This window comes from Microbacterium enclense (assembly GCF_004022425.1).
In the GTDB taxonomy this organism is placed as follows: domain Bacteria; phylum Actinomycetota; class Actinomycetes; order Actinomycetales; family Microbacteriaceae; genus Microbacterium; species Microbacterium enclense_A.
On record NZ_RBZY01000005.1, the window covers coordinates 57033 to 97491 of the forward strand.

Genomic DNA, 40459 nt, shown 5'->3' on the forward strand with positions numbered 1-40459 from the left:
CGGCGATCAGCGGCGCGGGCACGCCGAGGTCGGTGAAGTTCTGGGACGTCATGAAGTCTCCTGCCGCGGCGCACGCGCGCACGGCGGTTCGGGATGCCGCGATACTGCGGCTGAGATGGGCGAAGGCGCCGGGTGGCGCATCCGTTCGCCGTGAAGGTCAAAGGCCCACGCGAGGGGGCCGGTGCGTTCGACGACGCTGGGAGCGAGAGCTCCGGCATCCAGTCTAGCGGGTGGCGTCAGTCCGCCGCTCGCCAGCAGCCCGCGACGTGGTCGTCGACCATGCCCGAGGACTGCATCAGCGCGTACATCGTGGTGGGACCGACGAAGCGGAAACCCCGGCGCCGGAGCTCCTTGCTCATCGCCTCGGACTCGGGCGTCACGGCCGGCACCTCGGCGAACGATGACGGGGGCGTGTGCGCGGCGGGGGCGAACGACCACAGCAGGGCGTCGAGCTCTCCGTCTGCCATGTCGGCCACGATCGCGGCATTGCCGATCACGGCCTCGATCTTGCCGCGGTGGCGGATGATCCCGGCATCCTGGAGCAGGCGATGGACGTCGTCGGGCCCGAACGCCGCCACGATCGAGGGTTCGAACCGGTGGAAGACCTCGCGGAAGCGCGGACGCTTACGCAGGATCGTGATCCACGACAGCCCCGCCTGGAAGCCCTCGAGGCTCATCTTCTCGAACAGGGGCCGGTCGCCCCGCAGCTCGGTGCCCCACTCCTCGTCGTGGTACCTCCGGTACTCGGCGTCGTCGCCGGCCCACGCGCAGCGGGCGATGCCGTCGGCGTCGATCAGGAGGTCGCTCATGGTCTCAGGGTAGGCCGGGGGTCGGACACGACCTCGTCGGGCGTCGCGAGAACAGGCGGAGCGCTGCACACAGGCCGATCTCGCCTGAATCGACCTGTTCCGGACACCCGCCCTGTTCTCGCGACGGCCCGCGGACATGACGAAGGGCGGCGGCCGTCCGACCACCGCCCTTCTCGCGGCGCTCTATTTGCCCGGCTTCTTCTCCGGCACCGGGGCGTTGCCCGAGGCCCGCAGCGCGGCGTAGTACGAGGCCGCCTCGTTCTGCCGGTCGTCCTCGACACCCGTGGCGATCGAGGCGCGGATGTGCGCGGGGCGGTAGCCGAAGGCATCCACCAGGTCCTGGGCGTGCGGGCGCAGGCGCACGCAGAGACGGTCGATGTAGCTGGACACGGCTGCCGCGCGCTGCGTCGAGAGCCGCCCGTGGATCAGGTACCACGCCAGGTGCTTCTCGATGAGATGCAGGCCGAACAGGTCGCGCAGCCACGTGAGCACCTGACGCGTGTTGTCGTCGCCGACGCGGTTGATGGCGTCGGTGAACGCCTCCCATTGCAGCAGCTCGCCGTGCGCTCGCGCGGCTTCGATGAGCTCGGCCTGGTTCTCGTTGAACAGCGCCGCCGCGTCTTCGCGGGAGAGCTTGGATGCCGGACGCAGCCGTCCCGCGATGTCGGCGACCATCTGCTGCACACGATCGGCGAGCAGCTCGTGCTGCTGCTGGGCGCGCAGGCCCTTCTCGACCGACCGGGCCGTGGACCCGAGATCGCTGACGGCCTGCCCCAGCTGGCGCAGACCCGCACCGTGGAAGAGCTTCCCGGCCGTCTGCCCGACGGCGAACGCGGCGAGAGCCTTGGCATCCTTGCCCTTGAACTGCCGAGCGTAGTCGGCGAGCAGGCGCTTGCCGACGAGCTGCAGCAGGACGTTGTTGTCGCCCTCGAACGTGACGTAGATGTCGAGGTCGGCGCGCAGGCCCACGAGGCGGTTCTCGAACAGGAACCCCTGACCGCCGCACGCCTCGCGCGACTCCTGAAGGGTGTCGAGCGCGTGCCACGTGGACAGCGGCTTGAGCGCGGCCGCGAGGGTTTCGAGGTCTTCTCGATCGGCATCCGTGTCGAGGCGACCGCTGAAGACGCCGTCGAACTTCTGCAGGAACTCGTCGTGCGCGAAGATCTGCGCGTACGTCGTGGCCAGGCGCGGCAGCAGGCGACGCTGGTGCTTGCCGTAGTCGAGCAGCGTGACCTCGGGGGTTCCGCTGCCGGAGTCGAACTGCCGGCGCTGGTTGCCGTAGGTGACCGCGATCGTGAGGCCGATCGCCGATGCCCAGGCCGCGGCCCCGTCGAGCGAGACCCGGCCCTGCACGAGGGTGCCGAGCATCGTGAAGAACCGGCGACCCGGGCTGGCGATGTCGCTCGAGTAGGTGCCGTCGGCGGCGACGTCGCCGTAGCGGTTCAGCAGGTTCTCGCGCGGGATGCGGACCTTGTCGAAGTGCAGGCGCCCGTTGTCGATGCCGTTGAGGCCGCCCTTGAGGCCGTCGTCCTCGCCGCCGATGCCGGGGAGGAAGCTGCCTTCGTCGTCGCGCAGGGGCACGTAGAAGCAGTGCACACCGTGGTTCACGCCGTTGGTGATGAGCTGCGCGAACACCGTCGCGGCCTTGCCGTGCAGCGCGGCGTTGCCGAGGTAGTCCTTCCATGCGCCGCGGAACGGCGTGTGAATGATGAACTCCTCGGTGTCGGCGTCGTAGGTCGCCGTCGTGCCGATCGCGGCGACGTCCGAGCCGTGCCCGGTCTCGGTCATCGCGAACGCCCCCGGGATGTCGAGGCTCATGATGCCGGGCAGCCACTTCTCGTGGTGCTTCTCTGTGCCCAGCTGCAGAACAGCCGAACCGAACAGGCCCCACTGGACGCCCGACTTGATCTGCAGGCTGGGGTCGGCGGCGACGAGTTCTTCGAACCCGGCGATGTTGGCGCCGTTGTTCTCTTCGCCGCCGAACCGCTTCGGGAACGCGCGGTGCACGGCCTTGCGCGCGACGAGCTCGTGCAGCTGGCCGAGCGTGCGCTCGCGGTGGGCGTCCATGCCCAGGCTGTCATCGCGCCAGAAGAGGGGGTCCTCGAGCATGGCGCGCGCCTCGCGGCGCGTGTCGGCCCACGTTCCGAGCAGCAGGTCGGTGACCCGCTCGATGTCGATGCGGCTCTCGGCGGCCTCGGCGGCGGAGTGCGCGGCGGTGGGCGCACCCCCGACGGGGGTACGCGTGCTCGTGGCGGGCGTGGTGGGACGGACGGCGGCGTCGGTCATTTCGGCACCTTTCGACGTTGCAAAGGGATGCCACCACGGTAGGAGTCCCACAACAGCCGAGCAAACATTGTGTGAGGTGCACACAACCGTGTGCGGCGAGGTCGCGGCCGGCGGTTGTGGGCCGTCAACATCCATGGGAGACCGCCGAGCGTGTCAGTGCTGGGCCACGACCATCAGGATGCCATCGCCGTACGCCTCGCGCTTCTTGGCCCCGATGCCGGTGATGCCGTCGAGGTCGCCGATCGACGCCGGGCGCTCGGCCGCGATCGCCCGCAGCGTGGCATCGCCGAAGACGATGTACGCGGGGACGCCCTGCTCGCGGGCCTGCTCGGCGCGCCACGCCCGCAGCGCCTCGAAGAGGTCGCGGTCGCCGGCGGCGACGTCGTCCGCACTCGACTTGCGGGGCCTGCTCGACCCGCCGCCGGCGCGGCCGAGGGCGTCACGGCGGAGCGGAACGGGCGTCTCGCCGCGCAGCACCCCGGCCGAGGCATCGCTGAGGGCGAGCGTGCCGTAGTCGCCCTGCGCGACGAGGATGCCGCGGGCGAGGAGCTGCCGGATGACACTGCGCCAGTCCTGGTCGGACAGGTCGGCCCCGAGCCCGTAGGTGGTGAGTCGGTCGTGCCCCTGCTGCGCGATTCGGTCGGTCTTCGCTCCGCGCAGGATGTCGATGAGATGCCCGGCACCGAACGCCTGCCCGCGCTCGCGCTGCAGCCGGACGATGGTCGACAGGAGCTTCTGCGCGGCGACGAGACCATCCCACGTCTCGGGTGGGGTGAGGCACGTGTCGCAGTTGCCGCACGGCTCCGAGGGCTCACCGAAGTACGACAGCAGGTTCTGGCGGCGGCAGCCGACCGTCTCGCACAGCGCCAGCATCGCGTCGAGATGCTGACCGAGGCGCATCTTGTACGACCGGTCGCCGGGCGACTGGTCGATCATGCGCCGCTGCTGGACGACGTCGCCGAGACCGTACGCCATCCACACGACCGACGGATCGCCGTCGCGCCCCGCACGACCGGTCTCCTGGTAGTAGCCCTCGACCGACTTCGGCAGATCGATGTGGGCGACGAAGCGCACGTCGGGTTTGTCGATGCCCATCCCGAACGCGATCGTCGCGACCATGATGACCCCGTCGTCACGGAGGAAGCGCGACTGGTTCGCCGCACGGATGGAGGCATCGAGGCCCGCGTGGTAGGGCAGGGCGTCGAGTCCCTGCGCGGCCAGATACGCCGCGGTCTGCTCCACGCTTTTCCGACTCAGCGCGTAGACGATGCCCGCCGATCCCTCGGGCTGCGAGCGGATGAACGACACCAGCTGCCGACGGGGGTCGACCTTGGCCTCGATCCGGTACTGGATGTTGGGTCGGTCGAAGCTCGCGATGAACGTCGTGGCGTCGCGCAAGCGAAGACGTTCGACGATCTCGCGCGCCGTCTCGGGCGTGGCGGTGGCGGTGAGCGCCATGCGCGGGACGCCCGGGAAGCGGTCGGCGAGATCGCCGAGCGCGAGGTAATCGGGACGGAAGTCATGGCCCCACTGCGACACGCAGTGGGCCTCGTCGATCGCGATGACGCTCAGGCGCCCGCGCGACAGCAACCCGAGGGTCTGCGCACCATTGAGGCGTTCGGGTGCGACGTAGAGGAGGTCGAGGTCGCCGGCGAGGTACGCCTGCTCGACGGCCTGGCGCTCGGCGGGGGCCTGGGTCGAGTTGAGGTACGCCGCGCGCACGCCGTTGGCCACGAGCGCGTCGACCTGGTCGTGCATGAGGGCGATCAGAGGGCTCACCACGAGTCCGGTGCCGGGCCGCACGAGCGCGGGCACCTGATAGGTGACGCTCTTGCCACCACCGGTCGGCATCAGCACGACCGCGTCGCCGCCGTCGATCACCCGCTGGACGATGTCGGCCTGATCGCCGCGAAAGGCGTCGTAGCCGTAGACCTCGTGGAGGACCTCGCGCGGATCCCGCCCGCTGAAGTCGCGCACCCCGGGCAACTCCCGTGCCGCGCCGGTCGCGACCGCGGCACGGGCGAACGGCGATGCCGCGGCATCCCTCGGCGGCGGCGGGGCATCCGGATCCTCGGGCGGAGCGAAGAGGTCTGGATCCCAGTCGGCACCCGCGTAGGGGTCGTCGTAGCCGTCGAACGCCTCGGGTGGCGCGTCGGCGTACGGCTCGGGTGCGGCGCCGGGAAATGTCACCCGTCCACGGTAACCCGGGGCACCGACACCCGCGGCGGCCGAACCGGGCCGCCGTGGTCAACGGTCGCGGAATCCGTGCGGTGGAGGAGCGGCCGCGCCCGCGCAGCGCCGGTATGCACGACGAGGCGCCGTCGCGTCCAGGGATGGCGGAACAGCGCGCACCCTGCCAGCGTTGACGGAAGTACCGACGACCCGGAGGCGACATGACCGACGACCTGACCGTGACCCGCAACGACGAGGCCCACCGCTACGAGGTGCATGTGGACGGCGAGCTGGGGGGCTTTCTCGAGTTCCGCCCGGCGGGCGAGGGCCGTGTCGCGCTGCCCCACACGGAGGTGGACTCGGCCTTCAAGGGCAAGGGCCTGGGCTCGGCCCTCGCCAGCGAAGCGCTCGCCGACCTGGCCCGCCGCGGTGACGCGATCATCCCCACGTGCCCCTTCGTGGCCCACTACCTGCGTGAGCACGACGTGCCGGGTCTCGTCATCGACTGGCCGCGCGAGGAGGACGCCGCTGACTCCGCCGACCCCGGCGAACCGGCATGACCAGACTGGACGTCGCTCCGCCCGCATCCGAAGGGCCCGTCGACTGCGACGGACCCCGCTCCCTCGTGGTCGAGGCGCGGGAGGTTCCGCTCGGGGGCGTCCGCGGCATGGAGGTGCACCGCACCCTGCCCCACCGCGCGCTGCCGATGGTGGGCGCATGGTGCTTCCTCGACCGCTTCGGCCCGCAGGACACCCTGATGCGCGTCGAGCCGCACCCGCACATCGGGTTGCAGACGGTGACCTGGCCGATCGTGGGCGAAGTACGACACCGGGATGCCGTCGGCAGCGACGTCGTCGTTCGCCCCGGCGCCCTGAACCTGATGACGAGCGGCGAGGGCATCGCGCACTCGGAGTACTCGGTCGGTGACGCCCCGATCCCGCTCGACGCCCTGCAATTGTGGGTCGCGCTGCCCGAGGCGCGTCGCCACGGCGCTCCCGCCTTCGAGCGCCACGAGAACCTCCCGGTGCTGGACCTCGGCGAAGGCGCGGATGCGGTCGTCGTGATGGGCGCGCTCGGCGACGTCGAGTCCCCCGCCACCGTCCACACGCCCATCGTCGGCGCCGAGCTCCGGCTTCCCGCGGGCGTCCCCGTGCGCGTGCCTCTCGTCCCGGGGTGGGAATATGCGCTGTACGGAATGATCGGATCCACCGACGTGCAGACGGGAATGGATGCCGTCGACGCCGACGCCGCGCGGCGCGAGACGCCCCTCGCGACGGCGGGGACTACGGCATCCGTCGACGGATCCCGACTGGTCTATCTCGGCACCGGCCGCGACCACGTGGACGTCGTCTCGCCGGCAGGCGCCCGGGTGTTCCTGCTCGGCGGCGAGCCGTTCGAGGCGGACATCGTGATGTGGTGGAACTTCGTGGGCCGTTCGCACGACGAGATCGTCGCCGCTCGCGAGGCGTGGGAGGCGCAGTCCTCGCGCTTCGGAGCGGTGGTCGATCACGGCCCGGAGCGCATCCCCGCCCCGCCGCTGCCCGCCGTGCGGCTCACTCCGCGCCGACGTCGGGTGTAGCGCGCCGCGCGAGGCTTCACTGTCCACTACACGCGGACGGCGCACCGCGGCATCCGCGTGTCGTGGACACTCGACGAGGCGTCGATCGGCCCGCGGCCCGCGCAGACGACTCCCCACACGCGAACGCGGCGCCCGAGCCGGAGCCCGGACGCCGCGTCGGCGTGAGGATCAGCGCAGCACGATGAACGCGCTGTGCGCCGTGGAGTCCTCGACCGTCTCGCTGCCCGCGTACTCCGCGGTCACGATGCGCAGGCCCCGCGTCTGCGGGTCGAGCGTGATCGTGGCGCGGCCGCCCTCGAGCGTCGCCGTGTAGGGCTTGCCCGCGACGGTCACCGTCACCTCGCCCGTGGGCGTGGGGCCGATCAGGGACCGGACCTTCACGGTGAGCGTGTAGGTGTCCGAGCTGCGCCCGACCCACGGGTTCACGGCGACCGTGGTGAACGAGGCCGCGACCACCGGGACGCCGGCGCTGTCCGCACGACCGGTGAGCCCCGTCGCCGGAGAGGTCGCGGTGACCCGGACCGACAGCACGGCACCGACGTCTTCGCGCTTCACGCGGTACGTCGACGCGGTCGCGCCCTCGATCGGCTCGCCGCCCCGCAGCCACTGGAACGTCGTCGTGACCTCGGCGGGGTCCCATGTTCCCGGCGTCGCCGTGAGCGTGCGACCGAGCTTGGCCGTGCCCGTGACCGTCGGCGCCTCGACCGCGACGGGGGCCGCCTGGCCCGCGTCGACCGTCAGCACCGTCTGCACCGCGGACTCGCCGTACTGCACGACCCCGAGGTACCGCGTCTCGGGCTGCAGGCCCTGCCACGACAGCTCGTACGTCGTGACGACGCCCTGCTCGGCCGCGATCGGGTTCGGCGTCGCCGTGAGCTCCCCCGCACCACCCGGCTGGACGTTCGCGTAGGTCATGTCCCACGTGAACGGCGCGGTGAACGAGTAGACGTTCGCCTCGACGAGGTACGTGCCCGGAGTGGGGTCGGACAGCGACACGCGCTCGTCCGCCGCCCCCGTCGCCGACGTGAACCGCTCGTAGTACCGCAGGTCGTCGGCGCTCACCACGCGGGAGACGAACAGGTCGAGGTCGCTGCCGGTGTCGTCCGAGGAGTCGAGGTCGAAGCGCGAGAGGGTCGTCCCCTCGGGCACGTCGACGATCCACCGGACGTAGCCGTCGGCGTCACCGGAGTCCTGGTTGCCCGAGTGGCCGTCGACCGGGTTGTCGGGGTCGGTCAACAGCGTCGCCGCCGCCAGACCCGAGACCGTCAACGGGAGGTCGCCGCTCACGCCGGGGAGGATCTCGACATCGGTCGAGCCCGACAGACCCGTGCCGCTGACCTCGGCCGGAGCCTCCGCGGTGGTGGGACGCACGGCGATCGGCGACCGCACCTGGGTGTCGCCGCTCGTCCAGGTGAGGAACCCGGTCGTCCACTCCTCGGCCGCAGCTGTCGTGCGCGAGAACGTGACCGTGAAGGTCTGCGTCTCGCCCGCTGCGCCGAACGTCAGCGTGGACGGTTCGACCGTGGCATCCAGGCCGGGAACGTCGACGGATGCCGAGAACGTGCCCGCCTGCGTCGACGTCACCGTGCGCGTGACGGTCTGGGGTTTGGCGAGCGAGCCGATCGAGATCGATGCGAGGTTCAGGTCGCTGCCGTCGATCGGCTCGACGCCGAAGTCCTCGAGGCCCTTGCCCTGGAGGAACGCCGCCCAATCGGCGGGGCCGTTGAGGTACATCAGACCGGGATCGAAGTACCTCGTCGGGTCGACGTGTCCGGCACCCTGCGCGAACGGATCCTGCGCGGGCGCACCCTCGCTATCGACGGTGTCGTATGCCGTGGTCATCATGGCGGACTTCACCTCGGCGGGCGTGGCCAGCGGCCGCTCCCCGAGGTACAGCGCCGCGAGACCGGCGACGTGCGGCGACGACATCGACGTTCCGGACAGGAACTCGAACGTCGGCGCGGCGCCCTCGGCGTTCGCGGCGGCAGCGAGGATCGCCACGCCCGGAGCCGAGACGTCGGGCTTCAGCACGTCGCTGCCGTCAGCCAGCATCGGGCCGCGGCTGGAGAAGCCCGCGACCTGCGGCGTCGGCGTCTCTACGCCGGTGATGTTCTCGCCCACGAGGGTCGCCGTGGCATCCGGGGTTCCCTGCACGTACGCGAGCAGCTCGTCGCGGTAGCGCGCGTCGATGTGCACCGTCGGCACGGCGTGGAAGTCGTTGTCGACCGACGCCGGTGTGACGTTGACGAGGATCATGCCGACCCCGCCCGCCTCTTCGACGGCCTGCGACTTCTCGATGCGGGCGTTCTGCCCGCGATCGCACACGACGATCTTCCCGTCGGCCTGCGCGGCGTCGAGCGACCCGATCAGGCACAGCGCCGCGTTGGCCGGATCGGCTCCGGATGCCGCGATGTCACCGGCGTAGACGACCGGTCCGGTGACCTCCTCCCCCGCGGGGACGGACACCGACGCACCCGCGGCCTGGAAGCCGTTCGGGAGCGTCACCGTGCCCTCGTAGGTCGGGATCGTGGATGCCGCGACGGTGGTGTACCAGGGCGAGGCGTGGTCGGCGGTCGACGCGTCGGGGCCGGAGTTGCCGGCCGAGACCGCGACGAAGATGCCCGCCGCGGCGGCATTGAAGAACGCCGCGTCCTCGAGGGCGAGGGTGGTCGTCGCCGCGCCGCCGCCGATGGAGTAGTTGATGACATCGACGCCGTCGTCCACCGCGGCGTTGATGGCGCCGAGCAGGTCGCTCAGCGCGCAGACGTCGTCGGTGGTCACGAGGGGATCGGGTCCGGAATAGCACGCCTTGTACGCGGCGACCTTGGCGGCCGGTGCGACGCCCGAGATGGCACCGAAGTCGATCCCTTCGACGTCGGCCTCGACGCCCTTGTTGCCCGCGGCGGTGCTCGCGGTGTGCGAACCGTGCGCGTCGCCGTCGCGCGGCGAGCGGTAGTCGGCCTCGAACGTGAAGCCGGTGGCCGCGGCGCCCTGGTCGAAGTAGCGCGCGCCCACGAGCTTCGTCGAGTAGTCGTCGACCGACCAACCGTCGCCCGTGGCGACCCGCGGCGAGCGGAAGTCGGTGCCGTCGGCCTTGCGATAGACGACGTCGTTGCCGTCGACGTAGGGCTCATCGCCGGGGGTGGTACCGAGCGGATCACCGGCGAAGGAGGGGTTCTCGGGCGCGATCCCGGTGTCGATGACGCCGACGACGACGCCCTCGCCGGCCGCGTCGATCCCGCCGACCTGTTGCCAGACGCCACCGTCGCCCTCCAGTCCGAGGAACTCGGTGGACGGCACGGCCACCGGCTGGCGGATCTCGTCGGGGACGACCTTCTGCACGCCCTCAGTGGCGGCGAGCTTCGCGGCCTGGTTCGGGTCCATCGTGGCGCTGAAGCCGTTGACGGCGAGCGTGTACGAGTAGTCGGTATCGACCCCGACCTCGGCCGCGACGTCCTGCTGGCGCTGCTCGAGGAAGGCCGAGTACTCGCGGACGGCGTCGGAGTCGGTGTCGAGCCGGGCGCCGTCGGACTTGGTGGCGCCGAGGCCTGCTTCGCCGCCGTCATAGGTGGCGACGGGCGCTTCGTCGAGGACGACGATGTAGCGGCCCGATGAGGACTCGATGGGTGTGGGAGGCGTCACCCCCTCGTCCACGACGGCGGCCTGCACGGAAGTTGCTCCGGCAGCGGTGAAGAGCCCGGCCAACGCGATGACCGCGACCGAACGCAGGGGACGACCCATAGTGCGCTCCAAACGGGGGGATGAATTGAGCGATCTGCGCGGCATCTGTGGCGCGCGTTGCCCAAACATAACTCACGGCCAATTCATCACCAACGGTTTCTTTTGGACGGCGTCCGAGAACGGGATGCCACGCTGCCGATACGCTGGCCTCGTGTCGTCGGCATCCCGTCTGTCCACCCGCGTGCTGCTCGTCTGCGCCGCGATCGGGGTGGGCACGGGGATCCTGGGTGGCGCGGCCGGGTGGCTGACGCTCGTCGTGCTGGCGACCGCCCCGTGGGCGTACGGCCTGGTCCTCGGCTCGCACGTGCTGCCCGGGATCATCGCGCAGCAGGTCGTCCGGCGGCCCTGGGTGGCCCTGCTCACGCACGTGCTCGCCGCGCTGGTCGCCAGCGCCATGGCCCCGCAGTGGACCTTCCGCTTCCTCGGGACCGCGGTCCTCTTCGGCGGCATCCAGGAGGGGGTCGCCGCCCTCACCCGCTACCGCGTGTGGGGTGCGGTCCGCTTCTTCGTCTCCGCCGTGATCATCGGTCTGCTCGTCGCGGCGGCCGTCTGGTTCGCCGCCGATATCGGGGCGCTCGCCCCCTGGGCGCAGATCACCTACCTCGTGATCGGGGTGCTGGGGCCCGTCGTGTGGACGGCCGTCGGCATCGCGATCGGTTCGGGTCTGCGCGGCGCGGGCGTCGCACGGGGTCTGTCGCGGCGTTAGTCGGTTCGCCGCGGCCGCCGCGCGAGCCCAGCCCACGCCCGAGCGAGCAGCGCCGCGACCCCACCCACGATCACCCACGTCGCGAACGAGCCCAGCCACCCGGTCACGAAGAACCCGAGCAGCAGCGCGGCCACGAACAGCACCCCGATCGCCAGCATGGTCAGCACGACGAGCAGCACGGCCCGGACCGGATGCCACGCGAACGCGCGCGGACCGCTCCACGCCGTGGCATCCACGTTTCCCGCCGGTGAGACGATCACGACAGCGATGAGAAGCGCGGGGATCAGGGTCCCCCTCGAGACGATCGCGAGAGCGCCGACCACGACGAGCGCGAGGACCACGGCGGCGAGCGCGCGCCGCACGCGGGGACGCAGCGGACCCGGCGCACCGACGAGCACGACGACGGCGGTCGCGGCCGCGACGAGCGCCAGCACCGACCCGGCCAGCAGGGACACGAACCCCAGGGATGCCGCGGGCGTCAGCTCCGGGATCACGCACAGCGCCTGAACGAGGGCGTTCCCCACCACGGCGGCGGCGATCAGCAGGACGCGCCTCACGGGGCGACCCCCGCGGCCCGGTCGATCACGGCGCTGACGCTGCCGGTGAACACCGCCTGGGAGCCGATGCTCACGGTGAAGCTGTCGGGGTCGGTCGACGGCGAGGTGGCCGTGACTGCCTCGCCCGCGGCGGTCGTGCCGGCGCAGGCGATCGCGCCGTCGTCGGCGCGGGTGCAGGTCGGCACAGCTTCGAGCGCGATGCCCTTCTGCTGCAGCACGTCGATTGTCGCGAAACGCACCTCGGTCAGGTGGTTTCCGCCGACGGGCGCGATCGCGGCGACCTGCGAGCAGCCGGCCAGCGCCAGAGCCGCCAGCAGGAGCACCGGGAAAGCAACGCGCCTCACAGCCCCCGCTCCTTCTCGTACGCGAGGATGCGCGCGCGCTCGGTGACGTGCTGCGCCTCGAGCTGCGCGTCGGTGATCACCGACAGGTCGAACGGCGCCGGTAGGAGGAGCTCGGTGTTGCGGTCGAGCGGCGACCCGCGCCGCATGAGCGGCGTTTCGGCCCAGTCGTTCGCGGCGAGCTCGCGGCTTCGGGATGCGAGATCGGCGACCGAGCCCGAATTTCCCGGCACCGCGGGCGAAGCGTGGTCGAGAACCGTGGTGAACAGCGACAGCGTGCCGTCGCGGTTGTCGACGATCTCGACCACCTGCTGCTGCTGCGGGAAGTCGATGCACGACGCCGTCGTGATCTCCCAGAACCCGCCCTGGGCGTTCGTGTGCGCGAGGATCTGGTTGAGGTGCGTGTGGCCGTTCAGCCACCCCACGACGACGGGGAACTCCAGCAGCATCGCGACGAACTCGTCGGCGCCGTACAGCTTCTCGTCGACCCCGGGCCGGGTCGCGCGGTTCTCGAGCGTGAGGCTGTTGTGGTGGCTGAAGATCAGCGCAAGCACCTGGTCGCGCTGTGCGATCTCGAGCTGCGAGCGCAGCCACTGCATCTGCGACTCGGGCACCGCACCGTCGGGGCCCGCGACGGCGTTGCATGTGTCGAGCCCGAACGCCCGGACGCGCGGGCTGAGGTCGGCCTGCCACCACGTCTCGCCCGAGGCGAGGTTGTGCGCGGTGAAGCCGTGGCCGACGGGTCCGGGAGTGGGTTCCGTCCGGAAGTGCTCGGCCATGAAGTCCCGCTGTTCGAACAGGAAGCGGTCGGGGTTGGCTGCGACCTCCTTGAAACCCGGACCCCCGGATGCCAGCCCCAGCGCCGCGAGCACCTGGGCGAGGACGCTCGTGCCCGCAGCCCACCCCTCGAGGGCCGTGGAGGCCGTGGCATCCAGGGTGTACGACTTCCGGGCGCCGACGGCGAGCGCGCGTAGCTGCGGGCTGATGTCGAAGGTGCCGAGCAGCAGTGTGTCGTGATTGCCGTAGACGGCGTACCAAGGGGCGGGGAGGCCCACGGATTTCACGGGCTGCGCGATCGCCTGCACGAGAAGGTCGGGCAGACGCGGGAAGCCGTAATCGCCGAAGTCGCCGCCGGTCGGGTCGCCGGGACGGTACGCCCACGTGGCCTCGCTCCAGGCTTGAACGCCCTGCCATTCCGGGCCGCCGGTGGCGGGGTCGACCGCGAGGCCGTCCATGAGGTCGATGTACCAGCGCAGCTCGAGGTGCGAGTGCATGTCGGCACTGTCGCCGGTGACGATCGCGGCGCTCATCGGCGCGCCCGTGAGCGGACTGTACCGGGCGTCCGAGAACGCCTGCACCATGGCCGCCGTCGCGTGGGGACTCAGCGGATCCTGCGGGTGGAAGGCCGAGCCCCAAGCCGAGTGGTCCTGCACGATCATCGGCTCGATGCGCCCGGGCGACTGCGCCTCGATGACGTGCAGGTCGGACAGGTGCCCCACGTACAGCAGTGAGCGGCGGGCGGTGATGCGCGTGGGTGAGGGCGACCGCCGCAGCACGTCGATGCGCGGCAGGTACGGCTCGCCGGGTCCCGTCGTGAGCGTGCGGTACTTCCCCGACAGGATCGAGCCCTGCCGGATCGTCTGCAGCAGCGTCGACGGGATGTCGGCCGACGGCGTGGCCGCGCGCGCAAGCCGCGGTGCGAGCACGTCGAACCCCAGCCCCGACGCGGCGGCAGCGGCGGCGGTGGCGTGCAGGAACTGACGGCGGGAGAGACCGGTCACGAGATCGTCCGTTCGGGCGGAGGAAGACCTCGAATGTACCGTTTGCGCAATCGCGCCGTCGAGAACTCCCGGCATCGGTTCGATATCGAGACGCCGACCGAAACAGGTAAGGGCGGCCTAAGTAGACTGGATGCCTCGCCGAAGGACACCCGTGACCGCCCACCCGCACCCGACCGCCGCGGCGCCCCGCACGGGCGTCGACGCGCTGCTGCGCCTGCGTAACGCTGCTGTCACGCACCTCGAGGCCGACCGCCCGACACCCGCCGACGTGAGCTTCGAGGTGCGCCCGGGCCAAGTGGTGCTGCTCCTCGGGCCGAGCGGGTCCGGCAAGTCCACGCTCGGCCTTGCGATGAACGGGCTCATCCCCCACGCGGTTCCCGCCGAGGTGTCGGGAACGGTGACCGTCGGCGGACGGGATGCCGCGACCACCCCGGTCGCCGAACTCGCGCAGACCGTTGCGATGGTGTTCCAAGACCCCGACGCCCAGCTCATCACCGGCACCGTGCTCGACGAGGTGTGCTTCGGCCCGGAGAATCTGCGCCTGCCCGTCCCCGAGGTGCTCGCCCGTGCCGAAGCAGCGCTGCGCCGCGTGGGGCTGTGGGAGCGGCGCGACGACTCCCCCGATGTCCTCTCCGGCGGGAGTCGGCAGCGCCTGGCGATCGCGTGCGCGCTGGCGATGGCATCCCCTCTCCTGGTGCTCGATGAGCCGACCGCGAGCCTGGACCCGGCGGGGGTCGTGGAGGTCTACGCGGCCCTGCGCGATGTCGTCGCGGCCGGAGACCGGGCGATCATGCTGATCGAGCACGACCTGGATGCCGCTGTGGAGCTGGTCGACCGGGTCGTCGCACTCGACGGCGAGGGGCGTGTCGTCGCGGACGGCGACGTGGACGAGGTGCTGCGCGGGCGGGCCCGGGAACTGCACGACCTCGGGGTGTGGCTGCCGAGCGCGACGCTCGCGGCGCTGCGGCTGCGCCGCGCGGGCTATGCCATCGACCGGCTGCCGCTGACGGCGGAGGAGCTGCGGGCGTCTCTCGAGGATGCGGCACCGGTAGCCGTGGCATCCGTTCCCCGTCTCGTCCCGGCGCGGCCGGGCGGAGAACCGCTTCTCCGCGTGCGGGGTCTCGGGGTGACGCGCGGCCGCACCACCGTCCTGCGGGACGTCGATCTCGACGTGTCGACGGGCGAGTTCGTCGCCGTCGTCGGGCCCAACGGCGCCGGAAAGACGACCCTGGTGCAGGCGATCGCCGGCGTCCGACGGCCGCCGCGCGGCACGGTGCGCGTCGACGGCCTCGACGTGCGGCGCCTGCCGCCGCGGGAGCTCTCGCGTCACGTCGGGTTCGTGTTCCAGAACCCCGAACACCAGTTCGTCACGACGACGGTGTTCGACGAGCTCGCCCACGGCCTGCGCCGCCTGCCGCTCCCCGAGACGGAGGTGCGCTCCCGCGTCGACGCGATTCTTGAGCGGTTCGGGCTCGCCGACCGCGCCGGCTCCCATCCGTTCCTGCTCTCCGGCGGCCAGAAGCGGCGGCTGTCGGTGGGGACGGCACTCGTCGGGGGCGCTCGGTTGCTCGTCCTCGACGAACCGACCTACGGACAGGACCGCGCCCGCGCCGACGAGATGCTCGCGATGCTCGACGACCTGCGCGCCGAGGGGACGGGCCTCATCGTCGTCACGCACGACCTGCAGCTCGTCGCCGAGCGCGCGGATCGGGTGGTGGTGATGGATGCCGGTCGACTCGCCGCCGACGCCCCCGCCGATGCCGTGTTCGCCGACGTGGCGCTGCTCGAACGCACGGGTCTGGGCAGTCCGCCCCTCCGCCGTGCGTTCGACGGACTGCAACGGCATCCGCAGCTGGCGGGGATCACCCGCCTGCGCGACCTTCCGAGCGGCGACTCATGACCGCCGTCACGCTCGCGCCCGGCCGGACGCCGTTCCTTCTGCCGCTGAACCCGCTCGCGAAGATCGCGGCGGCGCTCCCCGCGATGGTCGCGCTCGTGTTCGTGCGCGACCTCGCGATCCCGGCGGCGTTCATCGGTCTGGCGTACCTGTTGCTGGTGACGGGGGCCCGGTGGTCGGCGCGGCTCGTCGTTGTGCTGGCCGCGGTGGTGCCGCTCGCGGTGGTCGTCGTCGGTGTCGGGTTCGCGCTGTGGGTCGACCCGTCCATGGGAGGCACCGCCGTTCTGAGCGTCGGGTCGTGGGCCCTGACCGACACCGCTCTGACGGTGGGACTCGCGACCGGGCTGCGGCTCGCCGCGATCGGGAGTCTCGCCCTCATCGGTGGGCTGACCATGACCGGCACCGACCTCGTCCGTGCACTCGTGCGGCAGCTCCACGTGCCGTATCGGATCGGGTACGCCGCGCTCGCGGCCATCCGCTTCGTCCCGCGCTTCGGCCGCGAGCTCGAGACGATCCGTCAGGCGCACCGGGTCCGCGGCGTCGGAGGCTTCGCACCCCTGCAGTGGATCCGCACCGTGGTGCCGCTCCTCGCCGGCGGCATCCGTCACGCGGAGCGAGTGGCGCTGGCCATGGACGCCCGCGCCTTCGGCGCCCACCCCGACCGCACCGAACGGCACCTCGTGCCGTGGCGGCAGCGCGACACCGTGTTCGTGCTGGCGTTCTGGGCGGTGTCGTCGGCGATTCTTATGGCGGTGTGACGCCAGTTCAGTACGTCGGCGCTCCGGGGAGGCCGAAGAACTCCTCCAGCGTCGTGTACCCGCCATCGTGGTACACCTTGGCGAGGTCGGTGCCGATGTAGCGCAGGTGCCACGCCTCGGGCTCGTACCCGCTCACGTCGGTGCGCCCCTCGACGTAGCGCGTGATGTAGCCGTACTCCCAGGCGTGATCGCGCACCCAGGCCCCCTGGCTCGACGCGGCGACGTCGTCGAGGGTTCCGCACGACCGGTCGCACGGCACGATGTCGACCGCGAGTCCCGACTGGTGCTCGCTGAAGCCCGCACGGGCGCTCTCGCGGTCCGCGGCCTCCACGCCCACGACGGCCACCCGCTCCGCGTAGGTCGACTGCTGGTTCGTGTAGGAGCGGAAGGCGCTGAGGTACCCGATCTCGCCGGCGCCGGCGTCGGCGGCTCCGCGCACGAGCGCCGTGAGGGCATCGGCGGCCTGTCGGCGCAACCCCGACTCCTTGAGCGCGCGTACCCCATCCGGCATCACGATGTCGCCGGGCCGGTAGTCGCTGGGATCGAACGGACGCTTCTTGTTCACCACGACCCACTGCCGGTTCGGATCCGACAGCGAGATGCACGGAGCGATCCCGGATGCCACGGCGGAGCGGAACGCCTCCGCACCGCCGATCGCGGCGATCGTGGCCGCGTCGTCGCCGGACGACAGCACCGAGGTGAAGGCGGGGTCGTCGCACCGACTCGCGGGAGCGGGAGCTTCGGCGAGCACCGGGACCGGGAGTCCCTCGGCGGGCACCGCCGGGGGCCCCTCGATCACGGCGACGACCTCGGGCGCCGCGAGAGCAGCCGGGTCGCTGCCCGCCCGGGCGGCACCGATGGCCACGCCGCTCGCCGCGATCACCGTCAGCCCGAGCGCGAGCACCGCCACGCGTCGACGGGTTTCCCGCGGTTGCGATGCCCAGCGCGTCCCACGACCCGCCGCGGTGACCGCCGATTCGCGCTGGAGGCGTCGTGACATCGCCGGCTTCTCCGCGACCGCTACCACCTCGATCGCTTCCGTCGCCCGCCGTTCGGCCTCGGCGCGCGCGGCGCGTCGGGGCGACAGCTCGGGGTCGAAGGAGGTCACTCGCCCCATTCTCACCCGCGACCTCGCCGGAGTCGAGGTGACGCTCGGGGCACGGAGCGAATGCTCGGTTGTGCATCGGTGCCCGCGGGGGCAGGCTGAGTGGGTTGTGTTCGAACCGGGGGGCCATGATGAACGACGACGACCGCGACATCCTGCTCACCGTCCACCGGTACCTGGAACACGTCCACCGGGTGGCGGCAGACGACAGCGCGCACCGGCGCACCGAGCTGGCCGACGTCATCTCCGCGCACCTGGGGGTGGATGCCACCACGGTCCCGATCACGACGGAATCCCTGCCGCTGCACCGATACGTCGACGCGGACATCGCGCTCGATGAGCTGTCGGCGCTCGGCGACGGCCGGGTGGTCGGCGTCACCGGAGGCGATCAGCGGTGGCACCTCTCGGCATCCGATCTGCTGTCCTCGTCGTACTCCCGGTTCGCACCCGGTCCCATCTCGTACGAGACGCGCGCGGTCGGGCCGGGCGCGGAGCGGCGCGTCGTCGCCTTCGGCGTGCGGCTGTTGACATTCGAGAGCCATCCCCTCGCGGTCGTGCAGCGCTCCACCTCGCCGAACGTCATGCCGCCCGCGGCGCGCCTGGAATTGCTGGGAGCGGATCCGGATGCCACGGGCGCTGCGCTCACCGAGATCCGACGGCTCATGGTCGAACGCAGCGTGCTGCGCGGCCAGGTGCTGTCGTTCGTGCCGACCGAGTACGGCTCGGAGGCGGGGGCGACGTTCCTCCCCCGCCCGTCCGTCGACGCGGACGAGGTCGTGCTCGGTGACGGGGTTCTGCAGACGGTCGTGGATCACGTCGTGGGTATCGGCGACCAGCGCGACGTGCTGCGAGCCGCGGGACAGCACCTCACGCGCGGCGTTCTCCTCTACGGTCCGCCCGGCACCGGCAAGACGCTGACGGTGCGCCACCTGCTCTCGCGCACCCCGGGGACCACCGCCGTGGTGCTGACGGGATCGAGCGTACGATTCGTCACGGCGGCCGCCGAGATCGCGCGCACCTTCGCTCCGGCGCTCGTCGTGCTCGAAGACATCGACCTCGTCGCCGCCGATCGCGCCTACTCTCCGCAGCCCGTGCTGTTCGACGTGCTCGACGCCCTCGACGGCCTGGAGTCGGATGCCGATATCGCCTTCGTCATGACGACCAACCACGTGCAGATCCTCGAGGAAGCTCTCGCCGCCCGCCCCGGCCGCGTCGACCTCGGTGTCGAGATCGCCCTGCCGGACGCCGGCGCCCGCCGGCGCCTGTTCCGGCACTACGCAGGCACGCTGCCGTTCTCGTCCGAGGCACTGGATGCCGCGGCGGACCGGGCCGAGGGCACGACCGGCTCGTTCGCGAAGGAGCTCATCCGCCGCGCCGTTCTGAGCGCGGCGCTGCGCGGCGACGACGTCCCTGCCGACGACGACCTCGCGGCCGCGCTCGACGACCTCCTGTCGTCCGGGGCGGCGTTGACCCGGCTGCTCCTGGGCGGCAAGGAGTCTTTTTCTTCTATCTGAGTAGGATCCCGCTTGCCATATCTTCGAACGCATGTTCGTATATGAGGATGAGATGGCAGGGACAGAAGCTCGGCGTCGATGACACGGCGGCGCTCCCCGGCATGGAGCGCCGGGACGGCCTCGTCCGCACGGTCACCACCCCGGAGTTCGCCGGGATGACCTTCCACGAGGTGCTCGCCAAGACCGCACTGAACCGCGTGCCCGGCGCGTCCGCGATGCCCTTCGACTGGACGGTGAACCCGTACCGGGGCTGCAGTCATGCGTGTAGCTATTGCCTCTCACCCGACACGCTGATCATGGCCGCAGACGGGCGGCATGTGCCGCTCGCGGAGGTGAAGGTCGGTGATGAGATCCTCGGCACGGCGCCGCAGGGCGCTTATCGACGGTTCGTGCGCACCCGGGTCGTCGCGAAATGGCCGACGCGGAAGCGGGCGTACCGTGTGGCCCTGGCCGATGGCACCGAGATCATCGCGAGCGCCGACCATCGCTTCCTCACCGAGAGAGGATGGAAGTTCGTCCGCGGCGCGATGCACGGCGCCGGCCAGCGCGCCTATCTGACGACGTCGAACCGCCTGCAGGGATTCGGGCTCGGCGCCCCCGTGGCGCACCCCGCGGAGAGCGAGGATCGCAAGCGCGGCTACCTCACCGGCATGATCCGCGGCGACGGCATGATCTTCCATCGCACGTACGACGACGGGCACCGGGTTCGGCGCATCCACCGATTCCGTCTCGCACTCGCCGACGCCGAGCCACTCGCGCTGACACGCACGTATCTCCAAGAGCAAGGTATCCCGACCAGTAACCGCCCCTTCGCGGTGCCCGCCGGCTATCGACCGATGACGGCTCTGCACACGGCGCGATCAGCCGACATCGCCCGGCTCGAGAAGCACATCACGGTCCCGGAGCAGATATCTTCGGAGTGGCTCGCGGGGTTCCTGGGCGGGGTCTTCGACGCGGAAGGATCGTGCTCCCGGGGGATCCTCCGAATCTCGAATGCGAACGTCGAACTCCTCGATCTGATCGAAGAAGGCTTCACTCACTTCGGCTTCGACGCGGTGCGTGAGAGCAAGCCGAGCTCCGATGTGTGCTCCGTGCGCCTGCGCGGTGGGCTGGCTGCGCGTCAGCGTTTCTTCCGTATCGCGCAGCCTGCCCTTACCCGCAAGCTCGACATCGTCGGCACCGCGGTCAAGACGAGCGCGGATCTTCGCGTCGTCGCGGTCGAGGATCTCGGATACGAGATCGACATGCTCGATATCACCACCGGCACCGGCGATTTCATCGCCAACGGCGTCATCAGCCACAACTGCTTCGCTCGCAAGACGCACGAGTACCTCGATCTCGACTCGGGGGCCGACTTCGATTCGCAGATCGTGGTGAAGATCAACGTCGCCGACGTACTGCGCGGCGAGCTGCGCCGCGGGTCGTGGGCGCGGGAGCCCGTGATGCTGGGGACGAACACCGACCCGTACCAGCGCGCGGAGGGACGCTACCGGCTGATGCCCGACATCATCGGAGCCCTCACCGAGAACCGCACGCCGTTCTCGATCCTGACCAAGGGCACGCTGCTGCGGCGTGACCTGCCGCTCCTCACCGACGCGGCGAAAGAGGTCCGCGTGACGCTCGCGATGTCGATCGCGGTGTTCGACGACGCGCTCCAGCGCTCGCTCGAACCGGGCACCCCGACCGCCGAGGCGCGACTCGACACGGTGCGCGCCGCCACCGACGCGGGGTTCCGCGTGACGGTCTTCCTCATGCCGATCCTCCCGCACCTGACCGACTCGGTCGCCGCCCTGGATCACGCTCTCGGGCGCATCCGGGCCGCGGGTGCGGCGCGAGTCGTCTACGGGGCCCTGCACCTGCGCCCCGGCGCCAAGGAGTGGTTTCTGCAGTGGCTCGAGCGCGAGCATCCGGAACTCTTGTCGTCGTACCGTGGCCTCTACCCCGGCGTTTCCGTGACGGCCCCGCAGGCGTACCGACGCTGGCTCGGAAAGCGCGTCCAGCCGCTGCTGCGGATGCACCGTCTCGACGGCTGGGACGAGGACGACCACCCGCGCGGCCGACCACAGCCCGGACTCGCCGCCCGAACCGCGACCGCGCCGCGGCTCGGGCCCGTGCGGACGACCGGGTCTCCGGCATCCCCTCGTCCCTCCGTCGCACCGGCGAGCGAACCCACCCTGTTCTGAGAACGCGAACGCCCCGCCCGCACGTGGCGGACGGGGCGCTCGACGGGGCTCAGGACGTGACGTCGGAGAGCTGACGACCCGCCAGCTCCTCGAGCACGTCGTCGCCGAGCTGCGTCTCCTCGAACGGCGCCTCGATCTCCGCACGGTCCAGCAGCTCGGTCATGCGACGACGGCGCTGGCGCGTGATGAGCGTCACCACGGTGCCGCTCCGACCGGCGCGACCGGTGCGACCCGAGCGGTGCAGGTAGGTCTTGTACTCGTCGGGAGCGTCAGCCTGGATGACCAGGTCGATGTCATCGACGTGGATGCCACGCGCTGCGACGTCGGTCGCGACGAGGACGTTGACCCGGCCCGAGGTGAGCTTCTCGAGGTTGCGGGTGCGCTTCTGCTGGTTGAGATCACCGTGCAGCGCGACCGCGGCGATACCCGCCTCGTCGAACTGCTCGGCGAGCATCTCGGCGTAGGCACGGGTCCGGGCGAAGACGAGCGTCTTGCCCTCGCGATCGACGAGCGAGCCGAGGATCTCGGCCTTGTCGCGGTGGTCGATGACGAGCACGCGGTGATCGATCGTGCTCGAATCCTGGTCTTCGCCGGCGACCTCGTACACCGCCGGGTCGACGAGGAACTCGTCGACGAGCGCGGCGACCTCGCGGTCGAGCGTGGCGGAGAACAGCAGCTTCTGGCTACCGTCCGCCGTCGCACGGAGGATGCGCTGCACCGGCTCGAGGAATCCGAGCTCGCACATGTGGTCGGCCTCGTCGAGGACCGCGACGCTTACGTCGGACAAGTCGAGCTTGCCCTGGTTGAGCAGGTCCTCGATGCGGCCGGGCGTACCGATGACGATGTCGACGCCCTTCTTGAGCGCACCGACCTGCCGCGCCTGCGGCACACCGCCGTACACCTGCGTGGTGAACAGCCCGACGCTGCGCGCGATCACCTGAACGGTGCGGTCGATCTGCAGCGCGAGCTCGCGCGTCGGCGCGAGGATGAGCGCCTTCGGCGCACGGCCGAACTCGCGGCGCTGGCCCGCCTGGGCCCGCAGGATGCTCTCCACGAGCGGGGCACCGAACGCGATGGTCTTGCCCGAGCCGGTGCGGCCGCGGGCGAGGACGTCGCGGCCCTCGAGGATCGGGGCGACCGTCGCGGCCTGGATCGGGAAGGGGCTCGCCGCACCCAGACCGGCGAGGGCGCGCACGATGTTGTCACCGAGACCCAGGTCGGCGAAGCCGGCGCCGGTCACGGTCGCCGCATCCACGGCTTCGGCCTGCAGGCGCTCGTGCACGACGTCGACGCGCTGCTCGTGCTCGGCCGAACGCTTCGGGGTGGCGTTCCAGTCGGCGCGGTTCGGGCCGTCGGTGCGACGGGGACGGTCGTCGCGGCGCGGACGGTCGTCGAAGGAGCGGGCGGGGCGGTCGCTGCGGTCGAACGAACGCGCGGGACGGTCGTCGAACGAGCGAGCGGGGCGGTCGCTGCGGTCGAACGAGCGCGTGGGGCGATCGTCGCGCGCCGGACGGTCGAACGAACGAGCGGGACGGTCGCTCCGGTCGAACGAACGCGCCGGACGGTCGTCGAACGAGCGAGCGGGGCGGTCGCTGCGGTCGAACGAACGCGCGGGGCGATCGTCGCGCGCCGGACGGTCGAACGACCGCGCGGGACGGTCGTTGCGGTCGAACGAGCGAGCCGGACGGTCGTCGCGATCGAAGGAACGAGCAGGGCGGCCGTCACGTGCGGGACGGTCGCTCCTGTCGAAGGAGCGCGCGGGACGCTCGTTACGGTCGAACGAGCGAGCCGGACTGTCGTCACGCGCCGGACGGTCGCTCCGGTCGAACGACCGCGCGGGACGCTCGTTACGGTCGAACGAGCGAGCCGGACGGTCGTCACGCGCCGGACGGTCGCTCCGGTCGAAGGAGCGGGCGGGGCGATCGTTCCGGTCGAACGAACGCGCGGGGCGGTCGCTCCGGTCGAAGGAGCGGGCCGGACGCTCGTCGCGGCCGCGGGGCGCGGCATCCCGCTCGGGGCGGGCGTAGCGGTCGTCGCGGGCCTGGCTGCGGATGCCGCGGGCCTCGTCCCGACCGACGCGGTCCTGCGCGGTCCACCGACGCTTCGCCGGGGCGGCGTCGGCCTCGGGGGCGCGGTAGCCGCGGTGGGTGGGGCTCTTGCTGCCGGGCTTGGCCGCAGCGGCACCGTCGGGGCGGCGCTTGCGATCCTGGAACGAGGTGGTCGCGCCGTAGCGCGGCTCGAAGTTCTTCGCGGCGCGGCCGCCGGCGGGCTTCTTGTTCTTGGGCATGGGGTGTCCTTCTGGGTTCTGTTCGCGCGAAACAGCGGCACCGCACGGCGGTGCAACCCGGACATCCGTCGGCCGGGGGCCATTCACTAGTGATGGTCGAGCACGCGATCGCGTTCTCTCCATCGGCCCCTTGGACTCACAAACCCATCCGCACACGGTGCGGGGTCCAGAGCCGACCCGTCAACGCTACAGGTCGCCCCTGGGAATGGCATCCATGTCCCACCTCGCTACCGGAACAGGGGATGCCACCAGAACAGGCCGATCCCGCCCGAATCGCCCTGTCTCCGGCACACGGCCTGTTCTCGGCGCGCACCCGCCACCCTGACCGAAGATGGAGGCATGGCAGACACCGACGCCCACCCCATCACGGTGGCGATCGAGCGGCGCATCGACCCGACGCGCACCGCCGAAGCAACCTCCTGGATGCAGGCCGGCACCGACCTCGCAACCGCCTTCCCCGGCTTCCTCGGCTCGGGCTGGGTGCGCGCGGGGGAAGACAGCGACCTCTGGTACATGCTGTACCGCTTCCGCGACCTCACCACGCTCGAAGGGTGGGAGACATCGCCGCAGCGGCAGTGGTGGCTCGACTCCGCACGGCCCTTCGCTCGCGAGGAGCGGGTCGAGCGCCGCACGGGTATCGAGGGCTGGTTCGACGCCTCCCTCGGCTCGGTCCTCGAGCCCACGGATGCCACGACCCCGCCGGTGCAGCCGCCCGTGCCGTCCGCGCCGCCCCGGTGGAAGCAGGCCGTGACCATCTGGGTCGGCTTCTTCCCCACGAACCTCCTCGCCAGCTGGCTGCTGGGGTTCGTTCCGGGCTTCGCAGAGATACCGCTCGCGCTCCGCGTGCTGGCGACGACCGCGCTGCTCACGCCGGTGATGACCTACGCGGTGCTTCCGTGGGTCACACGTCTGCTGCGACCCTGGTTGCAGCGTCCGCCCCGCTCCCGAAAGGCCTCCTCATGACCGCCGACCCCACCGGCCGCCGCTTCCACCTCCGCGGCCCCCGCTCCTCCGCCGAGATCGCGCAGGTGGGTGCCGCCCTGCGGGCCCTCACGGTCGACGGCGTCGATCTGGTGCCGCGCTACGCCGACGACGTCCCGACTCCCGCGGCATCCGGTGTCGTGCTGGTGCCCTGGCCCAACCGCATCCGCGACGGGAAGTACACCTTCGACGGCGTGGAACGGCAACTCGCCATCAGCGAGCCGGCGTTCGGCAACGCCAGCCACGGGCTCCTCCGGTTCGCCTCCTACGCGGCCGCCGAGGTCTCCGACGAGCGACTGACCCTGACGGCCGATGTCGTGCCGCAGACGGGCTACCCGTTTCACCTGCGCACGCGCGTGACCTTCGCCCTCCTCGACGACGGCCTGCACGTCACCCACGTCATCGAGAACGTTGGCGCCGACACCGCGCCGGTGGCGCTCGGCATCCATCCCTACCTGCAGATCGGCGGAGTCGCCACCGCCGACCTCGTCGTGCACTCGACGGGGACCTCGACGCTCGTCCTCGACGACCGCAAACTGCCGATCGACGAGGTCCCCGTCGGCGACGCCACCGACCTGCGTGCGGGTCGGCGCATCGGCGACGTCTCCCTCGACAACGCCTACCGCGGCCTGGACCGGGATGCCGAGGGCCGAGCGCGGCACACCCTGACGGCCCCCGATGGTCGCTGTGTAGAGGTGTGGCAGGACGCCGGTTTCGAATGGGTGCAGGTGTTCACCACCGATCGCTACCCGGGACACCCGATCGCGGTCGCGATCGAACCCATGACGGCACCGTCCAACGCGTTCGCGACCGGCCTCGATCTCACTCGGCTGGAGCCGGGGCGCGAAATGCGTCGCGACTGGGGCATTTCTTACCGCGAATGAGGGTCTTGTCCCCCAAATGGGGGACAACAGATTTCCCTTACGATCTGGGGAATTCGCAGGCAAGACCTTTCCTATGAGGCCGCCGGGAAAGTTACCATTTCCCTGACGGATTCCGTCGCCGCCGGGGAGACCGAGGACCATCGTTCCCTCGGCTCAAACCCGAATGAGCCGACGGGGGCTGGGGGTCTCGCGGTGTGGGGGGACGCCCGAACCGTCCACGACGAAAGTGCCCAAAATGAGCATTGCGGTCCGTCCCGCCGTCCCTTCCGCCACCCTCCCCCATCTTGCGCGGCGCCTCACCCGTCGCTTCGACGAGATCCCCACGATGCACCTCGCCGGCGCCGTGCTCGTCGTGCTGGTCGGCGGCATCCTGGCCTCGATCCTGACAACGAGCGACCCGCTGTGGTGGCAGCTGCACTTCAGCCAGCTCGGCACGTTCGGCGACCTGTCGGCCGCGTTCTTCAACACCACGCTCAAGGTCGGCGGCTCGCTCGTCGTCGTCTTCGCCGTGCGCGTGCGCCGCGATCTGCGGCGACTCGGGCGCAGCGCCGGGCGTCGGGGCGCGGCGACGTCGGCCGCATTCTTCCTCACGGTGATCGGCGTCAATCTCGCCCTCGTGGGGTGCGTTCCGCTCAACACCGACAAGGACCTCCATGACAAGGTCGCCGGGATGATGGTCCTCGGTTTCGCAGCGCTCCTTCTGACCTCGCCGTTCCTGCTGCACCGTCTGCCGAAGCGTCTCATGATCTCGACGGCCGCCGTGTTCGTCTTCCTGTTCGCCGGCGCCTGGCTGTTCGTCACGGCCACGATCAACCTCGCGCTCTTCGAGGTCATCGCGTTCAGCGCGATGTTCGCGTGGTCCGGCATCTTCACCCACTGCCTCACCGGTGCCGGTACGCGCGCCGGCACGGCCGCCCCGCGCCCGGAGGCCGATCGCGTCGACGCGATCGCGGCCACCACCTCGCCGGCCGTCTCGGTCCCCGTCACCCTGGCGTCCCTCGCGCAGACCCCGTCGCGTCGCACCCGTGCCGGTATCGCCCGCGTGAGCGTCGCCGGTGCGCGCCTCCCCCGCGTCGTCGCTCTCCGGCGCCATCCCGCGATCGTCAGTGGCGCTCGCGGAGTTCTCGTCGGCTCGTCGGGTGCTCGTGCGTCGTCGATTCCCCCGCGTCTGCGCCGGGCGTCGACGTCACCGCGCGCCGGGCGACCCGCCGCTCCCGCGCTCCCTCGACGAGGTTGTACAGCGTCGGCAGCACGAGCAGGGTCAGGAACGTCGACGACACGAGTCCGCCGATCACCACGACGGCCAGCGGCTGCGAGATGAAGCCGCCGTGCCCGGTGATCCCCAGCGCCATCGGCACGAGCGCGAAGATCGCCGACAGCGCGGTCATCAGGATCGGCCGAAGTCGGCGTGAGCCACCGACGACGGTCGCGTCGAACACGCTGAGTCCGCGCTCGCGGTACTGATTCACCAGGTCGATCAGGACGATGGCGTTCGTGACGACGATGCCCACCAGCATCAGCGCGCCGATCATGCCGGCCACACCGAGGGGCACGCCGGTGACGAGCAGCATCAGGATGGCGCCCGTCGCGGCGAACGGCACCGACACGAGCAGCTCCAGCGGCTGGCGCAGCGACTTGAAGGTCGCCACCATGACGACGTAGACGATCAGGATCGCGGCGAGCAGCGCGAGTCCGAGCTGTCCGAACGCGTCCTGCTGATCGGTCACGACGCCGCCGAGCTCCGCGGTCGCGCCGTCGGGGAGGGTGACGTCTTCGAGCGCCTCTCGGACGCTGGTCGACGAGCTGCTGAGGTCGTCGGTCGTCGGCGTCACCGTGACGGTGGCCGTGCGAAGCCCCCGCGCCGTCGTGATGCTCGGCGGCGTCTGACTGGTTTCGACGGTGGCGATCTCGTCGAGACGGACGAGGCCACCGGCCGACGGGATCTCCAGCGCTCGGAGGGTGTCGATCGTCGTCGGCGGGTCGTCGGATGCGATGTACACGCTGACGCCACGACCGTCGATCTCGACGGTGCCCGCCTGGCGCGGCTGCATCGCGCCCGAGACGAGCACCCCGACGGTGCGCTCGGAGAGTCCGCGCTCCGCGGCGGCATCCCGATCGACGCGGACCGAGACGAAGGGGAGCGAGGCCGAGAGACTGCTCGTGACCTGGCCGATGCCCTCTCGACCTTCCAGTCCCGAGACGACGGCCTCCGTCGCCTCCTGCAGGTCTTGACCATCGGCGGCGGTCACGTCGACGGTGATGTCGCTCGAACCGAAGCCACTGCCCTGCGCACTGACCTCGATCTCGCCGGCGTCGGCGATCTCGGATACGGCGGTGCGCACGCGTTCGCGCAGGTCGACCTGGTCGGCACCCTCTTCCGAGGTGATGGAGTACGTGATCCCCGAGCCGCCGCCCGAGAACGCGTCACGCAGGGCGGAACCGCTCGACCCGATCGAGGTCTGCACCGTCTCCACGCCGGGGATGTCCCGCAGAACCGCCTCCACGCGCTGCGCGGCGGCGTCCTCGGCCTCCAGACTCGGCGCCGAGCCGATGCTCTGCGAGACGGTGAACGTGTTCTGGCCCGAGTCGCCGAGGAAGTCGGTCTTGAGCAGCGGAACGGATGCCACGGTCCCCGCGAGCACCAGCACGGCGAGGCCGAGGGTCACCCACGAGTGCCGCAGGGTCCAGCGGAGGATCGGGACGTAGGCGTTCTGCAGACGGGAGTGCGGCGCGTCCGGCGACTCGGGGTCGACGGGGGTGCCGTCTGCATCCAGGATCACCTTCCCGGGCCGCAGGAACCACGACGCCAGCACCGGCACGATCGTCAGCGAGACCAGCAGCGACGCTCCCAACGCGATCGTGACGGTGAGAGAGAAGGGTCGGAACAGCTCTCCGGTGACGTCGCCGACGAAGGCGATCGGCAGGAACACCGCGACGGAGGTGATCGTGGAGGCCGTGATGGCGGCAGCGACTTCGCGAACGGCGCGGATGATCGTGGGGATCTTCTCGGCGTCGCCGACGTAGTGGCGCTTGATGTTCTCGATCACGACGATCGAGTCGTCGACGACGCGTCCGATCGCGATGGTCAGGGCGCCCAGGGTCAGGACGTTCAAGGAGTAGCCGAACGCTTGCAGGCCGATGAACGTGGCGAGGACGCTGGTCGGGATCGATATGGCGGTGACGAGAGTCGAGCGCACCGACACGAGGAAGATGAGGATCACCACGACGGCGAATACCAACCCCAGCAGACCCTCCTGGGCGAGCGCCTCGATCGACTGCTCGACGAACGGCGCCTGGTCGAACACCACGGTGAACGTCGCACCGCCGAGCGAGGACTCGAGGTCGGGGATCGCAGCCAGCACGGCGCGCGACACGTCGACGGTGTTGGCCGCGGGGAGCTTGGTCACCGCGATCGTCAGGGCCGGTTCGCCGTTCACGCGCGAGAGCGTCGTCACGGGATCGGACTGCTGCGCGACGCTCGCGACGTCGGCGATGGTCGTGACACCGGCCGCGGCTTGAGCGGCATCCGTCGAAACGAGCGGCAGTGCCGAGATCTCGTCGACGCTCGTCAGACGCGCGCCCGTCTGCACCGTGAGCGTCTGAACGCCCTCGGAGACGGTGCCGCCGGGGAACAGCACGCCGTTGGCCTCGAGTGCGTCGCTGATGTCCTGCTGGCTGAACCCGCGCTCGCCGAGCCGGGTCGGGTCGGGGGTGATGGTGACACGCTGGCCGGTACCGCCGACCACCTGGGCTGCGTTGACTCCATCGACGTCCTCGAGCGCGGGGACGACGACGGTCTCGAGCGTCGACTGGATCGTCTCGGCGTCGGAATACCCGGTAACCGCGAGCTGGATGACGGGGAAGTCGTCGATGCTCGCGGATGCCACGGTCGTGTCGGTCGACTCGGGCAGTTGGTCGTCGATGCGGGCGATCGCGGCGAGGATCTTCTGCTGGGCGGCGGCCAGGTCGGTGCCGTACGTGAACGACGCCGAGACGATCGAGGAGTTCGTCGTGCTCGTGGCCGTCGTGGACTCCAAGCCCTCGACGCCGCGGATGGCGCCCTCGATCGGGGTCGACACGTCGGCCTCGACGACCTCGGGCGAAGCCCCGGGGTACGTCGTGATGACCGCGAGCTGAGGGAACTCGATCGAGGGGATCAGCTCCTGCTTGAGGCTCGTCAGCGCGAGGCCCCCGAAGACGGCGGCGACGATCGTGACGAGCGCGATGAGCGCCCGGTTGCGCAGGCTGAGCACGGCCAAGTACGACACGCGGAGGCCCTTCGGGTCGGCCGAGAACGGATGCCAGGAGCACCTGTTCGATACAGGACTGTATCGACGGCTAGTATCCCACGGCCGCCCCGCCGGCGAGGCCGGTCAGGCGGCGTGACCGAGGGTGAGACCGAGAACGGCGGCAAGCACGGAGCCGGCGAACGAGGCGACGGCATAGGTGGCCGCGGCACGCGTGCGACCCTCTTCCGCGAGCAGCGCGGTCGTCACCGCGACGGCGCTGAAGGTCGTGTAGCCGCCGAGCAGTCCCGTGCCGACGATCCACCGCCAGGCCTCGTCGACCACGAGCGGCGTGACGAGCCCCAGCGCGAACGCCCCCGTGAGGTTCACCGCGAGGATCCCCCACGGGAACCGCTCGCCGGTTCGGCCTCGCACCGCGGAATCGAGGGCGAAACGCAGAGCGGCGCCGAGGCCCCCGGCGGCGACCACGGCGGCGAAGACCAGGGGCGTCACGATGCCCGCCGCCCGCGTCCGATCAGCACGCCGAGCCACGCCGCGAACGTCCCCACCACGACGGTCGCGGCCCCCCACCACAGGAGGGTCAGGTCGGCGGATTCGACGGCGAGCGCACTGTACGTGGTGAAGCCGCCGAGCACTCCGGTCCCGAAGAACAGTTGCGCGCGCTCCGCCCGGGTGGACCGCGGCATCCGCGCCCGGATTCCGAAGAGGATGCCGATCGCGAACGCGCCCGTGACATTGACGATCGGAATGAGGGCCGGGCCGAGGACGCCCGCGAGAGCGAGAGTCAGTCCGGCGCGGGCTGCGGTGCCGAGCGCACCGCCGACGGCGACCGAGACGAGATCGCGCCAGGACACCACGCGAACACCCTACGCCGCCCCGGGGGCGGGGCCGTGGCCCGTCGCAGCGTCCGGCGCAACCCCGTGGCCGCATCGCCGACGACCGGCCGACAATCGGCGCGGCCCCGACGGAGGAGGACGCATGCTCAGTCGAAGAATCACCGGCTCCCTGGCCGCGAGTCTCGCGCTCCTGCTGGCGGGGTGCGGCATCCAGATCCCCGCCGACCCGGACGGGACCCTCGAGCACGTGCGGGGCGGGACCCTCCGCGCCGGGGTGTCGCCGAACGGAGAGTGGGCACGCGTCGAGGAGGGCGGGGTCGCGGGAACCGACGTTGAGCGGCTGCGGGCGTTCGCCGCCTCCCTCGATGCGGACGTGGAGTTCACCGTCGGGTCGGAGGAGGCTCTCGTGCGGACGCTGAAGGACGGCGACCTGGACGTCGTCGCCGCCGGGATCACGGACACCACCCCGTGGACGACGGATGCCGGGGTCACCCGCCCCTATGCCGAGGCGATGCTGCCGGACGGCTCGAACGCGTCCATCGTCATGCTCGTCCCGCTCGGCGAGAACGCCTTCCTTTCCCGGCTCGAGACGTTCCTGGTCGAGGAGGACGCGCGATGAAGGTCGAAGGCGTCAGCTTCGGGCGCACGCCGCTTCCCGCTCGACAGGCCGATGCCCTGCGGCGGGCGGCACGCCTGGAGTGGATCTCGATCGGGACGCTCGTGATCACGGCGACGTCCGTCTTCCTCGTCCTCGGATCTTCGCAGGCGATGCGTGCGGCATGGTTCGAGGACCTCCTGTCGTTCATCCCCCCGATCGTCTTCCTCGTGGCCATCCGTGTCGTGCGCACGCGCCCGAGCCCGCGGCATCCGTACGGACGACACCGCTCGGTGGGCGTTGGGCACCTCGTCGCGGCCGTCGCGCTCACGGCGATGGGCGGCGTCCTCGTGGTCGAGTCCGGTCTGAGTCTTCTGCGCGCCGAACACCCCACGATCGGGACGGTCGCGCTGTTCGGTCACAGTGTGTGGCTGGGCTGGCTGATGATCATCGTCATGGCCGTAACGGGCGTCCCGCCCGTGATCCTGGGGCGCATGAAGATGGGGCTCGCGCGGGAACTGCACGACAAGGTGCTCTACGCCGATGCCGACATGAACAAGGCCGATTGGATGACGTCGCTCGGCACGATCGTCGGGGTCCTGGGAATCGGGCTCGGGGTGTGGTGGATGGATGCCACGGCCGCCCTGCTCATCGCGGGGAGCATCGTGCACGACGGCATCCGGAACCTGATCGCCGCCGTCAGCGACCTCATGGACGCACGCGCCATGTCGTTCGACGATCGCCTGCCTCACCCGCTCGTCGACCGCATCGATCGACTTCTCGCCGACCTCGACAGGGTACGGGATGCCGGCAGCCGCGCACGTGACGAGGGCCACGTCTTCCACATCGAGGCGTTCGTGGTCCCTCACGACGGCACTGTGACCCTCGCTCAGCTGGACGCCGCGCGCGAAGCGTGCGTCGCCCTCGACTGGAAGGTGCAGGACATCGTGGTGGTGCCGGTTCCGGAGCTCCCCGGCGTCGTGACCTGAGGTCACTCCCCCAGGATGAGGCGGCGGATCGCGGCATCCTTGGATCCGCCGAGCTCCATCGTGCGACCGCGACGATAGAGCGAGAACACACGCGGGTCGATGTAGCTCGAGCGCGCGACGGACGGGGTGTTGCCGAGCGCCTCGGCCGCTACGCGCACCGCCGCGAGCTCGACCTTCTTGCGCTCGTTCTTCGTCGCAGCCACTCCGGCGCCGGCGAGAGCTTCGGCCGCCAGGATCGTGCCGCGGAGAGTGCGGAAGTCCTTCGCGCTGAAGGGGCCGCCGGTGAGCGCGCGCACGTAGGCGTTCACGTCACCGGGGGTGAGGGGGACGCGACGGCGGCCGCGACGGTAGCTCAGCAGGGCCGCGCGCGAGCGCCCCTTCGCGAGCTCTTCGACGATGGATGCCAACTCCACATCCTGCAGCGACAGCTCCGCGCGTTTTCCGCTCTTGGCGGGGAACGACAGGCGGATCAGATCGCCCTCGACCGTGGCATCCCTGCGTTGGAGGGTCGTGAGCCCGCGACTGCCGTTCGTCACGAAGTAGCGCGCGTTGCCCACGCGGGGCGCCACCTGATCGAGCAGGCGGAAGGACACCGCCAGCACCCGTTCACGGTCGACGTCCGACCGCCGCAGCGACTGCGTGACCCGCGCCCGGGCCCGGGGCAGCGCCTCGGCGAGCTGCAGCGCGCGGGCGTACTTGCCCTTGTCCTGACGCTTGGACCAGTCGGCGTGGTACGTGTACTGGCGACGGCCGGCCTCGTCGGTGCCGACGGCTTGGATGTGGGCGTTGGGTTCCCGCGCGATCCAGACCTCGCGCCACGCCGGCGGGATGACGAGTCCACGGGCACGATCGGCTTCGCGCTCCGGCACGGACGCACCGGTGGGGTCGACGAAGCGGAAGCCAGAACCGGAGCGGACCCGACGGAAGCCGGGATCCTCGTACGGTCGGACCCGGACGAGTCGAGCCACCGTCAGTGAGTGCGGAGCATGTCGATCAGCTCCGCCTTCTTCTTGCCCGAGTACCCGGTGATGCCGAGTTCCTTCGCGCGCTTCTTCAGTTCTGCGACCGTGCGGTCCTCGTAGTCGTCGGCACGGCCACCGCGGGCACCGACCTTGCCGCGCCCCTGTGCAGCGGCGGCGTTCGAGATCCGAGCGGCCTTCTCCTTCGAGTCGCCCTGCTTTCGAAGCTCCTCGTACAGTTCGGGGTCCTTCAGACTGTTCGATCCTCGCCCCTGGGGCATGGCTGGCTCCTTCCGCCGATTGCCCCCGACGGTACGACCCCCCGCCGCCGGAACGCGGCGGGGTTGACACTGAGAGGAAGAGCTATCCCGTCAAGGCTTCGCGGGAACTACCAGCCAATTTCCAGAAACGTCAACCCCCTGCCGCGATCGGCGCGGGATGAGAGCGTGGAATTCAACCACTCGCCGGTTGCCGCGTCCAGCGGAGACAGCAAGGAGCCCCCCATGAACATCTTCCTCATCATCATCATCGTCGCCGCGATCGTCATCGCGATCGTCAGCGGACTGAGCCAGGCGGCCAGCTTCCTGCTGTGGATCGCCATCATCGTCGGCCTCATCGCCCTCATCGTGCTGCTGTTCCGCTTGATCAGCGGCCGTAAAGCGGTCTGACCCCCGAAGAGAGGCTGCCGCGTTTCGGGTACGCGGCGGTCTCTCATCCCTCCGCGGGTACGCCCGCCCCGGATGCCACGTCCCTCCCCCACGGACGTGGCATTCGGCGTTTCCGAGGTTCTCGTGGACCCACTTCACTTGCTCTGGTCGAACGGACACGCTGCGAACGCTCCCCAGCGTGTGGCCTCGTCGAGATCACGTGAACTGGACGGATACCGGCAGCCGGGGGCACCGAACGCCGACCGACGTCGAGTCTTGACGGGAACGCGATATATCGCGATAGTGGGAGCAACGCGATATATCGTGAGTGAGGAGAGATCGCCATGGAGAAATGGATCGTCCACCCGGGCGAAACGCGCGTCATCGACGTCGACGGGCTGCGCGAACTGAAGATCGGTCTCGTAGGAGGCCAGGTCGACGTCATCGCCCACGACGACCCGGGCACCCGCATCGAGGTGCACGGCGTCACCGTCAAAGACCTCCGCATCGAGATGACCGACGGCCGACTCGAGATCGACCACCCGCAGCTGCGGTGGGACAACTTCCTCGAGGTGTTCCGCAACTTCGGCGCCGGCGGCCCCAAGGCCGAAGTGAGTGTCGCCGTGCCCCGCACCGTCGCTCTGACGCTCGGTGTCGTGAGCGCGAGCGCTCTCGTGTCGGGTCTGCGGACGGATGCCAAGCTCAACACCGTCTCGGGCGACATCATCGTCGACGGATTCGTCGGCGATGTGAGCCTCAACGCCGTGTCCGGCGACGTGCAGGTGCGCGAACTGCAGGGGGCGCTCACCGCCAACAGCGTCTCGGGCGACATCACGGCCACGGGCGCGGTCACCAAAGCCTCCATCGACACCGTCTCGGGGGCGATGCTCGTCGACTCGACCGGGACCGTGCAGTCGATCGGACTGAACTCCGTCAACGGCGCCGTCACGATCCGCCTCGACCGTGGACTGCCCGCGAACTACGTCGCCCGTTCCGTCAGCGGACGCGTGCAGATCGACGGGCACGTGCGCTCGGGATCGGGCCCCACCAACTACACCGGATCGACCGGCACCCTCGCCGGATCCTTCGTCGACGTGCGCGCCAACACCGTCTCGGGTGAGATCACGGTGCTCCGTCGCGGCGCGTCGGGCCTGCGTCCCGACGAGCTCGCCGGAGAGGAGGAGTGGTGATGAGCCCCGTCTTCTCGCACGGCGACCTCCGCCTGTACATCCTGAGTCTGCTCGCCGAGGCACCCCGCCACGGGTACGACCTCATTCAGGCCCTCACCGAGCGCACCGGCGGCACCTACTCGCCGTCGGCCGGCACGATCTATCCGCGCTTGGCGAAGCTCGAAGAGGAGGGGCTGGTCACCAAGACCGTCGACGGACGCAAGACCGTCTACGAGATCACCGACGCCGGCCGCGCCGAGGTCGATGCTCGTGAGGGCGACCTCGAAGGCATCCAGGCGGGCCTGGCCGACAGCGTCCGCCTCATCGCCGACGAGGTCCGCGGGAGCGTCCGGGATGCCATGCGCAGCCTGCGCGCCGATCTCGCCGCCGCCTCCCGCGACGAGCGCGAACACGCGCGACACGCTCCCGCCGACGACTCCCGCGCTCTCAGCCGCGAGCATCTGCACCGCGCGGATGCCGCGATCACCGAGTTCCGCGGACGCGTCCGGGCGGAACTCCGCTCGCACGTGGCGCGCGGCGGCGAGTTGTCGGCATCGGGAGTGGATGCCATCGAGTCGGCGCTGCAGCAGGCGTCCGAGGCCGTCACCCGCGCGATGCGGGGCTGACGCTCAGTCCCAGACGAGTTCCTCGTCGGCCGCGAGCGGCTCACCCAGCGGAACCACCAGCACCGGACGGCGCTGCCGGTGGGTGAGCCGGGCCGCGACCGAGCCGGTGAGGAACTCGCGCAACGACTCGCCCAGCCCGCGCTTGCGGGTCCCGACGACCAGCAGCGACGCGTCCAGCTCGTCCGCGAGGTGGATCAACGCGAGGGCGGGATCGCCGATGACCTGGCGCACCGACCACGTCACGCCCGCATCGGCGAGCGCGGTGTCCGCCGCCGCCTGCACCTCGGCGAGCGCGGCCTGCGCCGCCGCGCCGACCACATCCACCGTGGACGGGTTCACGTATCCGTCGGGATCCTCGAAGGCGACGAACCGCGTCGTGTCGACGTGCGCGATCACGAGGTCCGTCCCCGCCATCGCCGCCTGCCGGGCGGCGGCTCGCAGGACACGCGGCGACTGCCCCGGCACGACTCCCGCGATCACGGCACCGGCGTGTTTCGCGGTGGGGGTGTCGTCTGCCATGGTGGCTCCTCTGCTGCCGGGTGCGGGCCTCTGCCGACCGGCGGCAGGCTGGGCCAGAAGGCACCGTGATATCCTGGCTGTTACTCTTACCGGCTCGGTCCGGAACCGCAATACGCAGGGCCACAGCGCGGCCCTCGACGTCGATCGTGAGGGGGTCTCGCATGGGGCGTGGCCGTCAGAAGGCGAAGAACACCAAGATCGCCCGTGAGCTGAAGTACGACACCTACTCGGTGAACTACTCCGCTCTCGAGCGCGAACTCGGTGCACCCGAAACGGGTGAAGACGCGTACGTCGACAAGTGGGCCGACCAGTACGCCGACGAGTACGAAGACGAGAAGGCGTAGCCGCTCGTCACCACGCTCGACCGTGGCGGCGTTCCCACGCCCCCTCGATCGTTTCCGAGCGCGCCACGACGATCGCCGCGGGCACCACGGCCGCGATGACACCGCCGAGGACGAGCAGTCCGGCGTTCCATCCGCCGGTCGCCTCGTGGCTGACGCCGATCGCCAACGGCACCAGGGCCGCCAGCGCGTAGCCGAGGCTCTGCACGAAGCCGCTGAGGGCCACGGCCGTCTCGTGCGACCGCGTCCGTAGGCCGAAGAGCACCAGCACCATCGGGAACATCAGCGGCGGCAGGCCGATCAGGACCACCCACAGCACGGTCGCAGCGTTCGGGGCGAACAGCAGCCCGGCGACACCGACGAGGCCGCCGGCCACCGCGACGGCGTAGAACGGTGTGGTTCGGCGCAGGCGCGCGACGAGCAGCGGAACGACGAGCGACACCGGCAGGCCCATGAACGAGAACAGGGCCAAGAGGCTTCCCGCCGTCGCCGGGTCGACGCCCGCGGTGTCGATGAGGATCGTCGGCATCCAGGCGAACATGCCGTACGCGACCGAGGAGTTCACCGCGAACGTGAGGACGAGCGCCCACGCCTGCGGCACGCGTACCACGCGGGAGATCACCGAGGCGCGCGGCTCCTCCACGATGTCGTCGCGTCCCGCGCGCGCTCTCAGTGCCGTCACGATCCAGGGGAGGACAGCCGCACCGGCGACGAACGCCCACACGGCGAACGACCCGCGCCAGCCGACCGCGTCCGACAGAGGCACCGCCACCAGCGGGGGCGTGAAGGTCGCGACCGCCATCGTCGTCGTGTAGACCGTCGTCATCAGTCCCACGCGCTCGGGGAAGTACTTCTTCACGACCGCCGGGATCAGCACGTTGGCGACACCGACCGCCGCGAAGACCCCCGCCGTGGCGGCCAGCAGAGTCCAGGCATCTACCGCCACGACCCGCAGGCCCAGCGCTGCCGCGGCCGCCACCGCGGCGATGAGGACGAGACGCTCGAGTCCGACCCGCCGCTCGATGGCCGGGGTGACGACCGCCGACAGCGCGAAGGCCACGGGCGGCGCCATGCCGATCAGGCCCACCACCGCCGCCGGCAGGGCGAAGTCGCGCGAGATGACGGTCAGCAGCGGAGACAGCGACGCCACGGCGATGCGCAGCGTCAAAGCGAGCAGCACGATGGCCGCCGCGGCCCACGCGACCGTTCCCGCGCGGCGGGGCGTCAAGACTCCTGGCTGCCCTCGACCCAGGCGAGGTACTCCTCCGACACGGTGCCGGTGACGTACCGGCCGTCGAAACAGCTCATGTCGAGGTCGACGAGGTCGGTGCCCTCCATGATCGCGGCCTTGAGATCGTCGACCTCCTGGTAGACCAGGTAGTCGCAGCCGAGTTCCTCGGCGATCTGCGGGATGGTCCGACCGTGGGCGACGAGCTCCTGACGCGACGGCATGTTGATGCCGTACACGTGCGGGTACCGTACCGGCGGCGCCGCCGAGGCGAACGTCACGCTCTTCGCGCCGGCATCTCGAGCCATCTGGATGATCTCGCGACTCGTGGTGCCGCGCACGATCGAGTCGTCGATCAGCAGGACGTTCTTGCCCTGGAACTCGGTCGACATCGCGTTGAGCTTCTGACGCACGCTCTTCTTGCGAATCGCCTGCCCGGGCATGATGAAGGTCCGGCCGACGTAGCGGTTCTTGTAGAACCCCTCGCGGTACTCGATGCCGAGCTTGCGCGCGACCTGCATCGCGGCCGGGCGCGAGGAGTCGGGGATCGGCATGACCACGTCGATGGAACCCTGCGGGGTGTACTTCGCGATCGTGTCGGCCAGGCGCTCGCCCATGCGCAGGCGCGCCTCGTACACCGAGATGCCGTTCATCACCGAGTCGGGGCGGGCGAGGTACACGTACTCGAACGAACACGGCGCGAGCGTCGGATTCTCGGCGCACTGCTGCGCGTGGAGCGTGCCGTCGAGCGTCACGAACACGGCCTCACCGGGCTCGACGTCGCGGACGACCTCGAAGCCAGCGTTCTCGAGCACGAGAGACTCGGATGCCACGACCCACTCGTCGCGCGGCTGCCCACCGGGCACCACCGGTGCCGGGCGTTTGCCGAGGATGAGGGGACGGATGCCGAACGGGTCGCGGAACGCGAGAAGCCCGTAACCGGCGATGAGCGCGATCGAGGCGTACGACCCCTCGACGCGCTGGTGGACGCGGGCCACCGCCCGGAACACCTGGGCCGGGTCGAGGTCGGGGCCCGATATCTCGGACTGGAGCTCCGACCCGAGGATGTTGACCAGCAGCTCGGTGTCGGAGCTGGTGTTCAAGTGCCGGCGGTCTTTGTGGAACAGCTCGCTGGTGAGCTCGCGGGTGTTGGTGAGGTTGCCGTTGTGCACCAGGACGATGCCGTACGGAGCATTGACGTAGAAGGGCTGCGCCTCTTCCTCGCTGGATGCCGTGCCCTTCGTGGCGTAACGGACGTGGCCGAGCCCGATGTCGCCGAGCAGAGCGCGCATGTCACGCGTGCGGAACGCCTCGCGCACCTGCCCGCGGGCCTTGTGGATGTGGAAGACACCGCTCGACTCCGCCGTCGCGATGCCGGTGGAATCCTGGCCTCGGTGCTGGAGGAGGAGGAGCGCGTCGTAGATCTCCTGGTTGACCGAGCCCTGCCCGGCCATGCCGACGATGCCGCACATGGGGTGTTACTTCGCTCCGTTCGCCGGGAAGCCGGCAGCCGCGTACGTACCGACGAGGCGCACGGCGCCTCCGTCGACGCCCTTCGCTCCCTGCTCGAATTCTCCGTCGGGGCGCGCGTCGTCGCGTACCACCCCGACCTGCCAGGTCTCGATGCCGTCGGCCCGCAGCGCCGCGATCGCGGCATCCGCGACCTCCGGAGCGACGACCGCGAGGAAACCGATGCCGAGATTCCACGTGCCCTCTGTCGCGGTGAGGTCGAGGCCGCCCATGTCGGCCAGCACGCGGAACACCGGAGAGGGGCTCCACGTCGACCGATCGACGTCGACCCACGTGTGCGGGGGCAGCACGCGCGCGAGGTTCGCCGCGATCCCGCCGCCGGTGACGTGACTGAGCGAATGGATGCCGGCACCCACGGCCGCATCGTCGATCAGCCGGAGCAACGGCGAGGTGTAGAGACGCGTCGGTTCGAGCAACGCCTCGCCCCACGTGCCGCCGAGCTCGCCCGACGCCGCGCCGTACGCGATACCGCGGCCGGCGACGATGTGGCGGACGAGCGAGTAGCCGTTGGAGTGCAAGCCGCTGGAGGCCAGGGCCAGCACGACGTCGCCGCCGCGGACCCGGTCGGCACCGAGGACACGGTCGGCCTCGACGACACCCGTCGCCGCACCCGCGACGTCGTAGTCGTCGACGCCGAGGAGGCCCGGGTGCTCGGCCGTCTCGCCGCCGACCAGCGCCGTGCCGGTCAGGGCGCAGCCGCGTGCGATGCCCGCGACGATATCGGCGATGCGGGCCGGGACGACCTTGCCGCAGGCGATGTAGTCGGTCATGAAGAGCGGTCGGGCGCCCACCACGACGATGTCGTCGACGACCATGCCGACGAGGTCTTCGCCGATCGTGTCGTGCTTGTCGATCGCCTGCGCGATGGCGACCTTCGTGCCGACGCCGTCGGTGCTGGTCGCCAGCAGCGGGCGCGCGTAGTCGCGCAGCGCGGACGCGTCGAAGAGGCCGGCGAACCCGCCCACACCCCCGAGGACCTCGGGGCCGTGCGTTCGTTGGACGGCCGCCTTCATCAGTTCGACGGCGAGATCACCCGCGGCGGTGTCGACGCCGGCAGCGGAGTAGGGGTTTTCGTGGGGAGCAGAGGCCACCGCACCAGACTACCCGCACGTTCCGACACGCCTTCCGCCCGGGCGCGGCCGGGGGCAGGCCCGGGCGGGGGCGGCGGGGGCGGGCCCGGGCGGGGGCGGCC

At 70.7% G+C, this 40459-nt stretch carries 34 protein-coding genes and 1 pseudogene (1 of these 35 running past the window's edge); 16 read left to right on the plus strand and 19 right to left on the minus strand.

Translation table 11 applies throughout. The features are described 5' to 3' along the window. The 4 genes from D8Y23_RS02300 to recQ all read right to left on the minus strand — a co-directional run. A protein-coding gene (locus tag D8Y23_RS02300; RefSeq protein WP_128216554.1) for a DEAD/DEAH box helicase crosses the window boundary here: on the minus strand, positions 1-52 show its beginning. Its footprint begins 1490 nt before the window's first position; 52 of the gene's 1542 nt are visible here — the first part of the coding sequence; its start codon is at positions 50-52; its stop codon lies off the left edge, out of view. 184 nt (positions 53-236) lie between these two features. After that, a complete protein-coding gene (locus D8Y23_RS02305; protein ID WP_128216555.1) occupies positions 237-809 on the minus strand; it encodes a DNA-3-methyladenine glycosylase I in 573 nt (190 codons plus the stop codon). Between the two features lie 183 nt (positions 810-992). After that, positions 993-3095, minus strand: a complete 2103-nt coding sequence (locus D8Y23_RS02310) for an acyl-CoA dehydrogenase (RefSeq protein ID WP_128216556.1) — start codon at positions 3093-3095, stop codon at positions 993-995. Between the two features lie 153 nt (positions 3096-3248). Then, entirely contained in the window at positions 3249-5285 is a 2037-nt protein-coding gene (recQ, locus tag D8Y23_RS02315; RefSeq protein ID WP_128216557.1) for a DNA helicase RecQ, read from the minus strand. A gap of 203 nt (positions 5286-5488) precedes the next feature. Between recQ and D8Y23_RS02320 the strand changes: the two genes are divergently transcribed. Together D8Y23_RS02320 and D8Y23_RS02325 are read left to right on the plus strand one after the other, a co-directional pair. Next, on the plus strand, positions 5489-5827 hold the full coding sequence (locus D8Y23_RS02320) for a GNAT family N-acetyltransferase (RefSeq protein WP_128216558.1): 339 nt from the start codon (positions 5489-5491) through the stop codon (positions 5825-5827). Further along, complete coding sequence (locus D8Y23_RS02325) at positions 5824-6846, plus strand: pirin family protein (RefSeq protein ID WP_128216559.1); 1023 nt, start codon at positions 5824-5826, stop codon at positions 6844-6846. Before D8Y23_RS02320 ends, D8Y23_RS02325 begins: the two co-directional genes overlap by 4 nt. 168 nt (positions 6847-7014) lie before the next feature. Here D8Y23_RS02325 and D8Y23_RS02330 read toward each other — a convergent pair whose 3' ends face one another. Further along, positions 7015-10587 carry a S8 family serine peptidase gene (locus D8Y23_RS02330; protein WP_164878110.1) on the minus strand — a complete coding sequence of 1191 codons (3573 nt, stop codon included), beginning with the start codon at positions 10585-10587 and terminating at the stop codon, positions 7015-7017. Between the two features lie 151 nt (positions 10588-10738). Here D8Y23_RS02330 and D8Y23_RS02335 point away from each other — a divergent pair, with 151 nt between their 5' ends. Then, entirely contained in the window at positions 10739-11293 is a 555-nt protein-coding gene (locus D8Y23_RS02335; RefSeq protein ID WP_128216561.1) for an ECF transporter S component, read from the plus strand. Here the strand turns inward: D8Y23_RS02335 and D8Y23_RS02340 are convergent. From D8Y23_RS02340 to D8Y23_RS02350, 3 genes are read right to left on the minus strand one after another with little or no spacing between them, the layout of a single operon-like run. Continuing rightward, a complete protein-coding gene (locus D8Y23_RS02340; protein WP_128216562.1) occupies positions 11290-11850 on the minus strand; it encodes a hypothetical protein in 561 nt (186 codons plus the stop codon). The genes D8Y23_RS02335 and D8Y23_RS02340 overlap by 4 nt on opposite strands. After that, the gene (locus D8Y23_RS02345) at positions 11847-12194 is read right to left on the minus strand and encodes a hypothetical protein (RefSeq protein WP_128216563.1); all 348 of its coding nucleotides are present in this window, start codon (positions 12192-12194) and stop codon (positions 11847-11849) included. Before D8Y23_RS02345 ends, D8Y23_RS02340 begins: the two co-directional genes overlap by 4 nt. Then, on the minus strand, positions 12191-13972 hold the full coding sequence (locus tag D8Y23_RS02350; RefSeq protein ID WP_128216564.1) for a TIGR03767 family metallophosphoesterase: 1782 nt from the start codon (positions 13970-13972) through the stop codon (positions 12191-12193). The genes D8Y23_RS02345 and D8Y23_RS02350 overlap by 4 nt, the downstream gene beginning before the upstream one ends. Before the next feature lie 130 nt (positions 13973-14102). Here D8Y23_RS02350 and D8Y23_RS02355 point away from each other — a divergent pair, with 130 nt between their 5' ends. Beyond that, a complete protein-coding gene (locus D8Y23_RS02355) occupies positions 14103-15872 on the plus strand; it encodes an ABC transporter ATP-binding protein (RefSeq protein ID WP_128216565.1) in 1770 nt (589 codons plus the stop codon). After that, positions 15869-16627: an energy-coupling factor transporter transmembrane component T family protein gene (locus D8Y23_RS02360; RefSeq protein WP_128216566.1), complete on the plus strand. Its 759-nt coding sequence runs from the start codon at positions 15869-15871 to the stop codon at positions 16625-16627. Before D8Y23_RS02355 ends, D8Y23_RS02360 begins: the two co-directional genes overlap by 4 nt. A gap of 7 nt (positions 16628-16634) precedes the next feature. Here D8Y23_RS02360 and D8Y23_RS02365 read toward each other — a convergent pair whose 3' ends face one another. Further along, a complete protein-coding gene (locus D8Y23_RS02365; protein WP_164878111.1) occupies positions 16635-17735 on the minus strand; it encodes a M15 family metallopeptidase in 1101 nt (366 codons plus the stop codon). A 125-nt stretch (positions 17736-17860) separates the two neighbouring features. Here D8Y23_RS02365 and D8Y23_RS02370 point away from each other — a divergent pair, with 125 nt between their 5' ends. Both D8Y23_RS02370 and D8Y23_RS02375 read left to right on the plus strand, forming a co-directional pair. Further along, the gene (locus D8Y23_RS02370; protein WP_205796748.1) at positions 17861-19246 is read left to right on the plus strand and encodes an AAA family ATPase; all 1386 of its coding nucleotides are present in this window, start codon (positions 17861-17863) and stop codon (positions 19244-19246) included. Positions 19247-19293: 47 nt separating this feature from the next. Further along, entirely contained in the window at positions 19294-21429 is a 2136-nt protein-coding gene (locus D8Y23_RS02375) for an intein-containing Rv2578c family radical SAM protein (protein ID WP_128216568.1), read from the plus strand. Between the two features lie 49 nt (positions 21430-21478). Here the strand turns inward: D8Y23_RS02375 and D8Y23_RS02380 are convergent, their stop codons facing one another. Continuing rightward, entirely contained in the window at positions 21479-23716 is a 2238-nt protein-coding gene (locus D8Y23_RS02380) for a DEAD/DEAH box helicase (protein ID WP_128216569.1), read from the minus strand. Positions 23717-24055: 339 nt separating this feature from the next. On the opposite strand from D8Y23_RS02380, the gene D8Y23_RS02385 reads away from it, so the two are divergent. From D8Y23_RS02385 to D8Y23_RS17035, 3 genes and pseudogenes are all read left to right on the plus strand, one after another. Then, the gene (locus tag D8Y23_RS02385; protein WP_128216570.1) at positions 24056-24679 is read left to right on the plus strand and encodes an antibiotic biosynthesis monooxygenase; all 624 of its coding nucleotides are present in this window, start codon (positions 24056-24058) and stop codon (positions 24677-24679) included. Continuing rightward, complete coding sequence (locus tag D8Y23_RS02390) at positions 24676-25581, plus strand: aldose 1-epimerase family protein (RefSeq protein ID WP_128216571.1); 906 nt, start codon at positions 24676-24678, stop codon at positions 25579-25581. Before D8Y23_RS02385 ends, D8Y23_RS02390 begins: the two co-directional genes overlap by 4 nt. A gap of 325 nt (positions 25582-25906) precedes the next feature. Beyond that, positions 25907-26440, plus strand: a pseudogene (locus D8Y23_RS17035) (DUF998 domain-containing protein); the annotation flags it as partial. A 244-nt stretch (positions 26441-26684) separates the two neighbouring features. On the opposite strand, the gene D8Y23_RS02400 reads toward D8Y23_RS17035, so the two are convergent. The 3 genes from D8Y23_RS02400 to D8Y23_RS02410 all read right to left on the minus strand — a co-directional run bounded on the left by D8Y23_RS02400 (position 26685) and on the right by D8Y23_RS02410 (position 30685). Further along, positions 26685-29849 carry an efflux RND transporter permease subunit gene (locus D8Y23_RS02400; RefSeq protein WP_128216573.1) on the minus strand — a complete coding sequence of 1055 codons (3165 nt, stop codon included), beginning with the start codon at positions 29847-29849 and terminating at the stop codon, positions 26685-26687. A gap of 105 nt (positions 29850-29954) precedes the next feature. After that, entirely contained in the window at positions 29955-30359 is a 405-nt protein-coding gene (locus D8Y23_RS02405; RefSeq protein WP_240663732.1) for a fluoride efflux transporter FluC, read from the minus strand. Next, the gene (locus D8Y23_RS02410) at positions 30317-30685 is read right to left on the minus strand and encodes a fluoride efflux transporter FluC (RefSeq protein WP_128216575.1); all 369 of its coding nucleotides are present in this window, start codon (positions 30683-30685) and stop codon (positions 30317-30319) included. Before D8Y23_RS02410 ends, D8Y23_RS02405 begins: the two co-directional genes overlap by 43 nt. Before the next feature lie 121 nt (positions 30686-30806). On the opposite strand from D8Y23_RS02410, the gene D8Y23_RS02415 reads away from it, so the two are divergent. Together D8Y23_RS02415 and D8Y23_RS02420 are read left to right on the plus strand one after the other, a co-directional pair. Further along, entirely contained in the window at positions 30807-31283 is a 477-nt protein-coding gene (locus tag D8Y23_RS02415) for a transporter substrate-binding domain-containing protein (RefSeq protein WP_164878113.1), read from the plus strand. Further along, positions 31280-32248, plus strand: coding sequence for a cation diffusion facilitator family transporter (locus tag D8Y23_RS02420; protein ID WP_128216576.1), 969 nt, complete (start codon positions 31280-31282; stop codon positions 32246-32248). The genes D8Y23_RS02415 and D8Y23_RS02420 overlap by 4 nt, the downstream gene beginning before the upstream one ends. Positions 32249-32250: 2 nt before the next feature. On the opposite strand, the gene D8Y23_RS02425 is transcribed toward D8Y23_RS02420, so the two are convergent. Continuing rightward, on the minus strand, positions 32251-33216 hold the full coding sequence (locus D8Y23_RS02425) for a DNA topoisomerase IB (RefSeq protein WP_128216577.1): 966 nt from the start codon (positions 33214-33216) through the stop codon (positions 32251-32253). A 2-nt stretch (positions 33217-33218) separates the two neighbouring features. Next, entirely contained in the window at positions 33219-33488 is a 270-nt protein-coding gene (locus tag D8Y23_RS02430; protein WP_128216578.1) for a DUF7218 family protein, read from the minus strand. A gap of 222 nt (positions 33489-33710) precedes the next feature. Here D8Y23_RS02430 and D8Y23_RS16685 point away from each other — a divergent pair, with 222 nt between their 5' ends. The 3 genes from D8Y23_RS16685 to D8Y23_RS02440 all read left to right on the plus strand — a co-directional run bounded on the left by D8Y23_RS16685 (position 33711) and on the right by D8Y23_RS02440 (position 35649). Beyond that, entirely contained in the window at positions 33711-33875 is a 165-nt protein-coding gene (locus D8Y23_RS16685) for a hypothetical protein (protein WP_164878114.1), read from the plus strand. Between the two features lie 317 nt (positions 33876-34192). Continuing rightward, on the plus strand, positions 34193-35044 hold the full coding sequence (locus tag D8Y23_RS02435) for a DUF4097 family beta strand repeat-containing protein (RefSeq protein WP_128216579.1): 852 nt from the start codon (positions 34193-34195) through the stop codon (positions 35042-35044). After that, entirely contained in the window at positions 35044-35649 is a 606-nt protein-coding gene (locus tag D8Y23_RS02440) for a PadR family transcriptional regulator (RefSeq protein WP_128216580.1), read from the plus strand. The genes D8Y23_RS02435 and D8Y23_RS02440 overlap by 1 nt, the downstream gene beginning before the upstream one ends. A gap of 3 nt (positions 35650-35652) precedes the next feature. Here the strand turns inward: D8Y23_RS02440 and D8Y23_RS02445 are convergent, their stop codons facing one another. Further along, the gene (locus D8Y23_RS02445) at positions 35653-36168 is read right to left on the minus strand and encodes a universal stress protein (RefSeq protein WP_128216581.1); all 516 of its coding nucleotides are present in this window, start codon (positions 36166-36168) and stop codon (positions 35653-35655) included. 161 nt (positions 36169-36329) lie between these two features. Here D8Y23_RS02445 and D8Y23_RS02450 point away from each other — a divergent pair, with 161 nt between their 5' ends. After that, entirely contained in the window at positions 36330-36512 is a 183-nt protein-coding gene (locus D8Y23_RS02450; RefSeq protein WP_076492157.1) for a DUF3073 domain-containing protein, read from the plus strand. Positions 36513-36519: 7 nt separating this feature from the next. On the opposite strand, the gene D8Y23_RS02455 is transcribed toward D8Y23_RS02450, so the two are convergent. From D8Y23_RS02455 to purM, 3 genes are read right to left on the minus strand one after another with little or no spacing between them, the layout of a single operon-like run. Further along, the gene (locus D8Y23_RS02455) at positions 36520-37737 is read right to left on the minus strand and encodes an MFS transporter (RefSeq protein WP_128216582.1); all 1218 of its coding nucleotides are present in this window, start codon (positions 37735-37737) and stop codon (positions 36520-36522) included. Next, positions 37734-39209: an amidophosphoribosyltransferase gene (gene purF / locus D8Y23_RS02460; RefSeq protein ID WP_128216583.1), complete on the minus strand. Its 1476-nt coding sequence runs from the start codon at positions 39207-39209 to the stop codon at positions 37734-37736. The genes D8Y23_RS02455 and purF overlap by 4 nt, the downstream gene beginning before the upstream one ends. A 6-nt stretch (positions 39210-39215) precedes the next feature. Continuing rightward, entirely contained in the window at positions 39216-40358 is a 1143-nt protein-coding gene (gene purM, locus D8Y23_RS02465; protein WP_128216584.1) for a phosphoribosylformylglycinamidine cyclo-ligase, read from the minus strand. Positions 40359-40459 lie beyond the last annotated feature (101 nt).

What these genes read in the sequence shown, in the direction of transcription:
- D8Y23_RS02310 (WP_128216556.1), bottom strand. Translation starts at nt 3,095, where the DNA reads ATGACCGACGCCGCCGTCCGTCCCACCACGCCCGCCACGAGCACGCGT.
- D8Y23_RS02370 (WP_205796748.1), top strand. Translation starts at nt 17,861, where the DNA reads ATGATGAACGACGACGACCGCGACATCCTGCTCACCGTCCACCGGTAC.
- D8Y23_RS02325 (WP_128216559.1), top strand. Translation starts at nt 5,824, where the DNA reads ATGACCAGACTGGACGTCGCTCCGCCCGCATCCGAAGGGCCCGTCGAC.
- D8Y23_RS02320 (WP_128216558.1), top strand. Translation starts at nt 5,489, where the DNA reads ATGACCGACGACCTGACCGTGACCCGCAACGACGAGGCCCACCGCTAC.
- D8Y23_RS16685 (WP_164878114.1), top strand. Translation starts at nt 33,711, where the DNA reads ATGAACATCTTCCTCATCATCATCATCGTCGCCGCGATCGTCATCGCG.
- D8Y23_RS02450 (WP_076492157.1), top strand. Translation starts at nt 36,330, where the DNA reads ATGGGGCGTGGCCGTCAGAAGGCGAAGAACACCAAGATCGCCCGTGAG.
- D8Y23_RS02440 (WP_128216580.1), top strand. Translation starts at nt 35,044, where the DNA reads ATGAGCCCCGTCTTCTCGCACGGCGACCTCCGCCTGTACATCCTGAGT.
- D8Y23_RS02355 (WP_128216565.1), top strand. Translation starts at nt 14,103, where the DNA reads ATGCCTCGCCGAAGGACACCCGTGACCGCCCACCCGCACCCGACCGCC.
- D8Y23_RS02390 (WP_128216571.1), top strand. Translation starts at nt 24,676, where the DNA reads ATGACCGCCGACCCCACCGGCCGCCGCTTCCACCTCCGCGGCCCCCGC.
- D8Y23_RS02375 (WP_128216568.1), top strand. Translation starts at nt 19,294, where the DNA reads ATGAGATGGCAGGGACAGAAGCTCGGCGTCGATGACACGGCGGCGCTC.
- D8Y23_RS02445 (WP_128216581.1), bottom strand. Translation starts at nt 36,168, where the DNA reads ATGGCAGACGACACCCCCACCGCGAAACACGCCGGTGCCGTGATCGCG.
- D8Y23_RS02415 (WP_164878113.1), top strand. Translation starts at nt 30,807, where the DNA reads ATGCTCAGTCGAAGAATCACCGGCTCCCTGGCCGCGAGTCTCGCGCTC.
- D8Y23_RS02385 (WP_128216570.1), top strand. Translation starts at nt 24,056, where the DNA reads ATGGCAGACACCGACGCCCACCCCATCACGGTGGCGATCGAGCGGCGC.
- D8Y23_RS02430 (WP_128216578.1), bottom strand. Translation starts at nt 33,488, where the DNA reads ATGCCCCAGGGGCGAGGATCGAACAGTCTGAAGGACCCCGAACTGTAC.
- D8Y23_RS02380 (WP_128216569.1), bottom strand. Translation starts at nt 23,716, where the DNA reads ATGCCCAAGAACAAGAAGCCCGCCGGCGGCCGCGCCGCGAAGAACTTC.
- D8Y23_RS02360 (WP_128216566.1), top strand. Translation starts at nt 15,869, where the DNA reads ATGACCGCCGTCACGCTCGCGCCCGGCCGGACGCCGTTCCTTCTGCCG.
- D8Y23_RS02330 (WP_164878110.1), bottom strand. Translation starts at nt 10,587, where the DNA reads ATGGGTCGTCCCCTGCGTTCGGTCGCGGTCATCGCGTTGGCCGGGCTC.
- D8Y23_RS02305 (WP_128216555.1), bottom strand. Translation starts at nt 809, where the DNA reads ATGAGCGACCTCCTGATCGACGCCGACGGCATCGCCCGCTGCGCGTGG.
- D8Y23_RS02420 (WP_128216576.1), top strand. Translation starts at nt 31,280, where the DNA reads ATGAAGGTCGAAGGCGTCAGCTTCGGGCGCACGCCGCTTCCCGCTCGA.
- purF (WP_128216583.1), bottom strand. Translation starts at nt 39,209, where the DNA reads ATGTGCGGCATCGTCGGCATGGCCGGGCAGGGCTCGGTCAACCAGGAG.